This is a genomic window from bacterium (assembly GCA_036504735.1).
Lineage (GTDB): Bacteria > Electryoneota > RPQS01 > RPQS01 > RPQS01 > DASXUQ01.
Window position 1 is genome coordinate 173015 of the sequence record DASXUQ010000017.1, and the last position, 57671, is coordinate 230685.

Below are 57671 nucleotides of genomic sequence, written 5' to 3' on the forward strand. Positions count from 1 at the left end.
ACAACCCGACCGAAACCCCGCCCCACCCAACCCCCGCCGAGTCGGGTTGAGCCGAAAGACAAACCACCCCGCACCCCATCCACAACCCGACCGAAACCAAACCTCCAATGAAATGATTTGTCATTCCGTTCCGCCCCGGAACGGAATCCCAACTCCCACCTGCCTCTTCTTTCCTATTTCCAATTTCAAATTTCCTATTTTCCCCCACCCCCTTGTCATTCCGACGCCCCCCGCCACCCCCACCCATCGCCGCGCGGGGTGTCCTTACCCCGCGCGCTCTTGCGTTTTACTTCCGGCGGCCTCTGGCCGCCTCCGACAAGATCCCGCGCCACCCCCAACAAACCTTTGTCATCTCGTTAGAGTCCGTGGACTCCACCGGAGTCTTCGACCTGAAGCCGTCTTCGGCTGAAGAACCTCGGGTTCGTCTCCCAAACCCCGCCTCCAACCCCCGCCGAGTCGGGTTGAGCCGAAAGACAAACCACCCCGCACCCCATCCACAACCCGACCGAAACCAACCCCCAATAATTTGTCATTCCGACGCCCGCATCACGCAGTCCCGTAGCGCCCGACTTGGCGGGCCTTCTGCTGCACGCGCAGCGACATCTCGCCGCAGGCGGACAGCCGCCCCATGCCCCTCACAAATCCAATTTCTCGTTCTTCGTCTTCTCGCTCTTCGCCTTGGGGGCCTTTTTGAATGTTGCATCCATGTGGGGTATATTCGCCAGCACCGGAATATCCAGCGCCTTGCCGTCAAGCAACTCTTTCATGTGAAGATTTGCATGCGTGGATGCTTGGTGTCCTGCCGTTCGGTTTCACAGAAGCCTGCAGAAATCGCTTTCTTGCGCACCTATAGAGTAGACGGCTCGCGGGTGATGAACGCGCCAAAGCCGCTTTTTCGCAATCCATAATGCCACCCACTCCGGCTGGCTTCCGACCGGGTGCTGGTACCTTCAAGACTTCAGGTAGAGAACACCGCAAGATGCCAGCAAGCCAAGAAGCTCGCGGATTCTCGACATCGGTAGTTCGTCCGCTTCAACGCGCACGTACAAATCTATGTTTGGGTTGTCGGCGAACTCGTTTCGTCCAAACCAGAATACCAACTCGTGGAACGTGATGCCGTAACTCGTATGGAGCATAGCCGCCGTATTACGAAGGCGAGCCGTTATTTTGTGCAACTCTGTCAAGGCATCAATTTGAGGTTTGAAGCGAAAGAGCAGTTGAGATCCTTGAACGCCTTTTGAACCAACTTCATCGAGCAAGATTTTGAGCGTGTCTTTGTACGGCTCCAAGACCGTTGGGTCAATGCTGATGTTGATCTGTTCCTCAGTCTCACCATATCCCCATGATGCTGTTGCGCCCTCGAAATGAACCGCGAGGAAACCACCTTCGTCACCAATGCTCTGGCAACGAATTTTCTGCTCGACAAACTGGGCCTCTAAGTACGCAAGTGCCTCTCGCGAGGACTCGAACTTATTGTGGTCACACGCGGTGGATACAAACACATCTTCTATGTAACTTTCCAATACACCGAGGCCAGTGTTGTAGGCAGGAGCGCTTAAGGCAACAAGGTCATCGTACTCTTGACTCGTGAAACGCTCACTATGAGTATGGCCGAAGGTTTCATTGACGGTGTAAATCAAATTGTCAAGTGATTCAGCTGATCGAATGTTAAACCCTTGCAGCAGGCTCAGAGGAGGGCCGATCTGGGTCAAGTCAACACCTTGGAATCCGAGCGGAATAACCCTTGGCTCTGCCTTCTTGTGATATGAGTAGCCAGCCTCGAAATATAGCCAGTGGGAGTGAATGGAATTCTGGCTGACGAATACAAACATGATTTTCGCTGATTCGAGTGCTTGCTCGATCCGATGGACCCAATTGCTGCCGAGAGGAATACTCTCTCCGTCGCTTGACAAAAACACATCAATCGCCCCACCAGTCTTCTTCTCGAAAAGCTCCTTTAGTCGCATTAACGATGCTGCATCTCTGCTCGAATGGCTAAAGAATACCACCGGCTTTGAATTGGACTGTAATGATGACCTTCGACTCATACCGAAACACCTTCTGTTGTGGCAAATATTACTTTGCAATGTTGGTCGCTCTTGAACGGCGGATCCAAATACACGAGGTCTACCGTCTCATCCTTGACGTAGCGCCGCAGGATGTCGAGGTTGTCACCGTAGTAAAGAAGATTCGAGGTCATAGGATATTCTGATGGACGCTGAGTATTCGTGCTGGCAGGGGCGTCCGTGCAACGAGACCTTCGGCCCGCCTCGGCGATGATGTGTAGTGTTTGCAGAGCAGATGTTAGCCCGGCAGGTAAGCCGAGGTTCTTCAGCCCGAAGCGGGCTTCAGAATGACAAGCTTAGGTGTCGGCGCAGGCTTCGGAATACTTCGTGCTGGCAGGGGCGTCCGTGCAACGAGACCTTCGGCCCGTCTCGGCGAAGGGAGGGAACAGGGGACGCGCGCACGGTTAGATCCTGATAGGCAAGTTAGAATATTCCCCGCCCAAAGTCAACCGATCCCCCCAGGAGCAGAAAACAGAAAGCAAAAAGCAGGCAATCCATCAAAAATCACTCTGTTTTTCCTATTTTCAATTTCAAATTTCCTATTTGCCTTCCCCCTTAATGGTGCAAGCGGCAAAAGAACGGTTCCTCCCCCCGCACCTTATGTTGCATTCCCCCTGCAAAATCGCAATTTTCGCCGCTATTCTCAAGTCTTTAGTCTCCAGTCTCTTCCCCTCACCCCGCCCCATTTTCCCCTATGAAGAATTATTGATATGCAGCCGATAACTCCCGCGCCGCCAACTCTCGCATTCTCCGCCCCTTGGAGAACCTTACTATAAGGTCCATCAAATCCACAACCCCAATTCGCACTTTTATTCACAATTCGAGGTTGCTTCAGGATTTCCCGATTTTGGCATCTTGGCTTCCAAGAAAAAGGCGCCCTTTTCAGAGCGCCCTTTTCAGATTTTCAGCCTTTCAGCGTTTCAGCGTTTAGGCTTACACCCAGCCACGGTCCTTGCAGGCCTGGGCCACGCGGTTCACGGCGATCACATAGGCCGCGTCACGCATATACAGCTTACGCTTCTTGGAGACGTCGGCCACGGCATGGAACGCGCTCGTCATTTTCTGATCGAGGCGGTTCAGCACTTCGTCCTTCTCCCAGAAGTAATTCATGTTGGACTGCACCTGCTCGAAGTAGGAGCACGTCACGCCGCCGGCGTTGGCCAAAAAGTCGGGGATCATAAAGATGCCACGGCCATGAATGACCTTGTCGGCTTCGGGGGTGGTCGGACCATTGGCGCCTTCGCCGATCAGGCGGACGCGCTTGCTGATCTGATCCACGTTCGCGCCGGTCACCTGGTTCTCGATGGCGCTCGGAAGCAGAATGTCCACTTCCTGCTTGATCCACTCGTCACCCGCCAGCACTTCGTAACCGATGTCGCGGGCCTTACCCTTGTCAATGCCGCCGAAGCGGTCGGTGATTTCCATCAGCTTGCGCCAGTCCACGCCGTCCTTCTTGCGGAAGGTGTAGGAGACCTGGTCCTGCTGATCCCAGCAAGCGACACAGATCACCTTGCCGCCGAGCTGCGTGTAGAGGTCAATCGCGTACTGGGCCACGTTGCCGAAGCCCTGAACCGCCGCGATCGTGCCCTTCAGATCGATGCCCAGAAGCTTCAAGGCTTCGCGCACCGTGTAGATCAAGCCGTAACCCGTGGCTTCCGTACGGCCCAGCGAACCGCCCATGCCCACCGGCTTGCCGGTGATCAGACCCGGGAAATGGCCGCCGTGAATGTGCTCGTACTCGTCCAGCATCCACAACATGTGCTGCGGATTGGTCATGACATCCGGAGCCGGAACGTCCTGCAGCGGGCCAATCACGCGGGCCAACTGACGGATCCAGCCGCGGCAAATCTGCTCCTGTTCGCGCGCCGACAGGTTGTGCGGATCGCAGATCACGCCACCCTTGCCGCCACCCAATGGAATATCCACTACCGAGCACTTCCATGTCATCCACATGGCCAATGCACGCACCGTGTCAAGCGTCTCGTGCGGGTGAAAACGGATGCCGCCCTTGGACGGGCCGCGCGCATCACTGTGCTGAACACGAAAACCGCGGAAGATCTTCATGCTTCCGTCATCCATGCGCACCGGAATGCTGAACTGGAACTCGCGAAGCGGCTGACGAAGCAGATCCCGCGTCCCACCATCCAGCTCCAGAATATCGGCCACGTTGTCAAACTGAGTTTGAGCCATCTCAAACGGGTTGAATGACTTTCCAGCCATTTTCTTTCCTTCCTTGCCCCTGCACATGTGCCGAGGCCTCTTGAACATGTTTTAAGTTACAGGAAATCACGCCCGCCGGCCCCTGATCGGAGCCTCGGGGTGTGGGTTGACCTACAAAGACATAGCTGCATCAGCTATGGGATACATAAGTTAAGCCTTTTATCCGAGTTTATCAAGCCGTTTGGTCAGGGAAATGGACGTATTCACGCGCAATATGGCAGGATGAGCCACAATCCTCATCCCTGCCTCTCCTGTGAAATTTTTCCCATGATGGTTTAGTTGTGGATGTTCTTGTCCATAATGGCCTTTTTAACCTGCCGTGGTGCCTTCCCGAGCCCCCTAAGCCTCCTCATAAACTCCATTCCGCTTGAGCCGCCGTTGTCAAACGGAGGCTTGAGTGGGTCCGGTGCGTTAAAATATAGTTCAAGTATGTTGCGGTTCTACCAGACAGGCCGTTGAACATCGGAGAATTGTCGTAGTAAAAGTTGGACTGTGTCCACAAAGAACTAAATTGCAGACATCGCATCCCCGCCGCATCAGAGCCCGCACGCCCACACACGCAGGAGGTAGACATGAACGGCCGTTCGAAATTCTGCTTCGCGATGGCAACTCTTTCCGTCTTGATCGGCCTGCCGCGACTGTGCGCACAGAACAGGGATCCCCTCGGTCGCCTGGATCAAGGCGGCACCTATTGCGAGGTGGCGACGGTCATCCCCTCGAACGCGACCTCCTACACGGACACGGGGCTGCTCGACTGGAACAACGACTGCTCCTCGCCGTTCCCCTGGCCATACAATGAAGTGTTCTACAAGATCACACCCAGCCTGACGCGACTCTACACGTTCCGCCTGTCTGTCGCAGCGCCCTCCACCGGTGTGGCCCTTCGCATCAAGGCCGATGCCTGCTGCGCCGGAGGTGTGAGCGTCGCCGGAACAACGGCGCAGGTTGCGGCGGACTGTGATGCCCCGTCCACCACGTATCTGCGCGCCGCCCTTACCGCGGGCACATCCTACTGGATTCATGCCGGGGATAATTCGCCGGCCCCCAGCGGGTCGCGGTATCGTTTCGAAATGCTCTGCGTGGATTGCCCGGCTCCCGAAACCGTCCTGCCTCATTCCACGTGGGAGACGGCGCAGGACATCGCGCTGAATGATTCACTGATCGGCGACAGCGCCTTTGCCGGCCATCCGGATTGGTACAGGTTTTTCGTCACTGAGCAGGACAGCGTCTTCCTCTCGGTCGTGGGACGCGAATTCGGCCATTGCCTCAGCGGCTTCTATCCGGCCAATTCCGGCAACTATCTCGACGCTCACTTTCAAGTCTTCTGTCAATGGGGCGGTGGCCTTTCGCTTGGCGAAGGACAAAATGAACTCTGCTCCACAGATGCCCGCGTCGCGCTCTGCCTGCCGTCGGGAATCTATTATGTCAAAGTGCAGAACTATGGCATCGGGTCGTGGGGGACGTGGCCGTACATCCTGCGACTCTTCGCGCGGGCTTCAAACACCGATTGTGCGCTCCCTACCGGATGTGGCGAGTGCTTCCCCTGTGCCTGTCCTCCTGCCGACACTCTGGTGGTGCTCGTTCCGGACCCATCAGGTCAGCCGGTTCACGTGTGTGCGAGCCTGAATTTCGACATCTCCACGCGCATCATCGTGCCGGCCCCGAGCGGTCATCCTCCCGTCGTAGCAGTCTCACCGTCCTGTCCGGCCTGCGAAGCGCAAGGCTGTGTTCCGGCCACCGCATTTATCTATGATCCGCAGGCGTGGATCTACATCCCCACCCAAGGCTGCTATTCCAACTGGATTCGCACCGCTCCCGCGGCCATGGGCTGCTGTGCGTGTCTCACTCTGGAGCCGCCGGGCCCTGGCCGCCAGAGCGCGCCGAGCGGATCAGCCGTTCAAGAACTTCCTGCCGTCACCGCCTATGCCTTGCATCAGAACTACCCCAATCCGGCCAATCCGACAACGGCCATCGCCTTTGACCTTTTGGACAACGGCTTCGTATCCTTGAAACTGTATGATGTCCTGGGCCGCGAAGCTGCAACGCTTGTTCAAACCGGCCTCAGCGCGGGCCGCCACACGGTCCGCTTCGATGCGTCCGGCTTGGCTTCAGGAATCTATATCTATCGCCTCCGGGCCGGTCACTTCGTATCCGACCGCAAACTGCTGGTGCTCAAATAGCGCTGCAAATCATCGACGCGTCCGCAAACCGGCTGCCTCCGCTGAGGTCGCCGGTTTGTTGTTTTGTTGCGCAGCAGGACGCCGTCGCACGGAGTCTCGATAAACAAAAGGCTCTCTTGCGCGAACAGTGAACGGCAGGCGCCGGTGCGAAAAATCCCGCACCATCGAAAGCGGTATCGCGGCGTGTCCTACTCGCTCTTCGAGGCATGGTTCCGATAGGCATTCGACGGCTCAAACTCCGGGTCGTCACAAAGCGTTACTGAGGGGCGCACAGGCGTATTTTTGGTATGTTATGCCAGCCGCTTGAATCGCGAACTTTCGAACTCGGGATCCTCGAATATATAGCTAAAATTACAGATAAAACCTTTATTAAGCAGTGCGCATGAGACGCAAAGCACCCTCCGATAGATGAATAAACTTGGAAGGAGTTACGCATGAAAAGGACTGGCGTGTGGCTTGCCGCCTGCATTCTGCTCTCCGCGTTCGTCTCCCTTGCTTATGCCGGACACCCGGAAATCGGCGGCAATTCCCTGGACCAGGGAGGCACTTATTGCGGTGGCGCGACCGTTATTCCGTCCGGCGCGACACTGTATTCCGATTCAGGCTTCCTCGACAGGGATGATGACTGCCTGAATCCACTTTCATGGCCCACCAATGAGGTCTTCTATACCTTTACCCCGGCGATCACCCGGACCTACATTTTCCGCACACAAGTCTTCTGGCCGTCAACCAACGTCGCGATCCGCATCAAAGCCAATGCCTGCTGCGCCGGTGGAATCACCGTTGCGGGTACAACCAACATGGTCCCCGCCGAGTGCGACAGTGGCCACACCACCTACATCCGGGCTCTGCTCACCGCAGGCACGCCATACTGGATTCATGTCGGTGACAGCACGTCCACGCCCCGTGAATCCCGCTATCTCTTCACCATGATGTTCGTACCCTGTCCCGACTCGGTCAACACGTCGCTGCACACCACGCCGTCCACCGCGCTGGAACTTGCCTTGAACGATTCCATCATGGCCGACAGCGCCTTTGCCGGCCACCCGCTGTGGCTTCGCTTCACGCTGGACACTGCCGACAGTGTGATCATTACCGAACTGGGCCGCAGCTTCGGTCATTGCAACAGCGGCTTCTTCCCGACCTGTGCCATCAATCCGCTGGATGCGCACTTCATCGTCTACTGTGACACATTCGGACATGCGCTCTTCGATGCCAACCGGGAACTGTGTTCCTCAGACGCCGAGGCACGGCTCTGTCTCCCGCCCGGCACCTACTGGGTCAAGGTCGAAAACTTTCAAGGCATGGCCTGGGTGGGATGGAATTTTATTTTGACCCTGAGGGCTTTCCCGGCTTCAGGAGGATGTCCCGCGCTCTCCGACAGTTGTGGTCTGGAGACGGCCCTCTGTCCGGATGGCAGCCCCGCCGACACCTTGGTCATTCTGCAACCGGACAGCCTGCCCTTCCCGGCACCGCAAACCACATCTGTCTGCGCACGACTGGCGATTAATACCGGCACGCGGGTGGTGATCCCTGTGCCTGCCGCCTTCAATCGGCCTACCGTGCGGGTGGTTGCGGGGTGCGACGGCTGCGCCGGCGGCGTCAACTGTGTTCAAGCCACTTCCTGGACCGTTCAGGATCCGGCCTGGAACACCTTTGTGCCCGGTGTAGGCTTTGTCAACCGGATCATTCCCGATGTGGCGTCGGCAGGATGCTGTGTCTGTATCCGTCTTGATTTCGTCTTGCCTGTGGAATTGCAGAGCTTCACGGCAGTCGCCGGCAATGGTGAAGTCACGCTGAACTGGACCACCGCCTCGGAGACCGATAACGACCATTTCGATATTGAGCGCGACGGCGCTCCCGTAGCTGTGATCCGCGGCGCAGGCGGCAGTTCGGTGCAGCACAGTTACCGGTACACGGATAGCGGCCTGACCAATAGCCGTTCGTACCGCTATAGCTTGGTCGGGGTGAACAGTGAAGGCAACCGCCTGATCCTTGACGAACTTCACGCCGTTCCCATCGGCATGGTGCCGGCCATCACGACTTACGCGCTTCATCAGAATTATCCCAATCCCTTCAACCCCACGACCGAAATCCGTTTCGACCTCGTAGATGCAGGCTATGCTACGTTGACCATCTACAACCTGATCGGCCAGCAGGTCGCCAGTCTCGTGAGCGGCGATCTTTCTGCCGGGCAGCATCAGATCCGCTTCAGTGCGGCCGATCTGCCTTCGGGCATCTATCTCTGCCGGCTTGCCGTCAATGGCTTTGTCGATCAGAAGAAGATGCTGCTCTTGAAGTAAGGCATCCCCGCGCGAGATGTCCTGAAGGATTTGCTCCCGCGAACAGGCCAGCACATGAATGCGAGAAACGAAAGGCAGCCACATTTGGTTGCCTTTCGCTTTTTTGCGTGGGATTCGCCCGCTTCGGGAGGCAGGAAACAGCAGTCCGTCGCAGTGAAACCGATTGCAGTAAATTCAGACCGTGAAGGCATCTCATCTAACTTCATCAGATTCTGAAAGGTCACCCGCAAGCCCGCTGTAACTTTTGAAAACATGTGCCTTAGAACATCCGGCCAAAATTGCCGATGTATTTTGAGTGTGTAATGAAAATCGCCGAAAATATCCAAGGAAGACTTGCATTTGCCAACCGACTCATTGGATTTGGCCGCCGGAAAAATAAATTATAGGAAGCGCGAGCAGAAACATCTTATGCCGGGGCTGAACCAAAAACACTATGAAGGAGTCGCAAATGAAACGGACATGCTTATCCATTTTGGCGATTATTGTGTTGTCTGCGTTAACCTGTGTAGCCTATGCCGATGTCCCCCGGGATAATGGCAACTCTCTGGATCAAGGCGGTACGTACTGTGCCGGAGCCACCGTAATCCCCGGCAATCTCACCAATTATGTCGATACCGGCATCCTTGATGGAGACAATGACTGTTCGACTCCGTTCGCCTGGCCCTACAACGATGTCTTCTACACCTTCACCCCGACCCTGACCCGGACCTACATCTTCCGCCTTCAGCTTGGCATGCCGTCCACCGATGTTGCTCTGCGCATCATGGCCAATCACTGCTGCGGCGGCGGCACGTCCGTCAATGCGGTGCAGGATATGGTCGCCGCAGACTGTGATACCGGACGCGTCACCTATCTGCGCGCTCTGCTTGTCGCCGGGACCCAGTACTGGTTCCACATTGGCGACAATTCCACAGCGGCTCACTACTCGCCCTACCGCTTCGAACTCTTGTTCGTGGACTGCCCGCGGCGCGATACCACGGCTATGCACCACACGTGCGAGATCGCCCAGCCCATCGCGGCCAATGATTCCATCATGGGGGACAGCTCCACCTTCGGTCATGCCGACTGGTACAGCTTTACTCTCGACCCCGCGTCTGCGAACTATATCGTTACGATCTCCGAGTTCGGGCGGTCCTTTGGCCATTGCAACACCGGCTTCTATCCGTTGTGCATGGACAATCCCCTCAACGCTCAGTTCTTCGTATACTGCTCCTGCCCGGCATCGGACAGCAGCCAGATCGCACACGCCAACGGCGAACTTTGCTCGACGGATGCCCAGACCACCCTCTGCTTGCCCGGAGGTGTTACTTACTATATCAAAGTGGAAAACTGGGGCGGAACCTCCTGGGCTGGCTGGGACTATATCCTGAAAATTCAGAGCACCCCTACCACAGAAATCTGTCCCATACTGCCCACCGCCTGCTTTGAAGAACGCTTCCTCTGCCCGAACGCCGCCCCGGCAGAGACACTCGTCACTCTCACGCCGAACATGCCTGTCCCGGGTCCGCAGGATACGTCTGCCTGCGTAAACGTCGCGGTTACTTTCGGCACGACGATTTTCATCAACGTCCTCGGCGAAACCCGCCGTCCGATTGTCACCGTGACGTCCGGTTGTGCGTTGTGCGGCAACGAGTCGTGCCAGGGTTTGACCGATTTCAACTTCGATTCGACCGCATGGGTCTTCAGCCCCGAGCGCGGTGGATGGGTGAACAGAATCACCACGTCACCCACCTCCACGGGGTGCTGCGTCTGCGTGCGTCTGGAGCGCATCTTGCCCGTCGAACTGCTCAGCTTTGCGGCGATCTCTGGCGATCAGAACATCACCCTCAACTGGGTGACCGCCTCCGAGTTGCAGAATGACCACTTCGTCATAGCCCGCGACGGCGTCCCCGTCACGACCATTCAGGGCGCAGGCTCCAGTCCGTCTCAACACTCCTATCACTATACTGATGTCGGCCTGACCAACTACCAGACCTACACCTACACGCTGACCGCCGTCGATGTCAATGGCAATCAGCAGCCGCTTGGCACGGTCACCGCCATTCCAACGGCCGGCCCTGTCGTCATCACCGAATATGCCCTGCACCAGAACTATCCGAATCCCTTTAATCCCTCGACCACGGTCAGCTTTGATCTGGTGGAGAATGGCCTGACCACCCTTAAGATCTACAACCTGATGGGCCAGGAAGTCGCGTCTCTGGTCAACGGCAATCTGACCAGTGGTCGCCACAATCTGGTCTTCAATGCCGGCAATTTGCCGTCCGGCATTTATGTCTATCGCCTTGCGGTCAATGGCTTCACCGCCGAAAAGAAAATGCTGCTGATCAAGTAAGCAGCCGCAGCCAGTCACGTTAGCGCAAGCGGAGCAGGCTCCCCAAGGGGAGCTTGCTCTTTTTTATCCGTTCATAGCGCACTTCATGAACCTGCTTCTTCATCTGACTGGTTCATGGAGGCATGCTGCTCCCGCTGCCCGATCATCTTCCGCTTAGGTCTTGCCTTCCTGCTCGGTTTGGCTCGCCACAGGTGTATTTCGGATATGCCGCAAAGAGCCGCTTAAAAACTTGTATAATGGCATTTTGTCTGCGTGGCTCTATAGAAATCGCGCTCCTTAGACGTACATTAGGTACCGAATAGCGCGAACGAATCCTCATCAGAGGCGTGAACACAATTCTACCAAGGAGACACGTATGAACAGGATCGGAACATTCATTTTATCTTTCCTATTGCTGACCGCGCTCACCAGCGCGGCAATAGCCGTAGAGCAGAACATACAGCCATCGTCCACCGCGTCGGAGGCTATTCCCATTGAATCCGGCGGAACCTATTGCGCCGGTGCCACAGTCATCGACAGTTCCACCACCAATTATAGCGACACGGGAATTCTGGATCAGGACAATGACTGTTCCAATCCCTTCCCCTGGCCTTACAACGACATCTTTTATCGTTTCCGGCCCTCCGAGAGCCGCATTTACATCTTCCGTTTCCAACTCCCTGCCTTCGGCCAAAAGGCGGCGATCCGCATTATGGCCAATGCCTGCTGCTCCGGTGGCATCACCGTGGCAGCCGATACCAACAATGTGGCGCAGAGTTGTGACAGCGGCGCGACCGCTTATGTCCGCGCCCATTTGAGTGCTGACAGCACCTATTGGATCCATTTGGGCAACATGTCGCCCACGCCCAGCCATGCGGCCTACCGCTTCCAGATGATGTATGTGCCGTGTCCCACGTCCGAAAGCACAACGCCGCACCAGACTCCCGGAACGGCGCAGGAGATTGCCCTCAACGATTCGATCATGGGTGACAGCGCCACCTTTGCTCATCCCAAGTGGTTCAAGTTTACACTGAACACCGCCGATAGTGTGATCATTCAGGAATTCGGGAGGACCTTCGGTCATTGCAATGCCGGCTTCTATCCTCAGTGTCTGATCAATCCCCTCGATGCCCATTTCACTGTTTATTGCGACACCTTCGGCCATCAGCTTGGCGAGGGCCACAACGGGATGTGCTCGAATGACGCCGTTATTGCCCTCTGTTTGCCTGCCGGAACCTATTACATTCAGGTCGCCAACTTTGAGGGTTCGTCCTGGGCAGGGTGGACGTTTATCCTGTCCCTGACCACGCGTCCCGCCGGAAACTGCCCGCCGCTGCAGATCACCTGCGGTCAGGAACAGTTCCTCTGCCCGACCGGCTTTGACAGCTTGGTGACCTTGACTCCGCTCGGAACGCCTCCCGGACCGCAGCATGTGGAAGCCTGTGTGCGGCTGGATACCACTCACATGACCACATTGGTCGTGCCGGTGCAGAATGTCCATAACCGGCCCACGGTCACGGTTTCTACCCAATGCTCGACCTGCACCGCGACCGGTTGTACACCGCTGACCGGCGGCTGGACGTTCAATCCCGATAGCTGGGTATTCCATGATTCTCCGCCGCGCTTCACCAACACCATTATCGCAAATCCCGGTGCTCTCGGCTGCTGCGTCTGCGTCACGCTGGACTTCGTGTTGCCAGTCGAATTGCAAAGCTTTACGGCCATTGCCGGGGACGGCGAAGTGACGCTGCACTGGGCAACGGCTTCGGAGAATAACAACGACCATTTCGAAATCGAACGTGACGGTGTGGTTATGGCGCGGGTGCAGGGTGCGGGCAGCAGCAGCAGCGCGCATACCTACGACTACACCGATCAGAGTCTCACCAACCGGCAAACCTACACCTACCGTCTTATGGCCGTAGATGGTCAGGGCAGCCGGAGTGCACTCGGTACGCTGCATGCGGTCCCGGTGGGCAGTGCGCCTCTGGTTACGGAATACGCTTTGAGACAGAACTACCCGAATCCCTTCAATCCCACCACGCAGATCAGCTTCGACCTCGTCGAGGCCGGCAATGCGTCGCTCTCCATCTACAACCTGATGGGGCAGCAGGTCGTTACTCTGGTTAACGGCAACCTGTCGGCGGGACGGCATGAGGTGAGTTTCGATGCCACCAATCTGCCTTCAGGGATTTATCTCTACCGTCTGAAAGTGAATGGATTTGTGGCCGAAAAGAAGATGCTCCTCATGAAATGACCACACTGCCGCGCGATGTACGATCCTGCCTCGCGCGGTCGATTTGCAGGCTGCGGCCATCGCGGATCCTGTTCAGCGATGACGCACTCCAGAGAAAACGGGCGGCCCTTCAAAGGCCGCCCGTTTCTATCTATCACAGCGCCCACCAACACCCTGCCTGTGCAACACCTTGTAATCGCTAAGACGGGAGGGTTGCGGCAGACCTTAACCCTCCCCTACACCGATTCAGAGCAAGGTATTGCCTCCGCCGTCCCTTATTCCCTCGTTACGGCGCTCTGAAAAACATCAGCCGTGCCGACAGCACCAGTGCCATGAACAGGCACAGCGCGATCATCGTCGGCGGCATATGCCAGAACAGGTACACCAGCACCAGCAGCAATGCAATCACGAGGGCGGGGCCGAGGTACTTCTTCGGCACTCCGAAGAACACGCCACCGACGATGAAAACCAAGAAGGCGAGCACAGCAACAATCAGCGCTGTTTCCAGCATGGGCAGGTCCTCCGGTAAAGCGATCATCACACCGATGCGGCAAAGGCCCGCACCAGCGCAGGTACCGTAAACAGAAACTCTGTAGCAAAATAGACAAGTACGGCAGGCCGGATGCGGCGGATGGTCCACGCGCTGTACTCGATCCGCAAAAAGCCCAACAGCACAAACGTCTTGGCCAGCGTACGCAGCAGCAGAACAACGATCTCGGGAAACCCCAGCATATAGGGTCCGCCGATCAGTTCCACGGCTGACCCCACCGCCCACGCCACGCCGTAAGCCAGCACCACGTGCATGTAGTCGAGGTGGTCGTCCTTAAGCACAGTGCCCAGCACAAACCACCACACCAATCCGCCAATCGCCATTTGCAGCAGAATGACACCGGGATTCATGAGGTTCTCGCGGCGGCCTTCTTCCAGATGTAATAAATCGGAATTCCCAACAGCACGATGATCATTCCGGGCCAGGTGTAGCGCGGCTTGTAAATCAACAGGTCCACGCATACTCCGGTCGCAAACAGCACATAGATAATCGGCAGCACCGGATACCCGAAAGCCTTGTACGGGCGCTCCGCATCGGGCCGGGTTTTGCGCAGGCGGAAAATGCCGAGAATCGTCAGGATGTAGAAAATCAGCACGGCGAAAATCACATAGTCCAGCAGGTCGCCGTATTTTCCCGACAGGCACAACACCGCCGCCCAGATCCCTTGGACAATCAGCGCCACACCGGGCACTGCCTGTTTGTTCAGTTGAGCGGTCTTTTTGAAGAACAGGCCGTCGCAGGCCATCGCATAGTAGACGCGTGCGCCGGTCAAAATCATTCCGTTGTTGCACCCGAAAGTGGAAATCATGATGAATACGGCCATGATGATCGCCGCCGGAGCGCCGAAAATCAGGTAAGCCGCCGCCGTCCCCACGCGGTCATCCGCCGCAAATTGAATTCCCCGGCCAACGACGTCGGTGGCGGCGGGACTGCCCTGAATGGGCAGCAGCAGAATGTACGCAAGGTTCGCAATCAGGTACAAAACCACTACGCTGCCCGTTCCCAGTGCCAGACTCAGCGCCACATTGCGCTTGGGATTCTTTGTTTCGGCGGCGGTGAAGGTCGACCCGTTCCAGGCATCGCAGGCAAACAGCGATCCGACCGAGGCCACGCCGAAGGCCGTCAGCAACGCCAGCCCGCTCAGGTGCGGCACCAGCACATTGCCTGCGCCGTCTTTGGTCATCGCTTCCCAGAAATGGCTGAAGTTGCCGGCAATCACTCCCGGATCTTTGGCCACGATGAAGCCAAGGATGATCAACCCGAACAGCGCCGCCGTCTTGGCAATGGTAAACAGATCCTGCACCCATTTGCCTTCCCGGATGCCGCGCGTGTTCAGCCATGTCAGGAAAGCCACGTTGGCAATCGCCAGCATCTGCGCGGCGGAGATCTTCAGCCCCGCCACCGTGAAGAGAATGTTCTCTTCGCTGAACCAGGGAATGAGCACTGCCGTGAACTTGGCAAACGCCACACCGACGGCGGCAATCGAACCCGTCTGAATCACGGCAAACAGTGTCCAGCCATACAGGAAACCGGTCAGCGGATTCCACGCTTCGCGCAAATAGACATACTGCCCGCCCGCCTGCGGGAACATCCCGGCCAATTCTCCATAGCTCAGAGCGGCAATGATCGTTACCACACCGCTCACCGCCCACACCACCATCAGCCATCCCGCCGATCCCACCGTTCGCGCAATGTCCGCGCTGACAATAAAAATCCCCGACCCGATCATCGAGCCAATCACAATCATCGTCGCATCAAGCAGCGTCAATTCCCGCTTGAACCCTGCCTGACTCTTCTCCTGATCAGAATGCACGACCTGTCTCATGGATCATCCCTCACGGCAATGGGAAGTATCGAGGCATCACTGTCGGATCTGGAACATGTTCGCCGGCCGATGATGACGCTAACGACGGGGTGGTTTGGCACTGACTCTGTCGTAGGGGCACGGCATGCCGTGCCCGCCGCTCATTACCGGTTCTTCACAGGCCTTGCCGCTGCCGCCTGCGCCTCCGCCCGCAATTTGGCCAGCACGGTGTGGTGGCGGCTGTAGGTGAAATAGATGATCAGGCCGATGGCCAGCCAGATGGCCAGGCGCAGCCAGTTTTCGGCGGGAAGGGAGAACATCAGAACCATACTGGAGAGAATGCCTGCTATGGGCACGAACGGATAGAGCGGGGCTTTGAAAGGCCGCTTGGCCTCCGGATGCTTGCGGCGCATAATCAGCACTGCCGCACAGACCATTACAAAAGCGAGCAGTGTGCCGATGTTCACCAGCTCCGCCAGAATGCGCAACGGCAGAAAGGCCGCCGCCAGGCCGACAAAGGTGCCGGTCAGAATCGTGGACTTCCACGGGGTGCGGAAACGCGGATGAATCGCTCCGAAAAAGCTTGCAGGCACCATGCCGTCGCGCGCCATTGCCAGCAGAATGCGCGGCTGACTGAGGACCATCACCAGCAGCACCGAGGTAATGCCGGCCAGTGCTCCCAGAGAAATCAGAAACTGCAGCACCGGCAGATGCAATTGGCCGAAAGCATCCGATACCGGAGCATCGATGTTAATCTTGTCGTAAGGCACCATTCCCGTGAGCACCGCCGCCACGCCGATATAAAGCACCGTACAGAGAATCAGCGAGGTGATAATGCCGATGGGAATGTCCTTGGCCGGATTCTTGGCCTCTTCGGCGTGCGTCGAAAGCGAATCGAAGCCGATATACGCGAAGAAAATCATCGCCGCTCCCGCCAGCATCCCCAAAGGCTCGCCGCCGTTTCCTGTCTGGCCGAAGATTGTGTGCCCGAAGAAGCTCACACCCGATAGACCATAGGGCGCAAACGGATGCCAGTTATCGGGATTCACATAGAACGCGCCGACGACAATCACCATCGCCACCACCACCAGCTTGGTGATCACAATCGTGGTGTTGACCGTCGCGCTCTCCTTGATGCCCTTCACCAGCAGCACGGTCACCAGCCCGGCGATAATCAGCGCGGGCAAATCAATCACCGTCCCGGTCGTCACGAGCGCACCCAGTCCGGGATCATAATCGAAGGGCGCGCGTGTGACGGCAAAAGGAATATGGAGATTGAAGATCCCGATGAAATTTTGAAAGTAGTGGGACCAGCCATGCGCCACCGCCGCCGAGGAGACCGAATATTCGAGCACCAGATCCCAACCCATAATCCAGGCGAACATCTCTCCGAGGGTGGCATACGCATAAGTATAGGCAGAGCCCGCGACCGGAGTCAGCGAGGCAAATTCAGCATAGCAGAGCGCGGCAAAAATGCAGGCGATTCCGGCGGCCACAAAGGACAGAATCAGAGCCGGGCCGGTCTTGTCATGAGCCGCAATGCCCGTGAGCACAAAAATACCTGTTCCGATAATTGCGCCCACACCGAGGCTGGTGAGGGTCACCGGGCCGAGACAGCGGCGTAAACGGTTTTCGCCAGCCGCTTCGTCGAGCAACATCTGCAGCGGCTTTTTGGCGAACAGCGGATTCTCCATGCGCATGTACCTTTGGTTTCGAAAAAGGAGCAAACACGCCAAGGCAGGTCAAACGAACTGTCTAAGTTATATAATCAAAATCAGGATAGCAACCGTTTTTCACAGTCCGAAAAAATTAACGTTCTAACCTTTTACAAGCGCACTAATCTGATCCGACTTTTTGTTTTACAATACCTTGCGTGGTCCGGTTCCGCAGTTCCAAAAACAAGGGCCGACAAATGCCGGCCCGGAAAACGCAAAAATCGATGCTGTGCCGCTGCTACTGCGATCTAACCGTTACCCAATAATAGTACTTAAGGGCGTGCGCTGCGGTGTCTACAAAGCTGCTGTCGGTGGTTTCGCCGATCAGGTCGGGCGGCTGCAGGGCGTTCGAAATATAGGGCGAACGGTAGACGGTATAACTTCGGTTGTAGAGTGCATTGCCGAGTGAGTCCTGATTCACATGCGTCCACACCAGCCGCACGCTGTTGGAATCGGACCAGAATTGGATCATGAGGTGAGGCGCGGGAGCTATCGCGGCGAGGGCGGTGGGCACAAAATCGAAGGTATAGTCTCCGGTCTGGCCATAGGAGGCACTGTGGGCCTTCAAGACTACGGCGGCCCAGACACCGCTCTGCTGAGGAGTGAAAGAAATGCTCTCGCTTCCGCCGTTGCCGGTGGAGTCGGCGGAGATGACGGCATCACGCAGCGCCTGACAGGCGGCCTCAGGACTGAACAGCGCGAGCCTGACATCGATTGTGGCAGAGACGTTCCGGGCGCGAATGATGTATGACACTCCCGAGACCATGAAGAGTTCATAGAGGTCGAAGACTTCATCGGCGGCGAAATGCGCGGGAGCGGAGTAGGGCGGCATCTGTGAGGCGGCTGAACCCGCGTCGGCTTCAACGGCGTAATCGGAGAGTGATAGGTCCGTCGAACGTACCGCTTCGAACAGGCGGCTGGTCTGCGGAGCAACTGCGCCGTTGATGAGAATCAGTTCAGGTTCTCCCGGCGGAGAAAGACTGGCGCATTCGAAGGTCTCGAAGCCCGAGGCGCTGCTGAAGGTGTCGGGGAAGGAGTAGAGATCGAGATCATTGCCGCTTTGCGGCATGAGAGCGCAGCCAAGCCAGATAGACTCTGCGGGAGGTGAGGCGCGGAAGCCGTCCCCATTGTAATAGACGGGATTTCCCCAGGACTTAAGCGGCGGCGCGGCGCGCAAGCGGACGTCACCCGGTGCGGTCAATTGCAGGGGCGACCAGACATACTGATGATAGAGCGAGTTGTTGTCGCGCGAGGCCTCGTCGAAGGTATGAGCCGAGTCTATGGCCAGCAGCAGCGTGTGCCGCCCGCCCGCTACTGTAAACGGCCCGCGGTTGGTGTCGAAGGCCAGCGTTCGCGGAAGGATGCGGGGCATCCACAATAGAGAGCAGAGCGGCAGGCCGTCGAGGAACACCAGCGCCGGAACGCCTTGATGGACAGCGTCGGGCGCAGGCGTGAGAGCCGAATCGAGCAGACAGGTGTTGATGTAGGTCGTGGCGCTGTTGCCGTTCAGAGCGGTGAGGCCGCAGGACTGGCTCGTAGCATTGCCGACGTTGCGCGGCACGAGCGGACCGGTCCAGCCTTGCGGGGTCCACGGCAAAACATCCGGCATGATCTGGCGGATGGCCGCATGGAGATTCGGGCGAGGTCCGACGTGATGAGTTCCTTGCTGCGGCGTGCCGGTGAGCGAAAGAATGGAGTGCATCTGTGCGGGCGAGAGGGCCACACCATATTTGACCTGACAGATTCCCTGCAGGTCATTGCCCGCGCCGCAGACCATGGGGGTGGCGGCGGAACTGCCGCCGAAGGACGTGGTGTAGAACTGCCGCTTGTCTCCCTGCGGATTGAAGCCGGGGGCATTGCCCTGACCGATTGTGCTGACCAATTGTCCCCAGGCATGCAGGTCGATTCGAGAGCCATAATCCGACCAGCACAGAGGAGAAGGAGATGTCGCCGAGCCCGCGCCGACCAGGATGGCGCCCGAATCGCGGTACCAGCGTTGAAAGTGGTTGCCATACACGGCATTGTCCAGATCCATCTGCCCATTGCCGGAGGCGGCATAGACGAGGACGCCGTTGGCTATGGCGGTTTGAACCGCCGCGAAGACATCATCCCAATATTCGAGGGCAATGCAGCGGAACTGGGCGGGATCTCCGCAGGAAGAATCGCAGGGATAGCCGGGATCGGGACCGACAGACTGTACGGACATGGAAAGCGATTCACCGGGACGGAGCGCGACTGCGGAGGCAATGAGGCCGGCCGTGTAATCGGTGTAGAGCCAGTAGCGGGCACCGAAGGCGCGGACGGCAGGACTCATTCCGGTGACGCCGTACCCGTTTTCGCAGGCGAAGAGAATGCCGGCACAGCCATCACCGTGCTCCGAAAAGTTATCAGTGGGATTGCCGGTGTCGGAGGGAAGCTCGGTGAAGGTAGAAGGGAGGTCCTCATGATTGCCGACGAATTCGTAGTCGAGGACAATGCACTGGGCATTCGGGTTTCCGCTGCCCGCCGGATGATACGCATGAGCATAGAACGCGTTCAGTCCAAGGGGAGCCGCGCCGAGATACCCCTGAGTATTTTCCCAGTTGGGAGTGGCCGGAGCAATGTCCATGCAGGCAGGCATGATCTTGGGAGCATACCACGCTGTCTCAACCATGTCGAGGCCGACGACTTCTGATATGAGGTGGCGTGGGTCGGGATTAGAGGGAATATGAAGAAGGTAGAAGTTGTTGAGGTTGGTGAGATCCTGTCCCGAATTGGCTTCACCTTTTTGCTTACACACATCGAGTTGCGATTCCGAAAGCGGATCGGCCAGACGTGTCAGCGTAACGTCAGGATGCCGGGTGAGGAAGTTTTGCAATGGCCGGACATCTGCGCCGCTTTTGGAATAGGGCTTACCGTTCCGGAAGCGGATCATTGCCGCCTCGGTGAACTTGATGGTCAGACGGCTTTGCTCGGAGACATCAATCAAGTTGAAGTAGAAGTCCTTTTCAGTTGTCCGGCGCGGCGGGAGTTCACCGGCGAAGGATGGCAGGATAAAGCACAAGCTTGAGATACAAAGTAAATAGTTCCTAAGGATCATGCGTAAATCCTTTAAATAATGCTTCAATAATATGGGGGAATATGACGGTGCACAATGTATGCACGGGTCTTCGAGAAATCAAGCGTTCATTCAGGAAGGCCCCTTAGAAATGTCGTTTGTTAATTATACTATTTTCAAGGACGGCAAAATTCCCCGAAAGTTTAGGATAGGTTCGGTCTATTCGACAGATGAGCGTCCGTGCGATGCCTCGTTTCTACTAAGGGTAAACAAAACGAGGGACCGGCAGATGCCAGTCCCTCGTCGCGGTCGCTGTATGTTCAGTGATTCTTAGTTGGCTTTGACCTTCACGCGGTAGAAGTACTTCATGTCTACGGCGTTGACGTCAATGAAGGTGCTGTCCGTGGTGCCGCCGATGGAGTCGGTGGGCAGCGGGATCAGATTCAGAGAGGTACTGCGGTAGACGACGTACCGGCGGCCAGTCAGCGGATTGCCCAGCGAGTCCTGCGTGACATGATTCCACGCAAGGCGGACGCTACTCGACGTTGTCCACGGTTCAATTACCACGTTGGACACAGGCCGCGGCGACGCGGCGGCAATGCTGCCCGTGAGGTTGTAGATGGCGGACTGGTTGGCGTCGCTGGAAGAGACCTTCGATACCACCAGCACGTACCAATCGGTAACGGTGGGCGTGAAGTTCAGCGTCTCATCCAGACCGGGTCCGGCGGCGTTGGCCGATGCGAGATAGATGGCACGGCTCTGATAGGCGGTGGAGTCGCGATGCAGACGCAATTCGACGTCAGAACTGCCGGAGAGCATGTCACAGACGAAGCGGTAGGGAGTTCCGGCAATCATCATGACTTCATACATGTTGAACGCGCCTCGAACCGGAATCGTATCCGGATTGGTGATCTGCCACGGATAGGTGGACAGTTCGCGACCCACAGTATTCTCATACTGGAGAACCACACTGTCGGTGGCGCTGTTCCAGTTGATGACGCCGGGATACCACGCGCTCTGACTGGAGGTCAGACGCCAGGGGACGATGACATAATCCGTCGCGCCACTGCCGTAGGCAGAAGAGGTGACCAGCGAGGAGAAGCCACCGGTGGTTCCGGTGTAGTCACTGTAGAGATACATGTCAAAGTCAGCGGAGGGACCTTTGGGAAGCAAGGCCGCGCCGATGGCATAACCACCGGCCGTCGGGATCTGCAGACCGTCGCAGTTGGGATAGGCGCCACTGCCCTGAACGGGGGGAGCGAGGCGTTGCAGGGTCGTCCCACGAGTCATCGCCAACGGGCTCCAGACGTACTGGCCGGACCAGTTGTTATCGGTCTCATTGGATTCCGGCACGACATTGCCGCCGTCCAGCATGAAGCTCATGGTGTGGCGTCCGCCGCGAACGCTCGCAACGGCAGCCGGCATGGACTCGGTCATGGTGAGAGGAGCCAGCGCCGCCAGAGTCGACATGGAACCCACCTGAACGTTATCAAGCTGGGTTACGATGGTGTAACCGAGGGGAGCCGAAGCATAGCCGCCGTTATACCACGCGACGTTCAGGTAGCTGGTGGCATTTCCCGTAATCGCGGTGGGGAAATGGGTGTTGTTCTGCGACGCGTCATTGGTGTTGCGCGCGACCATGGCGGCATCCCATCCGGGATGAGCCGTACCAGGCAGCAGGTTCGCCGCCGGATTGCTGAAGAAGTCGAAGGTGTAGCTGCCACTCACGCCGTAGCTGGCCGAAGAGGCCTTCATGACGACCGCCACATACCATCCCGTGGTAGTGGGGGTGAAGGTCAGGTACTCATTTCCGTTGGCGCCGGTGCTGTTGACGGTGTAGGTATACTCGCCGATGGAATAGTAGTTGACACCCTGGCCGTAGATCGAAAGGCGGACATCGAGCCCACCGGTCACATCCACCGCGCCGACAAAGTACGGGGTGCCGGCGGTGAGGTTGATCTCATACATGTCGAAGACGGCATTGACATCGAGTGTGTGGCTGGTCGTGTACGGCGGATACCAGGAAGCCGTGCTGGCCTGCTCCACTTCCACGGCATAGTCGGACGTCGACGCATCACTGTAGCGGACCGCCTGGAAGAGGCGGTTCATGGGGCTGATGACGTTGCCATTGACAAGAATCATGTCGGGAACGCCGCCGCCCTGCCCGCTGTACTTCTGATAGGTATCGAAGCCCGTCGTGTCGGTGTAGGCATCGGCATAGGAATAGAGGTCGACGTCATTGCCGGTCTGGGGCAGAACGGCGCAACCGAGCCACCACGTGCTGCCGGACGGAACGCTGCGGAAACCGTCGCCATTGTAGTAGGTGGGGTTGCCGCCGGACTTGAGGGGAGGAGCGGTGCGGACGCCGTAGCTCTGGGCTGTCCAGTTGAGCGGGGACCAGCAATTCTGCTGCGTGTAGGTGTTGTTGCCTTCGTTGTACTCGGCAAAGGCGTTGTTGGGATCGAGCAGGAATTGCCAGGTGTGACGGCCACCGCGAACGGTGAGCGGGCCGTAGTTATTGAAGGTGAAGTCCTGGTACGGTGCAATACGGGGTGACCATCCGGCCCAGAAGACCGCGCCACCGTCGAGCCAGCTTTCGCTGTAAACACCGGACGTTCCGGAATCGGGAGCCGGAGTGAAAGCCCAGTTATAGCCGCACACGTTCATGTACGTGTTGTTGGTGTTGCCGTCGAGGGTCGTGATCAGGCACGCATCGCCCGTCGCGTTGTTCGCGTTGCGGGGAACGATGGGGCTGGACCATCCGGCGCGGGTCCACGGCAGGACATCCGGTTCAATCCAGTTGATGGCGTTGACCAGATTGGGCTTGGTACCGATCTCGTGCGAGCCCGTGTAGGGCGTGCCGTTATCATGCAGGTAGGCGCGCATGTCGGTGGGGGAAGCCGTAATACCGTACTTGCCCTGCAGCACACCCTGCAGGTCATTGCCGGCGGCGGTGACGATGGGCGTGGCACTGGAGGTGCCGCTGAAGGAGCGGGTGTACATCTGATTGCGGTTGCCGGTGGGATTGTACAGGTCGCCGTAACCGATGGTGTAGACATCCTGTCCCCAGCCATTGCAGTCCACGCGGCTGCCATAGTTGGACCAGCACATGGCATCCTGAGACGCGGAGTGGCTGGCGCCGACGAGAATCGCGCGGGAATCGCGGTAGGTGCGGTCGAAGCGGCTACTGTAGCGGGCGGCGTCCAGATCCATCTGGCCGTTGCCTGCGGCTTCGTACACGAGGCGTCCGTTGGCCGTGACGGTCTGGATCGCCGCGAAATTGTCATCCCAATACTCGATGGCAATGTAACCGAACTGGCCGCAGTTGCCGCAGGTGTTGTCGCAGGAGTAGCCGGGATTGGGGCCGTAGTTGTGAATTTCGATGAACTCGGACTCGCCGCTGAACAGGTGGCTCGAGGCATTGGTGATGCCCGTCGCCCATGTGCGGTTGAGAATTCCTACAGATTCGCCTTTGGGCGTTACGTTGGGGCTCTCGCCAGACATGCCGTAGGTGTTGTCGCAGGCGCCGATGATGCCGGAGCAGGCGTCGCCGTGGTCGGCTGTGCCGCCGCCGTCACCGCCGTCAAGCACGGCGAAGCCGGAGGGGAAATCTTCGTGGTCTTCAGTCCAGTCCCATTCGATGTCTACGGTCCATGCATTGAAATGGCCGTGTCCCCAGCCGCCGTAATAGGTGCCGGCGTAATCGGAATTAACGCCTGTGGGGGCGGGGCCGTGGTAGGTCTGATTGGCGACGTAGCTCGGGGTGGTGGGGGCAATGTCCGTGCAGGCGGGCGCGCCCTTGGGCTGATAGAAGGCCGTTTCGACGATGTCGAGCTTAATGACGCTGCGAAGCAGAGTCTCGGGAGCGGGATTGGAACGGATGTCGAGAATGTAGAAGTTGTTCAGGTTGGCGAGGTCTTCGCCGATGTTCTGCTCACCGGTGCGCTCCCAGTTGTCGAGCGTCTCTTCGGAGAGTTCCATCTCGCGGCGCATGGTGATTTCCGGATGCGCAGCGAGGAAGTTAAGCAGGGGAGCGACGTTGGCGGAGGCCTTGGAATAGGGCGCGGTGCCGTTCCAGCGGATCATGGATTCTTCGGTGAACTTCACAATCAGGCGGTCGGTGAGGGAGACGTCTACGCAGTTCAGGTAGAAATCTTTGGCCGTGATCTGGCGCGGCTTCAGCGGACCTTCATGCTTGGGGAAGTACATCGGGGGAAAGGCTTCGGGGGCGCGATCCGGATTGGTAGGCAGGCCGATGAAGCCGGAATTGTCTTGAGACTCGGGGACGCGAACGGTCGCGCCGGGGAGATTGAGATGGTCCCGGGCCGCAATCACCGGCTCCCAGCCCGACGGGGCGGAGACGGCGGAATGCTGGGCGATGGGACCGGCGAACAGAATGAGTGCGCTGCCGCTCACCAGCACGAGGAGGAGCAGAAGCACTGCATTAGGCAGAGCTTTCTTCATGAGGGTCTCCTCGATGGGTTATTTGCTGGATGTGGTGGTGGACTGAGCCGGAGCGTGTTTTTCGATCTGGGGAAGAGCCTGGGGCTGGGGAGGATTTCTCCAGTTGTTGAGAGCCTGCTCGATTTCGGCGACGCGGGCGGCATCCCCCTTATCCTGCGCCCACTGGAGGAGGATTTCGAGGCGGCTGATTTCGCCCTGACGCTTGGTCTCGGCGATCTGAAGCTGGAGTTCATCCTGATGCTGCGGGGTAGCGGTAGCGATCTGGGCTTCGAGAGCCTCTATTTGAGCCTTGGTGGAGGCGGACAAGTCTTGAATCTGGGCCTGATAATCGGCGCGGGGGGTGGTGGCCTGAGCTTTTGCCGTCTGGGCAAAGCTGAATGAGCAGAGCATTCCCAAGGCCAGTACAATCGAGAGCAGTCTTACAAACATGCGTTTCTCCTCTTAGCATGAGCATGAATAGGATGGATGAAGAACAGACAGGATAATATACACTTAGATTTGACTGAGCGCAAGAAGCTCAAAGTTCTAATTCGAGGGGTTTCTTCATAGTAAAATTATAATTTTATGTTGCTTAGCAGAAAGATTTTTGCCGATTTTGCAAATTTTGATATTGTTGACCCAGAAATCCTCGTATGAGCCAGTGGTAGATGGGCGTGAGTAAAGAATGCGGACCGCCGAACGGCATGTGTCAACATGGCATATGCAGCTTCCATAATCGAGAGGTTTGCACAATGGAAAGGGATGCCTCGCTCAATAACGGGAAATCAGCGTGATCATGATGGAACAGAAATGAAATGCGACGCGTCATACGATTGCGATAGATATGGCAAATATTTTTTTATTAATCGGTTATGTATTAAAATCAAAAAAAGTGACAAGAATACCAATAAATCGGGATTGTATTGGGCTAGTCAATGCGTGTGGATTTAAGAAAATGATAGATAAATTTAGCATTGATATGATTAGTTCGATATCGTATATTAGCGCAGCGGATCGGCAAGAAGGATCAGAAAAAAGCTATTTCAATTCTTGTCTATCCAGCCAGTAATTGTCACGGCTAATAACTTTACGGAGCGTGTCATGAAAATTCGTCAGAGCGTGTTCGGTATTCTTGTTCTTCTTGCAGTTTCGTCTTTGGCATTCGGCCAACAATCCATGGTGTTTGTTTCGTATTTCAGCCAAGATTCCACAGAGGCTCTTGGCTGCGGATGCACACCGGAAACCCGCGTGCCGTTTCCAGACAGTACTCGGTTATGCGTTGTGTGGGACGTAAATCATGCCACCAATCCTGGACCCGACACTGGGGATTTGTTGCCAATCCGAGGTCAAGGGTATGGTCAGACGAATTTCAGAACCACGATATTCAATGGCGCCGAGAGCGGGCTGGGAGCAGGCTTCTTCGTATTCGACCCTGCGTTGGTCATCGCCCATCCTGTGGCCGCTGATTCCTCTTGGTATTATCTCCAGATCTGCGGGTCGAGTTGTTCATGGCATTCGGCCTCGTTTCAAGCTCTTGCCGGTCCAAACGAGATCGAGTTAACTTCTGCCGACTGGACATGCGCAGAGACTACTTGCAGTGGTTATTCAGACTATGACTCCACGGAGATTCCGAACAACAATTTTGAACAGGATACTGTCCACACCGTGGCTTGGGGTGTCCCGCCCGACTTGACGCTTTACCCAAATCCGGCAACTAATCAGTTGACCTTACGTTGGCGCTCTACCTGTGCATCGTCGTATAAAGTCTACTCGTCTTCGTCGCCTTATGGGTCCTACACGACTTTGATAGGAACTACTTCCGACACCACACTTACTATTACCCAGCCGACAGATGCGAAGCAGTTCTATAGCGTGGTCTCCTACATGGATTGGGATCAAGTTGGAGTTGACCACAATCGAGGGGTGTCCTTTATGGATAGCCGACTAGTGACAGAGTATGATTCGACCACGTGGACTGAGGCTGCTGTTTACGATTCTGCGCGCAAATATGCTCTAGATTTTCTGCGAGACAGCACCCACGCAGATCACGAGACGGCACGATTGGCTGTGGCTGAAATCGTCAATTACCATGATGCTACCCACGAACGGGTCATAGAGGTTATCGACTCATTGGCTACACTCGGAGTGGTATCGTCCAGAGAAGTCCCGTATCTATATCGTTTGTTTGAGTTAGTTTTTGAAGATACTGCACTCACGGATGTTGAATTTAATGACAGTCTCAACATCTATGTTGACGATGTAACTGCAGTATCTTGGAATGATGGCGAGTTTGTGTGCTTAACGATGGCAAGTGTTGGGTCGCATAGCTGGGATTACCGGAATACGGGTTATCGATTCAATTTCGGAAATAGTCTTGATAATCATGAGCCCCCCAACTGGCGGTGGCTCGTGGAGCGAGATTTGGTTGGTGCCGGTTTGTGGCTCCTGCGGTATGGCCAAAGCGGCGCGTGGGTAACTGGCGGCTGGGTTGGTGGCGTTGTCTGGGGGCTTGCCGGGGGCATAATAACCTCGGACGCAGCATGGGTTGAGTGGTCTTTGACGCATAATCATATGTAATCGATAATGTGGAGTTGATTATGCAGTGGATGAACTTCGTGGGCGGGATAGCTACCGCCTTCTTCTCAGCCCTCATCTTGGCGATAATGGATAGACGTGCTTACAAGGTGTTCTATACGTATCGCAGGAAGTTTTTGAATTACAGACACTTGAAGAGTTCGCACGATGCTCTCGTGTTCGTGCTGATATTTACTTGTCTATGGGTGAGCTTCTTCTTGTCTGAAACCTCGAATGCTGTTACTGCAATCGAATATTTGGGGCATTGGGCAGGGGTAGCTTTCGTTTGTATCGTGCTGATCATGTACGCCTTGGCGTACATGGTCTATCGTATGCTGAACGAGAGTCACACTTTCCAACAAAGTTCTTCCAAGGGCGTTGAAGAGCCGTAGGCCAAACGTGAGCAATTTTCGGTGTTGGCAAACTGCCCCACGAGGTCGCATCGTGGGGCAGTTTGTTATACGCCAAGCTTGCGCTGTTATGCAAGCGCCTTATTTGTTAGTAGTGCGGGCCCAGCTAATTTATGGGGTCGTATCGAGAAGGGTCGGCTGCAAGTTGCCAATACAGCACACAAAGCAACCCCGCGATTTAAAAGGTCGGCCTACTGGTTGTGGTCACCGACATATAAACTTGACACGCGTCTTAGATTTTAGCAAATTAGAGAGTTGGGTCCAGCTTCGGCTGTGCTCACGTTGCGCATGGGCTGCGCAGAGAGATCAAGAAAGCACGAGTATAACAGGCGTAATATCATAAATGTAAAGGTGTTGGCATAATATTTGTTATGATGAAGAGATTGCTGTAACAGGCTGAACCGTTGCATTAAGCGTTTTAGCCTGATAGGGTGTCAAATGCTCGGGTTACAAGGTACGATGCGGATCATCTGTTGGAAGAGGGATCGAATATGAAGTCTTTGCACTATGGATTGGTTACTGTTGTTTTGTTAATGATGATGGCTTTGCCGGTCTCGGCTCAATGGACCTCGGAGTGGAGCAGCAGCAGTCTGCCGAGCGCCGTGGTCAGTGGGTGGCTGCAATTTCAGCAGACGGGCAGCACTTGGGATTACCGGTACTATACTTTGGACACACTGGCGTTTCGCGTCATGGACGGCTCGCTCTCGGGCACGACGCAGTACACGTACACGTTCAGCGCGGCGGAGCGGTTGGCGGGCGAGTTGGTCTACTCGCTGGGTGAAGATCTGACGGGAGACGGTATTGTAGAATTTTACGTGCTGGCGGCCTACGGCACGGCGTCCGCTTACCGGACGACCGCGAAGGTGTTCGACATTACAACGGGCAACACGATTTTTTTGCGGGACATCGCGAGCTATTCTTATACGGCAGTGTCCATCTGGGATGCGAATAACGACGGCACGCTGGACGGGGTGTTCACGCGGTACGATTATCCGTCGGGAGCGAACTACGCCTATGAAGTGTATAACACGGGTGTCGCGGCGGGAATCAGCGGCCATCCGCAGACGCCGCGGCAGTTCGACCTTCACCAGAATTATCCGAATCCTTTTAATCCCTCGACGCGCATCGACTATGAGCTGAACACTCCGGGACGGGTGGAACTGGAGATTATGAACGTGCTGGGACAGAGAGTGAGAACGGTAGTGGACGAATCGCAGGGGGCGGGGCGGCATTCGACGCTGTGGGACGGCAAGGACGCGAGCGGCAATGCGCAGGCATCGGGCCCATATTATTATCAGATTCGCATCGACGGCAAGGCACAGCAGACGCGGCAGATGCTGCTGCTGAAATAACGGGGACTATCTTTGTGAGCACCTGGCAACTTATTCGCGGCCTGGCTCTGAGCGAGTCCGGCTTTGTTTTCCTGCCGAGCACCGGCGAGACTTTTACGGTCAATGAGCCGGGGCGCACGGTGATTCTGGGTCTGCAGGACCATAAGACAGTGGCGGAAATTATCGGCAGCATGGCGGAAGGGTACGACGCGGACGCGTTGACGATTCAGCGCGACGTCGAGGACTTTTTGGGCCAGCTCCGGCAATACCAACTGATGACCGAGGAAGCGTGAACATTGCCGTTACCGGCTTAAATGCCACCGACAATCCCGGGCCGGGAATTCCCGTGATCCGCAGCCTGCGCGAAGCGGACGGCTGCGCCGGCCGCATCATTGGCCTGGCATATGATACTCTGGATCCGGGTCTGTTCATGAATGACATCGTGGATCACGGCTATCTTGTGCCGTATCCCTCCAGCGGTTTGGACCCGGTGTTCGACCGGATCAAGGCGATCCATGAGCGCGAGCATCTGGATGTGATCGTGCCGACGCTGGATACGGAAATGTATCTGTACTACAAGCTGGCAGACCGGCTGCGCGAGATGGGAATTCACACGTTCCTGCCGTCGACGGAGATGCTGAATCTGCGCGGCAAGGATACTCTGGCGGCCTTCTGCACGGAGAATGACATTCTGGCGCCGAAGACGATGATTATCCGTTCGATGCAGGATCTGCATGCGATTCCGCAGCGGCTGGGCTATCCGGTATTCATCAAGGGAATTTTTTACGGCGCGACCAAGGCCTCGACCTTTGAGGAGGCGCTGACATCCTTCGACAAGTGCCGCCAGCAATGGGGTCTGCCGATTATCGCGCAGGAAGCATTGCAGGGGCCGGAGTTCAACGTGGCCGCGCTGGGAGACGGCAAGGGCGAAACCGTGGGCGCGGTGGCGATGCGCAAGACCTATATTACGGACAAGGGCAAGGGGTGGGCGGGAGTCTCCATTTACGATGAGGCTTTGCTGGAGCTGACCCGCACGGTGATCCGCAAGCTGCAATGGGCCGGCGGATTGGAACTGGAGTTCGTGAAGGATAAGCGCAACGGCGAGTATTATCTGCTGGAGATCAATCCGCGTTTTCCGGCGTGGATTTATCTGGCGACGGCGGCGGGGCAGAACCTTCCGGCGGCGTGCGTGGATCTGGCACTGGGCAAGCCTGTTGCCGTGCAGCGCGAGTATGAGGTAGGGAAGCTTTTTGTAAGGTGCTCCTGGGACCTGATATCGGATATGAAGTACTTCGAACAGTTGACGACTGAAGGAGACGCGTAAATGGCCGCAGTGAAGAAACGCTATGAGCGACCGACGATCATCAAGCAGTACTCCGGGATGATGAACAAGATCGGCGGCCGGGCATACGGCGCACCGGTGAGCGAGATCGAAGGCGTGCCCGTGAGCGAGCTTGTCGAGCGCTTCGGCTCTCCGCTGTTTGTGATGTCCGAACGGCTGATCCGCTTCAATCAGAAACGCGCCCACCGGATTTTCCGCACGCGCTATCCCAAGGTGCAATTTGCCTGGTCCTACAAGACCAACTACCTCGACGCGGTATGCAAGGTGATCCACGGGGAAGGCTCCTGGGCGGAGGTGGTGTCGGAATTCGAATATGACAAGGCGCGGCGACTGGGCGTCCCCGGTTCGCAGATTCTGTTCAACGGCCCTCACAAGAGCACCGGCGCGCTGACCAAGGCCATCGACGAAGGGGCTTACATTCACATAGACCACCATGACGAGCTGTATGACCTGATCGAGTTGACGGAGAAGATCGGCAAGACGGCGAACGTGGCGGTGCGGGTGAATATGGATACGGGCATTTATCCGATGTGGGACCGCTTTGGACTCAACTATGAGAACGGCGAAGCATGGCAGGTGATCTCGCGGATTATGCAGGCGCCAACGCTGCGGCTGGCGGGATTGCACACGCACATCGGCACGTACATTATGGCGTCCGAGCCGTACCGGATCGCGGCGTCCAAGCTGGCGTGGCTGGCGAAAAACCTGCGGGAGCAGTATCATCACACGCTGGACTATATTGATATGGGCGGCGGGTTTGCTTCGCACAATACGCTGATCAGCCAGTACCTTCCCGCCGAGGGAGTGGTGCCGACGCTGGAGCAGTTTGCCGACGCGATTGCTTCGGGACTGGCCGACTATGCGCCGCCGCCACCCGAGCAGCCGACGCTGTTTTTGGAAACGGGCCGCGCGCTGATCGACGACGCCGGATTTCTGGTTACCACGGTACTGGCCAACAAGCGTCTGTCCGATGGACGGCGGGCGGCGATTATCGATGCGGGCGTGAATATTCTGTTCACCAGTTTCTGGTACAAACACACGGTATCGCCGGAGAAGGATCACGGCGCGGTGTATGAGGATACGGCGCTGTACGGGCCGCTGTGTATGAACATCGACATGGTGCGCGAACAGGTGACGCTGCCGCCGCTGCAAAAGGGGGACAAGCTGGTGCTGCACCGCGTGGGAGCGTATGACGTGACGCAGTGGATGCAGTTTATTACCTTGCGTCCGAACGTGGTGATGGTGATGGAGAACGGGTCGGTGGAGGTGATCCGCCGCGCGGAAACTCTTGAAGACCTGGTGAGCAAAGAGCAGATTCCGGAATCGCTGAGGACGGCCTGAGCCATGTTTGCCGCGGACTCCAAGGGCAGACGGTTTGCCGATTCGGTTCTGTTCAGTTATGCGCAGCTTCTGTTCTCGAACCGCAGATGGTTCGGCGCGGTGCTGCTGGCGGCCACCTTCTTCCATCCGCCGAGCGGCATGCTGGCATTGGCCGGAGTGTGCCTGTCCAATGCCGTAGCGTACCTGCTGAAATATGATCCGGCGCGGATCCGCAGCGGGTTTTATGGCTTTAATGGAATCCTGCTGGGCGCGGCGTACGGGTATTATTTGAATCTAACGCCGTTTCTGCTGGCGATCTTCCCGATCTTTATTCTGATCTCGTTTGTAGTGGCGGCGGCACTGGAGAACTATCTGGCAACGGCGTTCAACCTGCCGGGGCTCAGTCTGCCGTTTGTGCTGACGCTGTTCATTGTCACCATCTTCCTTTGGAATTATGACGCCGCGATATTTCGCACGTCGCCCTTAGAGCAGTTTGCCGGCGCGGGCGCGCTGCCGGCGCAGGTGCGCGTCTACTTTCATTCGCTGTCGCTGATCCTGTTTCAATCCCATCTGTTGGCGGGAATGCTGGTTGCTCTGGGGCTGCTGCTGTTCTCGCGGGTGATGTTCGTGCTGTCGGTGGTGGGATTTGCGGCCTGTGCCCTGTTTGTGCAGTTGCTGCTGCCGGAACATACCGAATCCTTTGCCGTGCTGGCGGGGTTGAATGCGATTTTGACCGCGATTGCCTTGGGCGGCGCGCTGATTATTCCGTCGCGGAAATCGCTGGCGCTGGCGGTGCTGGCGGTGCTGATGGTGGTGGTGTTCACCGGCGTGTTTGTGCGCATCACCAATCCGGTACATTTGCCGGTGATGGTGCTGTCTTTCAACCTGGTGGTGCTGGGGACGCTGTACAGTCTGAAGTTCCGCAGCCATTCCAGCGGGTTGGTGCTGCTGTATTTCCTGCCGGGATCACCCGAAGAGAATTACTACTACCATTCGACGGTGCGGGCGCGGTTTCATGCTCTGAAATATTTTTTGCCGGATCTGCCGTTTTCCGGCGCGTGGACGGTGTCGCAAGGCTACGACGGTCCGCATACGCACCGCGGCGACTGGAAGCACGCCCTTGATTTTGTGGTGTGCGGCGAAGACGGAAAGACCTACCAGAACGGCGGCCACAAGCCGGAGGATTATCATTGTTACCGGCTGCCGGTGCTGGCGGCGGAGGCCGGGGAAGTGGTGGCGGTGGTGGATGGCATTCCCAATAACCGCATCGGCGAAGTGAATTTGCAGCGGAACTGGGGCAACACCATCGTGCTGAAGCATATGGAAGGGTTGTTCTCGGCGGTGTCGCACCTGGAGCCGGGATCGCTGCGGGTGTGCATCGGCCAGTGGGTGCCGCGAGGCGAAACGCTGGCCCTGTGCGGCAGCAGCGGACGCTCGCCGGAACCGCATTTGCATTTCCAGTTTCAGGCGACGGGCAAGGTGGGGGAGAAGACCTTGCCGTACCCCCTTGGGAGCATCCTCGAAGAGAAGGACGGGCAGTGCCGTCTGAAGGTTTCCGAGCCGCCGGCGGAGATGGCCGTGGTGCAGAACCTGATGACGCAGCGGAACCTGAAAGTTGCCTTTACGTTTCCCCTGGACAGCGTGCACCGCTTTCTGTGCCGGTTCGGGGCGGCAGGCGAGCCATTCGAAGAGACATGGGAAGTGAAGGTGGACGTTTACAATGTGCCGTATTTTGAGTCGTCCGCGGGCGCATGGCTGAACTTCTTTGCCAACGAGAAGATGTTTTACCTGACGGATTTCCGGGGGAACAGACGCTCGGCGCTGTACCATTTTTACTTGTGCGCGATGCAGATGCCGCTGGGGTATTATCCGCGCCTGACGTGGACGGACGTGCTGCCGCTGTCCAAGGTGCTGCATTCGGCGGTGAAGCCTATCTCGGAACTGTTGCTGCTGGCGGGGCCGCAGATTCGCGCGGAGGTGGAGTTCCACTTTGAAGAGCCGCAGGCGGGGAACGGCGGAACGCCGGGGATTGTCAGCGAATTACAGGTGCGGGGCAAGGGAGTGTTTGCCGCGTACCGCAAGGCATCGCGCGGGCGGCTGCATCTGTCGGCCAGCGGCGCGGTGAGTGGTTTTGAATATTCCGAAGGAGAGCGCCCCGTGTTTTCGGCAGAAAGGGTTGCGGAGAGCAGCCCCGCTGCGGTCACGGCGAGCGTGGATGCGCTATCGTCACTGAAGGCCTGAGAGCAAGGGCCTGTCTCTGAAATTTTACTATTGCGAAGGTACATTCGATGAAACCATTTCGTCTGGCAAGCGTGATCATACTTTTTGCGTTTCTGCTGCTGGCGGCGGGGCTGGTGCTGCACGCGCAGGATACCAAAGACAGCGTTGTCATCCCACATTATAATGCCTCGCTGGCGCAGGAAGCGAACGGCAAGTATGCCGACGCTTTAAAGGAGATGGAAGCGATTCCGACCAACGCACGGAGCGATTACGCCGTGGTGCTGAGGTTTGGCTGGCTGGAATATATGAATGCGAAGTATGATCTGGCGGAGAAATATTACCGGCAGGCGGTGGCCGCGGCGCCGAAGAGCGTGGAAGCGCTGCTGGGTCTGACGCTGCCGCTGGCGGCGGTTCAGGATTGGACGCAGGTGGAAGCAACCTATCATAAGGTGCTCGCCCTGGAGCCTGTCAACTATACGGCGCATTTGCGGCTGGGACAGATGTACATGAATCGCGGCGACAACAACGCGGCGGCGGCGCATTTTGCGAACGCGCTGGAGCATTATCCGGCGGCGTATGAGGCGGTGTTGTCATCGGGATGGAATGAATTCAGCCTTGGCAATAAGGACGCGGCGCGGCGGCTGTTCGAACGCGCGCTGATGATGAGTCCGGGAGATACCAGCGCGCTGCGCGGACTTTCGGGTCTTAAGTAAGATGACCAGAGCGTGTGCGGCGGTTATCCTGTTGGCGCTGACGTGCGGTGTTTCTTATGCCCGCACGTTTTCCGTTCGTCCCAGCGTGTTCGAAACACACGGCAGCTACACGGACCGGCGGACCTCGGAAGAGCACGCGGGGTATGTGACGGTGGCGATCCATGACCGGCATTACCTGACGGCGGGCTACAGCGATTTGACGGTGTCCCATCCCGACTGGTCCTATCATCAGAAGATGCCGGTGGGCGGAGTGCTGCTGAGCCACTGGCCGTGGCGGATGAAGGCGTACGCGGGGTACATGGCGGGGACGTTCTCCTCGGCGCGGTTTTCCGGGTACGCGGATCACGCCACGGTGGGAAGTGTGGAGGCGATGTTCTCGCGGCCACTTTACGAGCTGGGCCTTTCCTATGCGCGGTTTTCGGGCAAGGGGCAGAGTTATGCCGTTCTGCCGCCGGGGCAGTCTTCGAAACTGACTTCGGAGCAGATTACGGGGCGGCTTACGTGCGTGTTGGCTTCGCGGTGGAGCGCCACGGTGCGGCCCAATTTCACACACGTCGAAGACGGACGGACGCTGTATTCGCTGGCGGCTAAGGCGGTGTATGTGCCGCGTCGGCGCTGGACGTTTCAGGCGGGCGGGTTCATCGGCGAGCGCGCCTACTATTTCGACAATGATCTGCTGGTGATCTTCAACCAAAACGATACTCAGCGCGGGATGATCTTCGGCGAAGCGGAAACGCAGGTGTGGAAGAGCTTCTCGGTTACGGCGGAGTACATCTACACCCATTTCGATTACAGTCCTGTGGCCGGATTGCCCGGCGGGACCTATTCGATCCGTTATCTGGTGGCCGGTATCAAGAGCCGGATTCCGTGGTGAAATTCTATGAGTGAAGCGACCCTTGAAGAGAAATTTCTGACCAGCGTTTTTGGCAAGGCGGTGGGCGAGGACGTGTGCGCGGAAATTTTGCGACGGGCGGATAAGCAGACGTGGCCGGCCAACTCGATGGTGTTTCAGGAAGGGGACGCCGCGGTGGGGATGTTCTTTGTGGCCAGGGGGCTGATCAAGCTGGCGCGGATTACACCCGATGGGCGCGAGAGCGTGCTGAGCTTTGTGGAGCCTCCCGGGCTGTTTGCCGAGGCGGCGATATTCCTCGGGAAATACCCGGCGACGGCGATTGCCCTGGCGGACACGGAACTGCTGCTGCTGCGACGGCGGGATGTGATGGAGCTGATTGGCAAGCATGAGCCCTTTTTGAATTTCCTGTTTGGCGCGATGGCCAAGTGGTTGCAGCGGCTGGTTTCAAGAATCGATCAGTTGACCTTGAGCGATGGCACGGCGCGGGTCGCACGGTATCTGCTGGCCGAGCTTGACAAGCAGAAGCCGACACTGGATTTCAAAGTGCCGCGGGTGAATCTTGCCTCCAAGAAGGGAGACCTGGCGACGCTGCTCAACATGAACCAGCCGTCGCTTTCGCGAATCTTCCGCCGTTTGCAGGATGAAAAGGTGATTGACGTGCAGGGGCGGACGATCTATTTGAACGATCTGGGAGCGCTGAATAAGTTGACATTGCCACCGCTTGAATGAAGGATGAAGGCGGAAGGATGAAGGATGAAGAGAGGCCGAGATGGGGCCTCCTGATGGGGTGATAATTTGAAAGCACGGAGCACCGTGCTTTTTTATTTGCAGTAAATGTTAGTAGTTTAGTCTCTTTGTCGGATTATCCGGTTTTTTATCTTGTGGAAAGAACGGAGGGCTGGGCGGTGAGTAGATTGGGGTCATGCAAACCAAGACCCCGGTTCACAGCCGTATGTGACCGGAGGAACTAATCGGGCCATATCCGGTGACAAAGTCGTTGCCGGGATAGTCAAACATATAGCACAGAGAAGTAAGATGAACTTCAAAAAACTCTGGATAGCCTTTGCTGCGGTGACGGTGTTGTCATTTGCGGTGCTGGGCTTCTTCGGCGTGGAGATCTATCACGAGAAGCCGCCGATACCACAGAAGGTGGTAACCACGGACGGGCAGGTTCTGTTCAGCGGTCAGGATATTCTGGATGGACAGAATGTATGGCAGGGCATGGGCGGACAGGAGATGGGCTCGATCTGGGGACACGGGGCCTATTTGGCGCCGGACTGGTCCGCCGACTGGCTGCACCGCGAATTGGTAAAGATGCTGGATACCTATGGCGTGGCGCTGAACGGTTTGACCTACGATTTGCAATCGCCGGTGGTGCAGGCAACATTGCGTGAACAGTTAAGAGAAGAATACCGTAAGAATACTTACAACGCGCAGACGGGCGAACTGGTCCTGTCGCCGGAGCGCGCGGAAGCGATTAAGGAAGTTGGAGATCATTATGCCGGGCTGTTCGGCAATGATCCGGCCAAAGCGAGCTTACGGGACGCGTATTCCATTCCGGCGAACGTGATGAAGAGCGCCGAGAATCAGCGGTTGATGAACAGCTTTTTCTTCTGGACGGCGTGGTCCTGCGCGACGCAGCGGCCGGGAAAAGAGATTACCTATACCAACAATTGGCCCTCCGAGCCCTTGATAGGCAACCGTCCCACAAGTTCAGCGATTATCTGGTCGGTGATCAGTTTTGTGCTGCTGCTGGGCGGGATTGGCGCGTTGTCGTGGTATTTTGCGGTGCAGGACAGGAAAGGGCCGGAAGAGATTGCGGAGGCTCCGGCATCCGATCCTCTACTGGCTTTGAATCCAACGCCCTCGATGAAGGCGACTCTGAAATATTTCTGGGTGGTGATGGCGCTGGCGGTGGTGCAGATTCTGTTGGGGGCGATCACGGCGCACTACGGAGTGGAAGGGCAGGGTTTCTACGGGATTCCGCTGGCAAAATATCTGCCGTACACCGTGACACGCACGTGGCATTTGCAGCTTGGCATCTTCTGGATTGCCACGGCATGGCTGGCCACGGGGCTGTTTGTGGCGCCGGCGGTATCGGGGATGGAACCGAAATTCCAGCGGTTGGGCGTGAATGTTCTGTTTGTGGCGCTGCTGGTGATTGTGGTGGGCTCGTTGGTCGGGCAGTGGATTTCGGTGGTGAAGGGGATGGGCTTCCAGACGAGTTTCTGGTTCGGACATATGGGCTATGAATATGTGGACCTCGGACGGTTCTGGCAAATCTTCCTGTTCGCGGGGCTGTTTATCTGGCTGTTCCTGATGAACCGCGCGATGTATCCGGCCTTCAAGAAACCGACGGGCAACCGCCACTTGTTGATACTGTTCTTTATTGCTTCGGCGGCGATTGCGCTGTTCTATGGCGCGGCGCTGATGTGGGGACGGCAGACACATTTGTCGATGGCCGAATACTGGCGCTGGTGGGTGGTACACCTGTGGGTGGAAGGGTTCTTTGAAGTGTTTGCCACGGTGGTGATCGCCTTCCTGTTTACCCGCATGGGTCTGCTGAAGGAGAGCATTGCGGCAAGTGCGGTGCTGTTCTCGACGGTGATTTTTCTTGGCGGCGGAATTATCGGCACCTTCCATCACCTTTATTTCTCGGGGACGCCGACAGCGGTGCTGGCCCTGGGTGCAACGTTCAGCGCGCTTGAGGTGGTGCCACTGGTGCTGGTGGGATTTGAGGCCTATAAGAATCTGACTCTGAGCCGGATGAAGCCGTGGATTCAGGCGTACCGCTGGCCGATCTACTTTTTTGTGGCGGTGGCCTTCTGGAATCTGGTGGGCGCCGGACTGTTTGGCTTCCTGATCAATCCTCCCGTGGCGCTCTATTACATGCAGAGTTTGAACACCACTCCGGTGCACGGGCACACGGCGCTGTTCGGCGTGTACGGCATGCTGGGATTCGGGTTGATGCTGTTCTGCCTGCGTGGGCTGACGGTGCGCAAGGTGTGGAAGACCGGAGCATTGTCCTTTGCCTTCTGGTCAATCAATATTGGCCTGCTGCTGATGGTGACGATCAGCATATTGCCGCAGGGCTTGATGCAGACGTGGGCGAGTGTGGAACACGGCTTGTGGTATGCGCGCTCGGCGGAGTTTCTGCACACCGGATTAATGGACACGCTGCGCTGGCTGCGGGTGATCGGCGATACGATCTTTGCGGCGGGTGTGATTTCGCTGGGCTGGTTTGTGCTGGGGCTGAAGACGGGCTGGTCTCTGTCGAAAGAAGACAGTGTGCTGGAACCTATGGCCGAGAAGGCCAAACTGCGTTCGGGCGTGGCGTAGAACTCAACCGCAACATTTTATACAAACCGGAGGAATATCCATGCATACAATATTACGAGCGGCAGGCGGGCTCATGCTTGCGCTGGGCATCCTGGCGTTGCCGCAGATCAGTCGCGCGCATTGCGATACGATGAACGGGCCGGTTGTCACAACGGCGCAGATGGCGCTGGACAGAGGTGACGTAACGCCAGTGCTGAAATGGGTGAAGCCGGATGATGAGCCGGCGATCCGCGAGGCGTTCGCAAAGACGCTGGCGGTGCGCGGCAAAGGCAAGGAGGCCAAGGCTCTTGCCGATACGTATTTCTTCGAAACACTGGTGCGGCTGCATCGTGCGGGCGAAGGCGCACCGTACACCGGCCTCAAGAGCGGCGAACAGCCGGAAGGGATTATTACCGCCGCGGATCAAGCGCTGGAGCGGAAGTCCGCGGACGACCTGGTCAAAGATATCCGGGCGGCGATGGTGAAGGGGATCGAGCAGCGATTTGGCCGCGTGGTAGAGGCACGGAGGCACGCGGACGAAAGCATCGCGGCCGGGCGCGCCTTTGTAGACGCCTATGTGGACTACATCCACTATGTAGAACGGCTGCACAACGACATCACCGGTTCGGCGGGACACGGAAGCGATGAAGCGGACGCGGCGGAAACCCCACACACGTGCGGAGCGCACCAATGAAACCGACAGATATTCTGATACACGAGCACGAGATCATATTGAAGGTGCTGGACGCGGCGGAGCGGGAAGTGGCGTTCATGGACGAGACAGGAACGCTGCATGAGGAGACGATTGAGCGCATGGTGGACTTCATCCGCAACTTTGCCGACCGCTGTCACCACGCCAAGGAAGAGAAGAAGCTGTTCGTGTTTTTGGAGCAGCGCGGCCTGTCGGCACAGAGCGGCCCGGTGGCGGTGATGCTGCATGACCATGAGACCGGGCGGGAGTTTGTGCGCGGTGTGGCGGCGGGGCTGGAATTGTCCCGTACGGGCGACGGGGCGGCGGTAGCGATGGTGCGGAACAATCTGGCGGGATACATTAATCTGCTGCGGATGCACATCCACAAGGAGAACAACATTCTCTTTCCGATGGCGGCGCGGCTGATGAATCCGGAAGATGAAGCGCGGTTGCTGGCCGAATTCGAACAGGTGGAGGCCGAGGACATCGGTGAAGGCGTCCATGAAAAGTACCACCAGATGGCTCACGACTTGACGCGATAGGGAAACGCTTTCCTCCCTATGACACGGAAAACCAGGCTGAGAGGCCTGGTTTTTCTGTTGGGCTTGGGACTTGAATAGATGAACTTTGTATTGTATATTGGAGGAAGGAAGGGGAAGAACATTTTGCACAGGAGAGTCGCATGAAGTGGTCTCACGTAATTATCGGCACCGTGTTTGCCCTTAGCTGGCCCGTATTTATGACCTGGTGGCGGCGGAAGGAACGCGGACAGGTTGGAAAGCAGCCGACGTATGAGGAACTCAGAACGGAGCGGGATGTCCTGTTCTTTGATGCCGGCTTTCTTTCGTTTTGGGTTTTTCTGGCGGCTCCGTACATTGACTGGACCTACTTCGGCGAGTACACACGTGCTTATGTCAGCATCACTCTCATTGTCGTATTCGTGGTGAGTCGGCGGATTCTTCACTGGATGGACCGGCCGAGAGCCCATACATAGGAGTAAGACACCCCAAGGAGTTGGGTCCCTGGGGTGAATTGGTTGGTGTTGGAAAACCGGGCTGAGGAGTCCGGTTTTTGTTTTTGGGGGACGCCGCCGCGGAGTATCGCCTTCAATTGTCGAATACGGGCACGACATGGCCCTGCGGCCACCCCGAATTCAGAAAAGACGGGCACGACATGTCGTGCCCCTACGACAGAATCCGAACCTCGTTTGCGGGTGCCCTTAGACCATCATGACGATTGTTATGTAGGGGAGGGTTAAGGTCTGCCGCAACCCTCCCGTCTTAGCGATTGCAGGATGTTGCACGGGCGGGTTGCGCGTGTCACCTCTTCAGCGGTTGTTGCTTCTGTCTGCTTAACCCGCCCCTACACCGAATGACAAGACAAGAAGAGGCGGCAGAATGCCCTATGTCAGCAGGCTGGCGATTTTCAGGCTCAGGTCGAGGTGGCGTTCACTGCGATGCGGGGGGAGGGCGATGGGGCAGGGACCGCCGACGATCACGCCTACGGCGCGATGCTGGCCGGAAAGATGGATCGCATCGACGAGGGTTTCGAAGCTGTTCAGATCGGGCGGAATGACCAGATCGGCCTGACCGCCGATTTCACTCTTCAGACCTTTTTCATCTACGGCGCGGGGACTGACGGCCAGATCGAACGCGAGGGGACCGTCGACCTTGGCTTTGCCGAATTGGCCGCGCTGGCTCATATGGCCGAGGGTGGCTTCCCAGATGGTGGAATGCACACTGGCGGAAATCAGCTCCACGCAGGAGAGCAGGGCCACTTTGGATTCGGGCTCTCCAAGATCGCTCAGGGCGCGAACCATGGTCTGCACGCCTTTAATGGCTTCGGGAATGGAATCATAGTTGCCGAGCGGCGTGAAGCCTGCCCAGAGCATTTTGTGATAGGTGGGGACTTCAAAGCCCTGCAGAACGCTGAGCGGTTTGAATTCGCGGGGCACGGCGCGGTCGAGCATCCGCGTGAGCTTGAGACCTTCATCTCCCGAGCAGAAGATCATGTCGGTCTCGCCTTTGACGGCGCTGTCGACGGCGTGATAAATGCAATCGGGCAGATCGCCGCTGCAATGGTTCACCGTCCAGCCGCGCTGCTGCCATTCGGCAAGGACTGAGCGCTCAAAATCCGAAGCGCCCACGGCGGTAATGCGGCCCGGCTTGCGGCCTGCGGCGCGGTCGAGTAGTTCCTGGAGAATCATGAGCGGGCCTCCTCTCCGGCCATCACGGCGGCGAGCGCAAGCGAGGCCATTTTGTTCATCGGTGGATCACTGCGCGAGACGAGAGAAAGCGGCACACGCGCGCCGGTGATTACGCCCATGAAGATTGCGCCGCGCAAATGGATGAGGGCCTTGACGGCGATGTTGGCTTCTTCGATACCGTGCGAGACCATGATGTCCGGATCGCCGATGACATCACTTTGCCAGGCGGTCCCTTTTGGCGGGCCGACCATTACGGTGCGCATGGTGAGCGGACCTTCGATGTACTTGCAGATGCCGCGCACAAAGCAGGTGCGGGCAATGGCGGAGGTTTCGATGGTGGAAGGGAAATCGGGATCGGCTTCATCGAGCACGCCCAGCAAGGCAACCTTGGGATCGGCGATGCCCAGATAGCGGCAGACGCGAACGGCGTTCTCGACGATGGCGACTTTCTGGTGGAAATCGGGGGCGGAGAGCACGCCGCCATCGGTGATGGTCAGCAGTTTGGTATGTCCCGGGACTTCGAGGGTGGCGCAATGGGAAAGCAGTTTGCCTTTGCGCAGATTGGCATTGGGCGCGAGCACGGCCTTCATCAGATCGGACGTGGGGACTTTGCCTTTCATCAGAATCTGACACTGGCCGGTGCTGCAGAGGTCGACGGCCTTGGCCACCACCGCTTTGACGCCATCGGCATGGGTGACGGTGAAGTCCTTCGGATCCAGATTGAGTTTCTCGATGCCCGCGCGCACCTTGGCCTCGCTGCCGACGAGATGCACGTGGACATAGCCCTCTTTCTGCGCATCGGCTACGGCGCGCAGCACGTCGCCGTCTTCGCCACCGGCCACGGCGACGATGGGCATCTTCTTTTTGGCCAGATCGCGGGCATGATCCATTACGTGACGGGCGGTGGTCAGCATGCATACTCCTTGGCGTTTTCCACGCCGTTCAGCACACGGTACGCTCCGGCGGCCATGGCTTCAAGTTCGCGTTCGCCGGGATAGAGCATCACACGGCCCAGCCAGCCCGCGTAGGTTTTCAGTTCGGCGATCAGCCGCTCGGAGTTGGCAAGACCGCCAGTGAGAATCAGCGCATCGAGCTTGCCTTGCAGCACCATCGCATAGGCGCCGATCTCCTTGGCAATCTGGTAGACCATGGCGCGGAAAATCAGCGCGGCTTTGGCGTCGCCCTTGTCGATCATCTCTTCGACTTCGATCAGGCTGTTGGTGCCGAGGTAGCCTTTGAGGCCGCTGCCTTTGGAGAGATAGCCTTTCAGTTCCTTCAGCGAGTATTTGCCGGAGGCGGACAGGTCGAGCAGGCCTTCGAGGGGCAGCGCGCCGGCGCGTTCGGGGGAGAAGGGACCCATGCCGAGCAGGCCGTCATTGACGTCGACGATCTTGCCGCCATTTACCGCGGCGATGGAAATCCCGCCGCCGAGATGGGCGATGACAAAGCGGGTTTCGGCGAGGTTCTTCTTCAATTCGGCAGAGGCGAGATAGGCGCAGGAGCGAATATTCAGCGCGTGGGAGCGGCACTTGCGGGAAATTTCGGGAATGCCGCTGATGCGAGCGAGGTCAGTGAAATTATCTACGGAAACGGGATCGACGATATAGGCCGGGACATTCCATTCGGCGGCGAGGGTGCGGGCAATGGGCGCGCCGAGGTTGGATACATGGGCGGACCATTTTTCGCTGAGCAGTTCCTCGACCATCGTATCGTTGATGTGATAGGTGCCTCCATCGAGCGGCCGCATGGGTCCGCCGCGGCCCACGACGGCGCGGGGGGCGAGGGGATGGTTTTGCTGGGCAAGCTGCTCGCGGATCTGGGCAATGCGTACGGGCACCAGGTCACGCATGGAACGGGGGGCTTCCTGACCGTGGCGCAGTGTGCTCTCGCAGAGGCAAGAGCCATCGGGGCGCACAAAGGCCATTTTGGTGCTGGTGGAGCCGGGATTGATGACAAAGACGCAATCTTCTGAGGACGGCATAGGCAGGTGGGTCTCCTTAGCGGGATAAGTTAGAGACAAAATGTACAAACTTTTTGGGAAATCTGCTCGGAGGCATGAGTAGCAGCATGGGTCAGAGAGGCTGGTGGATTGTGAGCAGGATAGGGTGGTCCGGTTTCACGGCGAACTGCCTGCAATGGCCATAAACTATGAATATATACCGAATAAGTAAACTTGACGGTGAGGTAGAGATATGCATCAGCAATCTTCGGGTCGAATTAGGGAAATTACATAATTCAGCATCAGAAGCTTGCGTTTCCGGGTAGCGGCGAGCATATTTATTATAGGGAAATTCATCCTGGCATATTGTGCGTGCTCTGTGAGGACAAAACACCTTATCCTGTAGAGGAGGCTGGTCATGCGTGTCAAAATTCTGCTTCTGGCGACGCTTTTTCTGGCGTTGACATCTGTCGGCTTTGGACAGAACTTTGTGGCGTGTTTGTACTACGACGGTTACCAGCTTACGAACACCTGTGATGGCGGCGGCGCGCTGGCGGACGGCACGCCGATGGTGATTTATTATGACGCCAACAGCAACGGCCCGGACGCGGCCGATCAGCCGGCAACGGTCTGCACCGAGCCACCGGATTGCGCCAGCGGTCCTGCGGGCACGGTCAACTTCAACACGTTTACCATCAACAGCGCGGCTGTAGGGCTTGAGCCCGGTCAGTTCCTGAGCGAGCCATGCTTCACCAGCTCGGGAATCACTCCGAATCCGTCGCGCTATTATGTTAAGATCGTGGCGGCCAATGGCCTGATTTGGGTCAGTGCGGTCTTTACGCTGGCGGTTGGCCCGCAGGATGTGAATTGCGGCCCGTGGGTCTGTGTGCAACCTCCTACGCCGCCGTGTGATCCGCCGAGTTTTGAGACCGTTCTGGCTCCGCCGAATGAAATGAGTCTCCCGCACGCGTGTCTGTGCCTGAACCCGGCGGCGCCGGGCGGCATCCACACGGTCTATGTGGGGCCGTTCACGCTCGCCTGCATGGATGCAGCCCCGGGAGGGCTACAGATCACCTATCAGTTAGTGGGCGGCCCGAGCGAATATTGTCCGTCGCCCACGTGTCCGCCCGCGGCCGGATGGGTGGTTCCAGGAGGACTGTGGACGTGGACCATGATTAATGGGCACCGGTATGTGACGAAGCAGATTATTATGCCGCAGGGCAGCACGTGGGGCTGCGCGAGCCTTTCGCTGAGCCCTTCACCGGGACCGTGGGATTGCGGCTTGCCGGTCAGCTTCGGCACCTTCAGCGCACTGTCTTTGGACAACGCGGTGAAGCTGAACTGGACTACGCGCTCGGAGAATGGTGTTGCCGGTTTTGACGTGCTGCGGGATGGTGCGCCGATTCACGTGGAGACAGCCACGAACACGGCCACGGAGCATAGTTACAGCTTTACGGATAACAGCGCCCTCAACGGCACAACGTACACCTACAGCCTGGTATCAGTGGGCTTGGACGGCTCGAGAACGGTGGAAGCGACGCAAGCGGTGACGCCGGATCAGAACCACGCGCTGGTGACTGAGTATGACCTGCGCCAGAACTTCCCGAATCCGTTTAACCCAACGACGACGATTTCCTTTGATCTGCCGGAAGCGGGTCATGTGTCGCTGAGAGTGTACGATGTTGCCGGGCGGGAAGTGGCGAGTCTGGTGAATGGGCCGATGGCAGCGGGGCGGCAGCAGGTGAGCTTTGAGGGAAGAAACTTGCCCTCCGGATTGTATTTCTACTGTTTGAAGACAGGCAGCGGATTCAGCGCCACGAAGAAGATGCTGCTGGTGAAGTAAGAGAAAAGCTGAAGATTGAAACATGGGAAAGGGCGGTCCTATAATGGGGTCGCCCGTATTTTATCAGGAGGGCATCGCAATCAGGAGAATGGCGGGGCAAATGCCTGCTCGCTTGACATTCATGTTCAAACTCCTAAATTGCCTTCATCTGCAAACGATTATCCGGGATGAGGGCATGACGAAACCGGGGTTTCCGAGGCACTTTGGGGTGTTTTTGCTGCTGTCGGCCTTTGGGATGGCACAGCTTGGGTGGTGGGTGATCTTTCAGGTACGGGAAGGCACCCGCGTTCACCGCGAGCAGAGCCATCTGTGGGAGCAGCAGATCAGCATGGCACGGCAATGGGCGGCGCAGTTCAATCCGGCGCCGCAGGAGTTCCGCGCGTGGCTGTCCGCCTTTCCGGATCTGGAAGTCACACCTGACGGACAGGATGTTCAGGTAACAGGTGCGGCCAAGGCCCAGCTCGATCAGATTGCCAACAAGCGCGTGCGGATGTTCATTTTTGAAGGCGCGTTCTTCAGCCTGCTGGTCGGGGCGGGAGTGATCTATATCTACTGGACGCTGCACAAGGAGGTGGACTTCGAGCGGCGGGAAGCGATGTTCCTTTCGGCGACTTCCCATGAACTGCGCACACCTTTGACATCTCTCCGGTTGTACCTTGAGACCTTGCGGGACCGAGAACTGCCTCCGGCCCAGAAGACAGAAGTGCTTGAAACGATGGCGGCGGATACGGAACGGCTGAATGATCTGATCGACCGGCTGCTGCAGGCGCAAGCCGTAACCAATCCCGCGCGCAAGCCGCTGTTGCGGATGACGGATCTTGCCGAAGAGACGGCGGCGGCGATTGAGCATGTCAAACCGCTGTTCGATCACGGGGGATTCGAATTGCGGACCTCCTTGCAGCCGGGATTAATGGCCATGACCGAGCCGACCTGGTATCAGACGATTGTGAAGAACCTGCTGGAGAACGCGTACAAATATTCTCCCAACGGCGGGAGTGTGGATCTGGAGCTTTCCCGCGCGGGAACGCGCGCGCGGCTGGTGGTGCGGGACCGGGGAATCGGCCTGGATCACGGCGAGGCCGAGCGGATTTTCGAGAAGTTCTATCGAGTCGAAAACGAGGACACGCGGCGCACACGCGGTACGGGACTGGGACTGTATCTGGTACAGCGCATGGCGGAGGCCTTTGGCGGAAGGGCGCATGTCAGCAGTCCGGGACTGGGGAAGGGCGCGACCTTTACCGTGGAATTGCCGCTCGCAGCGGAGGTTGCCCATGCCTGACCGTATTCTGGTTGTCGAAGATGAAGCCAGCATCGCACGGGGTCTGAAGCTGAACCTCGAAGCGGAAGGCTTTGCGGTGGAGGTCGTCGCCGACGGGTTGGAGGCGATTCAGGAGATTTTGACGCATGAGCCGTCGGCAGTGGTGCTGGATATTATGCTGCCGGGAGCCAGCGGCTTTGATGTCTGCGACCGGGTGCGCGGTGCGGGAAGCCGGGTGCCGATTCTGTTCTTAACCGCGCGCGGAGCCGAAGACGACCGGGTGCGCGGTTTGGAACTGGGAGGCGACGACTATATGACCAAGCCGTTTTCGGTGCGCGAATTGATCTCACGGCTGCGCACGATGCTGCGGCGGGAACAGTGGTACCGTCAGACCCCGCGCGCCGGAGAGATGGTGCAGTTCGGCGGCAACCGCGTGGACTTTACCGCCTACAAGGCCTGGACGCACGACGGAGTGATTACTCTCACGCAAAAGGAGTGCATGCTTTTGAAGCTGCTGGTGGAGCGGGAAGGACAGGTGGTGGAACGCGACACGATTCTGGATCATGTATGGGGCTATGACCGCTATCCGACCTCACGCACAATTGACAATTTGATCACGCGGCTGCGGAAGTACTTTGAGACCGATCCCAAGGAGCCGCAGTACATTCAGACGGTGTACGGTGCAGGGTACAAGTTTTCGAAGGAAGGGGAAGAGAAGACTTGAGACCGGAGACTTGAGATTTTGTTTTGAGGTTCTACGGACGTTGAAGATTGTTCCACTATCTAAGTGCCTCGGACTTGGTCTTTTGGCAGGTTTCATGGCAAATGACCGGGGAGGGGCATAATGGTAAAAGTATATGAATTTGGGAATTGTAACCGCGACGAGCGGTTTTTTTGTGGCCAATAACGTAGAATAGCGGAATGAGCCAGAAATGCGGCGAATGGATGCGATACGGCAACACGATTGAGGAGGCACATGCCTCTGCCTCGGAGGGTCGGGAAGGTTGCCAAGCGGCAACATCCTTAAGTATAAGCATATTACGAAATCCACAAGTGCAGTCCAATTCAGAGAATTATTATGAGGAGGATATTTCATTCTGGCTTTTCAATTCGTATTTTAATGTCGGGTAGTCGTAAATCGCTCTGACCCACTCACATACTATGACGGCAGCGACCAGAGTTTGTGACTTTGTGAATAATAATTCAAGAGTTTGTGAAAAGTTTCCTGACTGACCCGCCCTTTGGCAAACGTTATACCCATCTTACCGGACGTGTGATGGCGGTGTCGGTTCTATTTTTGGTCTTGTTTGTGACGGAATTCTCGTTCTGTGACACCCCGCCTGCCTACTTTGCCTACGAGATTTCGCCGCCGGCCGGCGTACCGGCGCTGGTGAATCCGTCATCAATCTATTACGACCGCCGCCACGGCGAGATGTATGTGGCAGATACGGGGAATGACCGGGTTGTGATCTTTGATAAGCGCGGCAACTATCTTTTTGAGTTTGCCGATAAGCAGCATCTGGCATCCCCGCGCAGTCTGGTGGTGGATTCGAGCGGACACATTCTGGCGCTGTGCGAACGGCGATCTGACCGGCTGGAAGAGTTCGACTATGATGGCCGCTTTCTGCGGGAGATTTCGCTGAAGCCGTCGGCCACGGATACGACCGTCATCATGGCCAACAGCATCACCATCGATGATTCGGACCGGGTGTATGCGTTGTGTGCCGATCCGGGCCACATATATGTAGTGGGCACCGATGGGACTCCGGTGCGGGATTTTCCGCTGTTTCAGGATTTGAGTCCGTCGGATCGCAGCCAGCCGATCGTCGGCAGTATCTCGGTGGTAAATGGCCTGCTGGTGATTCCGATTCCGGTGATATCGGCGCTGACGATGTACAAGACGACCGGGGAATTTGTCAAGCTCTTTGGACATGCGGGTGGCGGACCGGGGTTGTTGAGTTTTCCGGTGGCGACGTCGACTGACGGGCACGGCAACATCCTGGTGATGGACAAGCACCGCCACACGCTGCTGCGCTACGATGCTGACGGGACGTTCATCGACGAGCTGGGCGGGATGGGGATGAACAGGGGGTGGTTCTATCATCCGATTTCCATCTGCACAGACGATTCCGGTCACTGCATCGTCCTGCAATCCTTTTTGAGCCGGGTGCAGGCAGTCAACCTTCCCAGCGTGAAGAAGCCGGCAGGGGAAGTCCGGGTGACGACGGCGCAGGGCGCTTCAGCGGCACCGGCGGCAGAAGACAAGCAAACGAAATAATCTCTTTCAAAACAATTCTTTTGGTTACCGTTCGGCGAGAAGGCGAGCGGGTAATGAATGAACATCCAATGTCAACGGAGGAAAGCATGAGACGAACTGTACTTGCGATCGTGATGTCGGTCGGCCTTCTCGCCTTGGTGGCGACACCGGCGCTGGCGTTCCATGATCAGGGTGTGGCCCACTGTAACGGCTGCCATACCATGCACAACAGCGAAAACGGTCAGATGATTGACCCGACCGCTCCGAACGGCAATCCGTATTTGCTGAAGAACGGAACTCCCAGCGACGTGTGTCTGTCCTGCCATGCCACCAGCCGTGGCGCGGTGTGGGGCAGCGATCCGCTGAACCCGCCTCCCCAAAAGGGCAGCGGTAACTTCGCCTTCCTGGCGGCGGCGAACTTGAACGACGGCCATAGCGGCCATCTGTCCCCGATCCCCGGCTCCTACGGTGGTCACAACGTCATTGCTCCCAGCAAGAACGCGGCTGCGGACCCGGTTCTGACCACCGCCCCCGGTGGCACGTACCCCGCCGCGGCCATGAGCTGCACGAGCTGCCACAACCCGCACGGCAACGCCCACTTCCGTCTCCTCTACGGCGCTGGTCATGTGGAAGCTGGTAACTTCAACTTCACGAACGCGGCCCCGACGGCGACCGGTCTCGGTATCAGCACCGCCACCGACGTTGAAGCGGCCAACAAGCATACGGCGTACCAGGGCGGCATGAGCGCCTGGTGTGCGAACTGCCACGGCAACTTCCATGATGGCAATGGCGCCCTCTTGAAGCACCCGTCGGGCGTGGCCATGGGCGCGTCGATTGCCCAGACCTACAACCTGTACAATGGTACGGAAGATCAGAACGGCGGCGTCGCCGCGACGGCGTACACCCCGACGGTTGCCTTTGAAGATCCGGCCATGACGACGACCAGCACCGCTGGCCCGTCCGCCACCAGCCAGGTGAGCTGCATCAGCTGCCACCGTGCGCACGCGTCCTCCGGTCCGAACATCGGCCGTTGGGACTTCAACATCACGACGTGGGCTGAGGAAGGTGTGGAGTCCGGCGCGTACGCGATTCCGAATCCGTATCCGACGAGTGGTGCCGAGCAGCGCTCGCTGTGCAACAAGTGCCACAACCGTGACGCCGGCAACTAATCGCCGAGTCGAGGAAACAGTATCGTAGTTCGTTTCTAATGTGTACGTTTCGCGGCCCCAGCCCTTCTGAAGTGATTGCAGGCCGGGGTCGCGAAACGGGACTGTTCTTGCAATGACCCTTTATCCACTCGCCGCCGTGGCCGCATCCGTTAATAGCGCTGGACCGAAGTCGCGCCGTCAAGGCAGCGAACGGCCCTTTTTTTTGCCCTCGGATGCGACTGTTTGCTGTTATTTGGGCTCATTTCTGTGGGACTGCACGTGACCGGGGTTGTTTTGTGTCTATAGCGGGTTTCTACAAAGACAGCGGACCCTCCGCGCCGTTCACCATGCGGCTGGCACTCATCCTTCTGTGGATGTGCCACGCCGCGTCGTCGTTTGCGCTGGAGTGGGGTGCCAGTGCGAGCGAGACCTATATGGATACGCGCGGCGACAGCACGCGCACGGGGATTCTCGATCAGCAGTACCAGTTTCACGCCAATGGCGAGTTGCTGCCGACGGTTTCCTACTTCACGCTGCTGAACTACCGCCATCTGCAAACCCGCGCCAAGGACAGTTCGGCGGTGTGGCAATCGGAACTGATGCCCTCGGTGAGCGCGGTCTGGTCGGCGCCGTTTTTCCGGCTGCGGTCCGATTACAGCTACCGCGATAACCGCGACCAGCTCAACGTCAACCAATTGAAAGGCCAGTCGGCCAACGTCGTGCTGCAGAGCGATTGGGAATCGCTGCCGCGCCTGACGGGCCGCTACCAGTGGATTCAGAATGTGAATGATCTGGAACTGCTGGGAGTCGACACGCGCCAGCGGACCATCGGCGGATCGGCGGACTATTCCTTCTCGACGACGTCGCTGCGCTATGAATTCAACGACATCCGGACGGAGAACCGGCGGACGGGCTTTGAGCAGATTTCACGCAATCACATCGGACGGCTGGAGAATTCACTGTCCGTATGGAAACACATCGTCTCGGTGCAAACGAGCTACATGATTCAGGCGAAGGCCGACAGGGAGCAGCGGGCCAGCGAGGACGGAATCCTGGTGCGTCTGACGCCGCTTTCCGGCCTTTGGTCGAACAGTCCGACGCCCGAACTGGGCGCGCTGGACGGCTCTCCCGGATTGATCGACGGCAATCTGGACTCGGCGGCCACGCATGCGATGGATCTTTCGGGAAATGATGTTCAGAATCTGGGCCTGGACTTCGGCTCAGCGATTACGGTAGATCATATTTTTGTGTATACGGACAGCCTGGCGAACAGCGGACTGCGCTGGGCGCTCTATACCAGTTCCGACAATTACACGTGGTCTTTAGTGCGGGGGAATCAGACCTATCCCTTTAACGTGGTCTTTCGCCGCTATGAAATCGATTTTCCGGTGCAGACGGCGCGTTATGTGAAAGTGGTCAGCGAGCCGCAGCCGTTGCAGATCCCGGTGTATGTGACCGAAATTCGCGGGCTGTTGACGCGCTCGCAGAGCACCGGGTTCGCGTGGGCGACGGATCACCATGCCGCTGTGCGGGTGGGGGTTCAGCCTGCCACCTGGGTTTCCGGCGCGGTGGAAGGCACCCTGATCAAGAATGGCGCGAGCGCAACGACCATTGGCCGGCAGCAGGATGGCCTCAATGGCTCGCTGCACCTTTCTGCACACAAGATGGCCGGCATTTCCGGGCAATACCAGTGGAGCCGCACCGAGTATCCGGACGCGACCGGAGGCAGGACCGATACGGAATTGCTGGGGATGAGCGTGATTTCGCGTTGGCTGAACGGCCTGCAGTCGACCGTGGCAGGCAGCCGGCAGCGGGAAGTGACGGGAAATGCCCTTAATCGCCGGCAGGATGCGGCCACGGTGAGGCTGGATGCGGCCTTTTTCCCGGGCCTCGGAGGCGCAACCGAAGGCGGATTGACTGAAGATCACCGTTTTCTTGCGGCAGATGTGTATAAAACTCGCTATATTGGTCAAGCCATCCAAGCCCAGCCGACCTCCCGCTTCCAGTTTACCGTGGACTACCGGTATTACTGGCTGAGTTCCCAGCGGGCCTGGACCATTCCAACCCGGGAGAATATTGCCCTGTCGGCGACCTACCGGCTGACCGAGACCCTGCAACTGTCCGGCAGTGCCTCACGGTACCATGATCCGGTCTCCTCCTATGAGACCTGGCAGGGGCTGATTAACTGGAACGCCACGGAAAAACTGGTGTTGAGCGCCAGTGTGGACGGCAACCAGCCGGACCGGAATAACCGGACGGTCGTCATTACGACTCAAGGCATCTTCCGCTTTTCAAGCCACGGCGATGTATCCGCAAGCTACTCCCATCTCGATTCCCAGCAATCGGCACGGGAAAATTTCTCCAATCTGCGGCTCGGATTCACCTTCAGAATTTAGGGCCGCCCTGTATGAATCCCAACCCTTCACTCATGAAAACCATCCTCCGAATTGCCTGCATGCTTTCTCTGGCTGCCCTGCTGCTGGCTGGGTGTGCGGCGGCACGGCACACGACTTACATTGACCCGCAGTTCGATTTCGGTTCCATCGAAAGGGTGGCCGTGATTCCGTTCGAGAATCTTTCGAGCGATCAGGGGTCGGGCAAGTACGTCACGCGGCTGTTTTTCACGGAATTGCTGGCGCAGAAGGTGTTTGATCTGGTGGAGCCGGGAGAAGTGTCGGCCTATCTGGCCAGCCATTCCGGAATGTCGGACAAGAATGCCGAAATGAGCGTCGAACAGATCAAGGATATGGCCAAAACGCTGAACGTGCAGGGAATCATCTTCGGATCGGTCGGGGAATCCTCCGAAGTCCGCAACGGCAATTTGAGCACCCACGTGGTGAGCATTGACGCGCGCATGGTGAACACGGAGACCGGCAGTACGGTGTGGACCTCGAGTGTCAATACCACCGGCCCCGGCGCGCTGTCCCGGCTGTTTGGAGTGGGGGAGAAGACGCGCGGCAATGCCGCCCGCAGCGCTGTGCAGAAACTGATTGGCACGTTGATCCGGTGAAACCGTTTGCGATGATTCGGCTCCTTGCGGCTCTGAGCCTGCTGTGGCTGGCCGCCTGTGCAGCGGCCCAGACGGATTCCTCCGCGCAGAAACCGCCGCAGTCGGTTGCCATTCTGCCTCCGGCGAATCTGGCGGAAGCCGCCGATGCCGCGCCGCGAATGGTGGCGCGGATGAGACAGGTCCTGCAGCAGAAGAAAGTCGAACTGGCGGATTCGGCGGTGGTCGCCGAGGTATTGCGCAAACATCGCGTGCGCAATGCTGCGGAACTGGAACTGGCCGAAGCGCAGCTTGTGGCGGCGGAGAGCCCGGTACGGTATCTGCTTTTGAGTTCGCTGGACCGCTATTCGGAAACCGATTCGTCGGCGGAAGTCGCCTTGTCGGCACGGTTGCTGGATGTTCCCACCGCGACGGTGGTGTGGGCCAATACGGTGGCCCTGCACCGGGATCCGCGCACGAATTTTCTGGGGATCGGCTCCCACCGGGCCGAAGGGCTGGCGGATGCCGCCGTAAAGGATCTGCTGAAGCCGTTCCGGCTCACGCAGAATTCCAAGCGCAAACAGGTGCAGGCGCTGAAGCCGCGCAGCAAGGGACAACCCGAAACACCGTGCCGCCGCGTGGCGCTGGTGACCTTCGGCAATGAGACCGAGACGCACTTTGCGGGCAACATTCTGGTGAACGAACTGCTGGCGGCGATGCTGAAGCGGGGATTCACGATGGTGGATCCGGGCCGGGTGCGGGAAGTGATGTTGAATTCGCAGGAGCTGATGCAGGGCGAGATTTCCAGCAGCCTGCTGAAGAAATGCCGCGAGGATCTGGGAGCGGATTTTGTGCTGACCGGCACGGTCAGCCACTTCGAAGCGATCCGCGGGCAGACCTTTGATGAGCCGATAGTGGCCTTTGAAGCCCGACTTATTGATACTCAACGAAGCGAACCGGTGTGGGCGAAGAGCTATTCGCGCGACGGCAAGGACTCGGCCTGGATGTTCAATCTGGGCTATGTGCACGGACTGACCGTGCTGTCCGAACGGATGAGCCGCCGGCTGGCGAGTGATCTTCCCGTGCGCCGTGCGCGTGTGAACTTATCTGTGCAGGAGCAGACTCGATGATTAGAACCTTGACCATATATCTGCTTCTGGCCGTTGCCGGACTGATATGGATGAACGCGCCGCTGCGCGCCGAAGAGAAGAAGGCTGCGGATTCGGTCCACGTGGCGCCGGACACCGTCAAGGTGGTCGCCACCGTCAATGGCGAAGCGATCACCAAGACCATGATTGAGCGCCAACTGATACGGATTCATACCATGATGGCCGCCGAATCTTCCCGCACCAATTTCAGCCTCGACAAGCTGGTGCAGCGGATGATCAACGATCTGCTGCTGGAGCAGGAAGCGCGCAACGTCGGTCTCGAACAGGATTCGGGAATCGTGGAACGGGTGGTGAAGTACCGGGCCAACGCCGCCTACAAGCTGATGATGAAGGTGGTCTTCCCGGATACCTTCAGGGCCAGCGAGGACGAGATCCGCGCCGAATATGCCAAGGATTTTCAGCGGTTCGGGATTCGTACGCTGTGCGTCACCGACTCGGCCCTTGCGGTGGCTCTGGCCGACAGCATCCGCCACGGCGCCCCGATGGCGGACCTGGCGAAGCGGCATTCGATTGACCAATTCAAAGAAAAGGGCGGCGACGCGGGCAGTTATGCCCTGCTGGATATTCCGCCGGTGGTGCAGCCGCGGATCATCGACGCCAAGCCGGGCGATGTGCTGGGCCCGTATTTCCTGTGGCGCACATGGGCGCTGATTCAACTGGAGAGCAGGCTCGATCACGACAGCGCGACCGTTCTGGACAGTGTGCGCACTACGGTGGAGCGGATGGTGGTCGAGGCCAAGCGCAAGGCGGCGCAGCATGACCATGCCCTGAAGATGCGGGCAACCGTCCCGGTAATGGTGGACACGGTGCAGATCGACTCGATGCTGTACCGGTATTCCCTGAATCTTCCCGCCTCGGGCCGCGCCCTGATTACGGTGGGCGGAACGAACACGATCAGCGAAACGGATTTGCGCGGCAAGTATGTGCATCGCGCCGTCAGCAATGCCGACCGCGATCAGAAGAAGGTGCTGTGGGAACTGTGCGACGAGCAGGTGGAGATGCTGCTGCTGCAGGCCGAGGCCGCACAATCGAAGTTCAGCGAGATGGAAGAGGTGCGCGAGCCGGTGAAAGCTTACGAAGACTCGATGCTGGTGCTGGCCTATCTGCAGGATGTGGTGGCCGCCAAGGTGACGGTATCCAAGGAAGAGATCGAAGCGGCATACCAGCAGAACAAGAGCTTCTACCACGAGCCGAACAAGTACAAGGTGCTGACGCTGACGCGGATGTCGGAGCAGGAAGCGGAAGATGATTACCAGAAGCTGATGTCCGGCACGGATTTCTCATGGCTGGCCAAGCGGCATTCGACGGACGACGCGCGGGAACAGGGCGGGGAGCGGGACTGGATCACGCGGGATCGCATCCCTGCGACGCTCGCCTCCGGAATGGACACGATGCGGATCGGCACGATCAACAGGCCGGTTCAGACGGACGGCGGGCTGGTGATCGTGAAGCTGGTGGACCGTCAGACGGGCGCGCCGCTTTCCCTCGACCGGGTGAAGGGCAGCCTCGAAGCCGGTTTGCAGCGCAAGAAGCAAATGGAAGCGATTGACTCGACGATTAAGCAATTGCGCCAGAGCGCGGAAATCACGATTCGCGAAGACGTGATCAACGAGCTGCGCGTGACAGGTAAAAAAGGCTGAGGCCAAACCAAAAATCACAAACTAAAAATGAAAAATTAAAAAGTCGGACACTGCTGCCTTGTGCTTTTTAGTTTTTAATTTTTAGTTTTTAATTTCGTCTTCGGGGTTCCATGCGATACCGGTTCACATTTGGATTTGTCATAGCGTGCAGCGCGCTGCTGCTGCTGGCGGGGCTTCCCGGTGGGACGCTCTCGGCGCAGATCAAAAAGGGCGCGCGGTTCAGCAAACAGGGAAACTGCCTTGATTGCCACAAGGCGAGCGACTTCAAGGGAAAATACGCTCACGAGCCGTCGGACAATGAGCAGTGCACATCCTGCCATAAGCCGCACGGCAAGGTCGGCGCGCTGCGTCTCAAAGAGACCAAGGCCCGGCTGTGCGCCACCTGCCACCAGTCGGACGCGCTGGGTCTGACCAAGAAGTTCGTGCATGAACCGGCCAAGAGCGGCGACTGCCTCGAATGCCACGACGCGCACAAGGGCAAGGCTCCCAATCTGCTCAAGGCGGAAATGCCGGACCTGTGCTTCCGCTGTCATGACAAGACCGAGTTCACGCAGAAGCACGTTCACAAGCCGATGGCCAAGGGCTGTGAGTCCTGCCATGAGATCCACGGCAGCGATTACGCCAACCTGCTGAAGAAGGACGCGAAGGATCTGTGTCTCGATTGCCACAAGGCCAATGCGTCGTTCACCGCCAAGCATGGCGGCTATCCTGTGGAAAAGGCGGACTGCGGCACGTGCCACGTTCCCCATTCGGCGGAAGCCGATTTCCTGATGCCGAAGACGGTGCACGCGCCCGCCGCCGGCAAGGATTGCGGCACCTGCCACGCCGCGCCGACGGGCGACAAGCCCTTTGCCTTGCAGGCGGACGTGCCGGGTCTGTGCGAGAACTGCCATGATAAAGCCTCGCTGGGCGGCAAGGATCTGCACACACCGGTCAAAGAGGGAAGCTGCAGCACGTGCCATTCGCCGCACGCCTCCCGCCAGGTAGCTCTGCTGAAGGACAAGAGCGCGACTCTGTGCCTGACCTGCCACGACGACATCGCACAGAAGCTGAAGAACGTCAGTTCGCACAAGCCTGCGGCGCAAAACTGCCTCGAGTGCCACAAGGCGCACGGTGAGCAGCAGGCGAAACTGCTGGCGAAGAAGTCTCCCGATCTGTGCGTCACCTGTCATGCGGACGTGGACAGCGCCATGAAGGCCCAGAACCAGCATGCCGCCGTGCAGACGGAGCCCTGCTGGAGTTGCCATGATCCGCACGGCTCGCCGCAGGTCAAGCTCTTAACGGCCTCCACGCGCGATCTGTGCCTGAAGTGCCACACCAGCGTCAATAGCGACCTGACGAAGAAATCCTTGCATACGCCGGTACAGAAGGGCGAATGCGCCGACTGCCATGCCCCGCATGGCGGCGTGAATGCGAAGCTGCTCAAGAAACCTGCCGACGCCCTGTGCGCCGATTGTCACGCGCCGATGATGAAAGCCGGGACGGGCGATGCCCAGCATCCGCCGTTTGCCGAGAAGCAGTGCACGACCTGCCACGTGGCGCATGCCTCCGATAATGATCATCTCCAGACCGAACCCACCGCCAAGCTCTG

Annotated in this window: 43 protein-coding genes (1 of these 43 cut by a window edge); 29 read left to right on the forward strand and 14 right to left on the reverse strand. The window is 57.8% G+C overall.

From position 1 onward, the window contains the following. Positions 1-635 precede the first annotated feature (635 nt). From VGL38_13395 to VGL38_13410, 4 genes are all read right to left on the reverse strand, one after another. The gene (locus VGL38_13395) at positions 636-767 is read right to left on the reverse strand and encodes a hypothetical protein (GenBank protein HEY3296417.1); all 132 of its coding nucleotides are present in this window, start codon (positions 765-767) and stop codon (positions 636-638) included. Positions 768-950: 183 nt separating this feature from the next. Then, the gene (locus VGL38_13400) at positions 951-2048 is read right to left on the reverse strand and encodes a toll/interleukin-1 receptor domain-containing protein (protein ID HEY3296418.1); all 1098 of its coding nucleotides are present in this window, start codon (positions 2046-2048) and stop codon (positions 951-953) included. Further along, positions 2045-2200 (reverse strand): hypothetical protein, encoded by a 156-nt coding sequence (locus tag VGL38_13405; GenBank protein HEY3296419.1) that lies wholly within the window; start codon positions 2198-2200, stop codon positions 2045-2047. The genes VGL38_13400 and VGL38_13405 overlap by 4 nt, the downstream gene beginning before the upstream one ends. Before the next feature lie 799 nt (positions 2201-2999). Next, on the reverse strand, positions 3000-4286 hold the full coding sequence (locus VGL38_13410) for a Glu/Leu/Phe/Val dehydrogenase (protein HEY3296420.1): 1287 nt from the start codon (positions 4284-4286) through the stop codon (positions 3000-3002). A 572-nt stretch (positions 4287-4858) separates the two neighbouring features. Between VGL38_13410 and VGL38_13415 the strand changes: the two genes are divergently transcribed. From VGL38_13415 to VGL38_13430, 4 genes are all read left to right on the forward strand, one after another. Further along, a complete protein-coding gene (locus VGL38_13415) occupies positions 4859-6466 on the forward strand; it encodes a T9SS type A sorting domain-containing protein (GenBank protein ID HEY3296421.1) in 1608 nt (535 codons plus the stop codon). Between the two features lie 434 nt (positions 6467-6900). After that, entirely contained in the window at positions 6901-8769 is a 1869-nt protein-coding gene (locus tag VGL38_13420; protein HEY3296422.1) for a T9SS type A sorting domain-containing protein, read from the forward strand. Between the two features lie 448 nt (positions 8770-9217). Next, positions 9218-11101 (forward strand): T9SS type A sorting domain-containing protein, encoded by a 1884-nt coding sequence (locus tag VGL38_13425; GenBank protein HEY3296423.1) that lies wholly within the window; start codon positions 9218-9220, stop codon positions 11099-11101. A 355-nt stretch (positions 11102-11456) separates the two neighbouring features. After that, complete coding sequence (locus tag VGL38_13430) at positions 11457-13334, forward strand: T9SS type A sorting domain-containing protein (protein ID HEY3296424.1); 1878 nt, start codon at positions 11457-11459, stop codon at positions 13332-13334. A 265-nt stretch (positions 13335-13599) separates the two neighbouring features. On the opposite strand, the gene VGL38_13435 is transcribed toward VGL38_13430, so the two are convergent. From VGL38_13435 to VGL38_13455, 5 genes are all read right to left on the reverse strand, one after another. Beyond that, on the reverse strand, positions 13600-13824 hold the full coding sequence (locus tag VGL38_13435; GenBank protein ID HEY3296425.1) for a hypothetical protein: 225 nt from the start codon (positions 13822-13824) through the stop codon (positions 13600-13602). Between the two features lie 26 nt (positions 13825-13850). Next, positions 13851-14213 (reverse strand): hypothetical protein, encoded by a 363-nt coding sequence (locus VGL38_13440; protein HEY3296426.1) that lies wholly within the window; start codon positions 14211-14213, stop codon positions 13851-13853. Further along, positions 14210-15688, reverse strand: a complete 1479-nt coding sequence (locus tag VGL38_13445; GenBank protein HEY3296427.1) for an amino acid permease — start codon at positions 15686-15688, stop codon at positions 14210-14212. Before VGL38_13445 ends, VGL38_13440 begins: the two co-directional genes overlap by 4 nt. Positions 15689-15831: 143 nt before the next feature. Next, positions 15832-17361, reverse strand: coding sequence for an amino acid permease (locus VGL38_13450; GenBank protein ID HEY3296428.1), 1530 nt, complete (start codon positions 17359-17361; stop codon positions 15832-15834). A 259-nt stretch (positions 17362-17620) separates the two neighbouring features. Continuing rightward, entirely contained in the window at positions 17621-20035 is a 2415-nt protein-coding gene (locus VGL38_13455; GenBank protein HEY3296429.1) for a S8 family serine peptidase, read from the reverse strand. A 54-nt stretch (positions 20036-20089) separates the two neighbouring features. On the opposite strand from VGL38_13455, the gene VGL38_13460 reads away from it, so the two are divergent. Beyond that, complete coding sequence (locus VGL38_13460; GenBank protein HEY3296430.1) at positions 20090-20431, forward strand: hypothetical protein; 342 nt, start codon at positions 20090-20092, stop codon at positions 20429-20431. Positions 20432-20749: 318 nt separating this feature from the next. Here VGL38_13460 and VGL38_13465 read toward each other — a convergent pair whose 3' ends face one another. Both VGL38_13465 and VGL38_13470 read right to left on the reverse strand, forming a co-directional pair. Further along, on the reverse strand, positions 20750-24883 hold the full coding sequence (locus VGL38_13465; GenBank protein ID HEY3296431.1) for a hypothetical protein: 4134 nt from the start codon (positions 24881-24883) through the stop codon (positions 20750-20752). An 18-nt stretch (positions 24884-24901) separates the two neighbouring features. After that, positions 24902-25312 (reverse strand): hypothetical protein, encoded by a 411-nt coding sequence (locus tag VGL38_13470; protein HEY3296432.1) that lies wholly within the window; start codon positions 25310-25312, stop codon positions 24902-24904. 651 nt (positions 25313-25963) lie between these two features. On the opposite strand from VGL38_13470, the gene VGL38_13475 reads away from it, so the two are divergent. The 14 genes from VGL38_13475 (at position 25964) to VGL38_13540 (ending at position 40628) form a co-directional block, all read left to right on the forward strand. Next, positions 25964-27439, forward strand: coding sequence for a hypothetical protein (locus VGL38_13475; GenBank protein HEY3296433.1), 1476 nt, complete (start codon positions 25964-25966; stop codon positions 27437-27439). A 20-nt stretch (positions 27440-27459) separates the two neighbouring features. Beyond that, complete coding sequence (locus VGL38_13480; protein HEY3296434.1) at positions 27460-27828, forward strand: hypothetical protein; 369 nt, start codon at positions 27460-27462, stop codon at positions 27826-27828. 509 nt (positions 27829-28337) lie between these two features. Further along, entirely contained in the window at positions 28338-29198 is an 861-nt protein-coding gene (locus VGL38_13485; GenBank protein ID HEY3296435.1) for a FlgD immunoglobulin-like domain containing protein, read from the forward strand. 14 nt (positions 29199-29212) lie between these two features. After that, entirely contained in the window at positions 29213-29470 is a 258-nt protein-coding gene (locus VGL38_13490) for a PqqD family protein (GenBank protein ID HEY3296436.1), read from the forward strand. Continuing rightward, entirely contained in the window at positions 29467-30501 is a 1035-nt protein-coding gene (locus tag VGL38_13495) for an ATP-grasp domain-containing protein (protein HEY3296437.1), read from the forward strand. Before VGL38_13490 ends, VGL38_13495 begins: the two co-directional genes overlap by 4 nt. Beyond that, a complete protein-coding gene (locus VGL38_13500) occupies positions 30502-31860 on the forward strand; it encodes an alanine racemase (GenBank protein ID HEY3296438.1) in 1359 nt (452 codons plus the stop codon). It abuts the gene before it with no gap. 3 nt (positions 31861-31863) lie between these two features. Next, complete coding sequence (locus tag VGL38_13505) at positions 31864-34080, forward strand: urea transporter (GenBank protein ID HEY3296439.1); 2217 nt, start codon at positions 31864-31866, stop codon at positions 34078-34080. 47 nt (positions 34081-34127) lie between these two features. Continuing rightward, entirely contained in the window at positions 34128-34772 is a 645-nt protein-coding gene (locus VGL38_13510) for a tetratricopeptide repeat protein (GenBank protein HEY3296440.1), read from the forward strand. A gap of 1 nt (position 34773) precedes the next feature. After that, a complete protein-coding gene (locus VGL38_13515) occupies positions 34774-35646 on the forward strand; it encodes a hypothetical protein (GenBank protein HEY3296441.1) in 873 nt (290 codons plus the stop codon). A gap of 6 nt (positions 35647-35652) precedes the next feature. Further along, positions 35653-36354, forward strand: a complete 702-nt coding sequence (locus VGL38_13520) for a Crp/Fnr family transcriptional regulator (protein ID HEY3296442.1) — start codon at positions 35653-35655, stop codon at positions 36352-36354. Between the two features lie 306 nt (positions 36355-36660). Next, on the forward strand, positions 36661-38964 hold the full coding sequence (locus tag VGL38_13525) for a nitric-oxide reductase large subunit (GenBank protein ID HEY3296443.1): 2304 nt from the start codon (positions 36661-36663) through the stop codon (positions 38962-38964). Positions 38965-39004: 40 nt separating this feature from the next. Further along, a complete protein-coding gene (locus tag VGL38_13530) occupies positions 39005-39637 on the forward strand; it encodes a DUF6448 family protein (GenBank protein ID HEY3296444.1) in 633 nt (210 codons plus the stop codon). Next, on the forward strand, positions 39634-40176 hold the full coding sequence (locus tag VGL38_13535; protein ID HEY3296445.1) for a hemerythrin domain-containing protein: 543 nt from the start codon (positions 39634-39636) through the stop codon (positions 40174-40176). The genes VGL38_13530 and VGL38_13535 overlap by 4 nt, the downstream gene beginning before the upstream one ends. A 140-nt stretch (positions 40177-40316) precedes the next feature. Then, positions 40317-40628, forward strand: coding sequence for a hypothetical protein (locus VGL38_13540; protein ID HEY3296446.1), 312 nt, complete (start codon positions 40317-40319; stop codon positions 40626-40628). Positions 40629-41036: 408 nt separating this feature from the next. Here VGL38_13540 and VGL38_13545 read toward each other — a convergent pair whose 3' ends face one another. From VGL38_13545 to buk, 3 genes are read right to left on the reverse strand one after another with little or no spacing between them, the layout of a single operon-like run. Further along, entirely contained in the window at positions 41037-41840 is an 804-nt protein-coding gene (locus VGL38_13545; GenBank protein HEY3296447.1) for a phosphate acyltransferase, read from the reverse strand. Further along, the gene (locus VGL38_13550; GenBank protein ID HEY3296448.1) at positions 41837-42754 is read right to left on the reverse strand and encodes a phosphate acyltransferase; all 918 of its coding nucleotides are present in this window, start codon (positions 42752-42754) and stop codon (positions 41837-41839) included. Before VGL38_13550 ends, VGL38_13545 begins: the two co-directional genes overlap by 4 nt. Beyond that, positions 42748-43821 carry a butyrate kinase gene (buk, locus tag VGL38_13555; protein ID HEY3296449.1) on the reverse strand — a complete coding sequence of 358 codons (1074 nt, stop codon included), beginning with the start codon at positions 43819-43821 and terminating at the stop codon, positions 42748-42750. Before buk ends, VGL38_13550 begins: the two co-directional genes overlap by 7 nt. Before the next feature lie 376 nt (positions 43822-44197). Between buk and VGL38_13560 the strand changes: the two genes are divergently transcribed. The 10 genes from VGL38_13560 to VGL38_13605 form a co-directional block, all read left to right on the forward strand. Beyond that, entirely contained in the window at positions 44198-45622 is a 1425-nt protein-coding gene (locus VGL38_13560; protein ID HEY3296450.1) for a T9SS type A sorting domain-containing protein, read from the forward strand. Between the two features lie 175 nt (positions 45623-45797). Further along, positions 45798-46901: a HAMP domain-containing sensor histidine kinase gene (locus VGL38_13565; GenBank protein HEY3296451.1), complete on the forward strand. Its 1104-nt coding sequence runs from the start codon at positions 45798-45800 to the stop codon at positions 46899-46901. Next, the gene (locus VGL38_13570; protein HEY3296452.1) at positions 46894-47604 is read left to right on the forward strand and encodes a response regulator transcription factor; all 711 of its coding nucleotides are present in this window, start codon (positions 46894-46896) and stop codon (positions 47602-47604) included. The genes VGL38_13565 and VGL38_13570 overlap by 8 nt, the downstream gene beginning before the upstream one ends. 489 nt (positions 47605-48093) lie before the next feature. Then, a complete protein-coding gene (locus VGL38_13575; protein ID HEY3296453.1) occupies positions 48094-49158 on the forward strand; it encodes an NHL repeat-containing protein in 1065 nt (354 codons plus the stop codon). Positions 49159-49244: 86 nt separating this feature from the next. Continuing rightward, positions 49245-50306 carry a cytochrome c3 family protein gene (locus VGL38_13580; GenBank protein HEY3296454.1) on the forward strand — a complete coding sequence of 354 codons (1062 nt, stop codon included), beginning with the start codon at positions 49245-49247 and terminating at the stop codon, positions 50304-50306. A gap of 275 nt (positions 50307-50581) precedes the next feature. Further along, complete coding sequence (locus tag VGL38_13585; GenBank protein ID HEY3296455.1) at positions 50582-52681, forward strand: discoidin domain-containing protein; 2100 nt, start codon at positions 50582-50584, stop codon at positions 52679-52681. 59 nt (positions 52682-52740) lie between these two features. Then, entirely contained in the window at positions 52741-53295 is a 555-nt protein-coding gene (locus tag VGL38_13590) for a hypothetical protein (GenBank protein ID HEY3296456.1), read from the forward strand. Between the two features lie 11 nt (positions 53296-53306). Then, entirely contained in the window at positions 53307-54401 is a 1095-nt protein-coding gene (locus VGL38_13595) for a GNA1162 family protein (protein HEY3296457.1), read from the forward strand. Continuing rightward, positions 54398-56080 carry a peptidyl-prolyl cis-trans isomerase gene (locus tag VGL38_13600; GenBank protein HEY3296458.1) on the forward strand — a complete coding sequence of 561 codons (1683 nt, stop codon included), beginning with the start codon at positions 54398-54400 and terminating at the stop codon, positions 56078-56080. Before VGL38_13595 ends, VGL38_13600 begins: the two co-directional genes overlap by 4 nt. Before the next feature lie 110 nt (positions 56081-56190). Then, on the forward strand, positions 56191-57671 hold the 5' portion of the coding sequence (locus VGL38_13605) for a cytochrome c3 family protein (GenBank protein HEY3296459.1). Its footprint extends 496 nt past the window's final position; 1481 of the gene's 1977 nt are visible here — the first part of the coding sequence; its start codon is at positions 56191-56193; its stop codon lies off the right edge, out of view.

Excerpts from the sequence above, each read along its gene's own strand:
- VGL38_13595 (HEY3296457.1), top strand. The coding sequence starts at position 53,307 with ATGATTCGGCTCCTTGCGGCTCTGAGCCTGCTGTGGCTGGCCGCCTGT.
- VGL38_13485 (HEY3296435.1), top strand. The coding sequence starts at position 28,338 with ATGAAGTCTTTGCACTATGGATTGGTTACTGTTGTTTTGTTAATGATG.
- VGL38_13425 (HEY3296423.1), top strand. The coding sequence starts at position 9,218 with ATGAAACGGACATGCTTATCCATTTTGGCGATTATTGTGTTGTCTGCG.
- VGL38_13430 (HEY3296424.1), top strand. The coding sequence starts at position 11,457 with ATGAACAGGATCGGAACATTCATTTTATCTTTCCTATTGCTGACCGCG.
- VGL38_13455 (HEY3296429.1), bottom strand. The coding sequence starts at position 20,035 with ATGGTTGAGACAGCGTGGTATGCTCCCAAGATCATGCCTGCCTGCATG.
- VGL38_13470 (HEY3296432.1), bottom strand. The coding sequence starts at position 25,312 with ATGTTTGTAAGACTGCTCTCGATTGTACTGGCCTTGGGAATGCTCTGC.
- VGL38_13440 (HEY3296426.1), bottom strand. The coding sequence starts at position 14,213 with ATGAATCCCGGTGTCATTCTGCTGCAAATGGCGATTGGCGGATTGGTG.
- VGL38_13560 (HEY3296450.1), top strand. The coding sequence starts at position 44,198 with ATGCGTGTCAAAATTCTGCTTCTGGCGACGCTTTTTCTGGCGTTGACA.
- buk (HEY3296449.1), bottom strand. The coding sequence starts at position 43,821 with ATGCCGTCCTCAGAAGATTGCGTCTTTGTCATCAATCCCGGCTCCACC.
- VGL38_13480 (HEY3296434.1), top strand. The coding sequence starts at position 27,460 with ATGCAGTGGATGAACTTCGTGGGCGGGATAGCTACCGCCTTCTTCTCA.
- VGL38_13505 (HEY3296439.1), top strand. The coding sequence starts at position 31,864 with ATGTTTGCCGCGGACTCCAAGGGCAGACGGTTTGCCGATTCGGTTCTG.
- VGL38_13400 (HEY3296418.1), bottom strand. The coding sequence starts at position 2,048 with ATGAGTCGAAGGTCATCATTACAGTCCAATTCAAAGCCGGTGGTATTC.
- VGL38_13420 (HEY3296422.1), top strand. The coding sequence starts at position 6,901 with ATGAAAAGGACTGGCGTGTGGCTTGCCGCCTGCATTCTGCTCTCCGCG.
- VGL38_13540 (HEY3296446.1), top strand. The coding sequence starts at position 40,317 with ATGAAGTGGTCTCACGTAATTATCGGCACCGTGTTTGCCCTTAGCTGG.
- VGL38_13545 (HEY3296447.1), bottom strand. The coding sequence starts at position 41,840 with ATGATTCTCCAGGAACTACTCGACCGCGCCGCAGGCCGCAAGCCGGGC.
- VGL38_13520 (HEY3296442.1), top strand. The coding sequence starts at position 35,653 with ATGAGTGAAGCGACCCTTGAAGAGAAATTTCTGACCAGCGTTTTTGGC.
- VGL38_13395 (HEY3296417.1), bottom strand. The coding sequence starts at position 767 with ATGAAAGAGTTGCTTGACGGCAAGGCGCTGGATATTCCGGTGCTGGCG.
- VGL38_13445 (HEY3296427.1), bottom strand. The coding sequence starts at position 15,688 with ATGAGACAGGTCGTGCATTCTGATCAGGAGAAGAGTCAGGCAGGGTTC.
- VGL38_13415 (HEY3296421.1), top strand. The coding sequence starts at position 4,859 with ATGAACGGCCGTTCGAAATTCTGCTTCGCGATGGCAACTCTTTCCGTC.
- VGL38_13475 (HEY3296433.1), top strand. The coding sequence starts at position 25,964 with ATGAAAATTCGTCAGAGCGTGTTCGGTATTCTTGTTCTTCTTGCAGTT.
- VGL38_13410 (HEY3296420.1), bottom strand. The coding sequence starts at position 4,286 with ATGGCTGGAAAGTCATTCAACCCGTTTGAGATGGCTCAAACTCAGTTT.
- VGL38_13500 (HEY3296438.1), top strand. The coding sequence starts at position 30,502 with ATGGCCGCAGTGAAGAAACGCTATGAGCGACCGACGATCATCAAGCAG.
- VGL38_13510 (HEY3296440.1), top strand. The coding sequence starts at position 34,128 with ATGAAACCATTTCGTCTGGCAAGCGTGATCATACTTTTTGCGTTTCTG.
- VGL38_13550 (HEY3296448.1), bottom strand. The coding sequence starts at position 42,754 with ATGCTGACCACCGCCCGTCACGTAATGGATCATGCCCGCGATCTGGCC.
- VGL38_13465 (HEY3296431.1), bottom strand. The coding sequence starts at position 24,883 with ATGAAGAAAGCTCTGCCTAATGCAGTGCTTCTGCTCCTCCTCGTGCTG.
- VGL38_13530 (HEY3296444.1), top strand. The coding sequence starts at position 39,005 with ATGCATACAATATTACGAGCGGCAGGCGGGCTCATGCTTGCGCTGGGC.
- VGL38_13580 (HEY3296454.1), top strand. The coding sequence starts at position 49,245 with ATGAGACGAACTGTACTTGCGATCGTGATGTCGGTCGGCCTTCTCGCC.
- VGL38_13450 (HEY3296428.1), bottom strand. The coding sequence starts at position 17,361 with ATGGAGAATCCGCTGTTCGCCAAAAAGCCGCTGCAGATGTTGCTCGAC.
- VGL38_13525 (HEY3296443.1), top strand. The coding sequence starts at position 36,661 with ATGAACTTCAAAAAACTCTGGATAGCCTTTGCTGCGGTGACGGTGTTG.
- VGL38_13590 (HEY3296456.1), top strand. The coding sequence starts at position 52,741 with ATGCTTTCTCTGGCTGCCCTGCTGCTGGCTGGGTGTGCGGCGGCACGG.
- VGL38_13600 (HEY3296458.1), top strand. The coding sequence starts at position 54,398 with ATGATTAGAACCTTGACCATATATCTGCTTCTGGCCGTTGCCGGACTG.
- VGL38_13405 (HEY3296419.1), bottom strand. The coding sequence starts at position 2,200 with ATGACCTCGAATCTTCTTTACTACGGTGACAACCTCGACATCCTGCGG.
- VGL38_13535 (HEY3296445.1), top strand. The coding sequence starts at position 39,634 with ATGAAACCGACAGATATTCTGATACACGAGCACGAGATCATATTGAAG.
- VGL38_13565 (HEY3296451.1), top strand. The coding sequence starts at position 45,798 with ATGACGAAACCGGGGTTTCCGAGGCACTTTGGGGTGTTTTTGCTGCTG.
- VGL38_13435 (HEY3296425.1), bottom strand. The coding sequence starts at position 13,824 with ATGCTGGAAACAGCGCTGATTGTTGCTGTGCTCGCCTTCTTGGTTTTC.
- VGL38_13570 (HEY3296452.1), top strand. The coding sequence starts at position 46,894 with ATGCCTGACCGTATTCTGGTTGTCGAAGATGAAGCCAGCATCGCACGG.
- VGL38_13460 (HEY3296430.1), top strand. The coding sequence starts at position 20,090 with ATGAAGAAGGTAGAAGTTGTTGAGGTTGGTGAGATCCTGTCCCGAATT.
- VGL38_13515 (HEY3296441.1), top strand. The coding sequence starts at position 34,774 with ATGACCAGAGCGTGTGCGGCGGTTATCCTGTTGGCGCTGACGTGCGGT.